Origin of the sequence: Paenibacillus sp. J14 (genome assembly GCF_000518465.1) — a bacterium.
Taxonomy (GTDB): domain Bacteria; phylum Bacillota; class Bacilli; order Paenibacillales; family Paenibacillaceae; genus Fontibacillus; species Fontibacillus barengoltzii.
Map to the genome: position 1 here is coordinate 1 of NZ_JADQ01000034.1, position 51,784 is coordinate 51,784.

The window sequence follows — 51,784 nt, forward strand, 5'->3', positions numbered from 1 at the left end:
ATTTCGCTGGTGTCAGCGCAGGAGGGTTCGTGAGAGCGCGGATAGCATGCTTCCGATGGCAACCCAGCACCTTCACGGCGTTGTCAAGGATTGCAGATTTCTCATTTCGCGATTTCGCTCTCATGTATTGATCAGCCAAGGTACGGATTACTTCACGTCGTGTTTTCATGCTCAGTTTCAAAACACATCCCTTCGGTAACATTTCGATGTGAGTGAACCGATGCCTCTTTAGTAACATTTTAACTGAGTGATCGCGGGCTCTTGTAAAAAGATGTATTGTTGTTTATAATATAATGGTTATTCTGATCGTGTTCATAGAGACAGCTATACTGGAACCCAAGAGCAAGACACCTTGAACATAGCTGCTTTAGTCGCGATTCGGTTTCAGTATTTAAAGTATATGTGAAATTTGGAGGGGAAGGCATAAAATGAAAGCAACTTGGGAAAAAATAGAGAAGAACCTCGGTGTCCTCGAGGTTGAGGTGGAGGCGGAACGCGTAGCCGCCGCACTGGATAAAGCTTTCCAAAAGGTTGTTAAGAAAGCAAGCGTACCTGGTTTCCGTAAAGGTAAAGTGCCTCGGCCGATCTTCGAAGCACGTTTTGGCGTGGAAAGCTTGTATCAAGATGCTATCGACATCTTGTTGCCTGAAGTGTACACGGAAGCGGTTGATCAAACGGACATTTTCCCGGTAGATCGTCCTGAAGTGGACATCGAGCAATTTGCAAAAGGACAACCTTTCAAGTTCAAAGCAAAAATCACGGTTAAACCTGAAGTGAAGCTTGGCGACTACAAAGGCGTAGAAGTTCCTGCTGTTAACGTTGAAGTCAGCGAAGAAGAGCTGAACAACGAGTTGGAGCGTCTGCAACAACGCCATGCTGAGCTCGTTGTCATCGACGAAGAGCCAGCGAAGAACGGCGACACCGTTGTGATCGACTTTGACGGTTCCGTAGATGGCGTGCCTTTCGAAGGCGGCAAAGCGGAACGCTATTCCCTGGAGCTTGGAAGCAACACCTTTATCCCAGGTTTCGAGGATCAAGTTGTAGGCATGGCTACCGGCGACTTCAAGGACGTTACGGTAACTTTCCCGGACACGTACCATGCAGAAGAGTTGGCTGGCAAAGAAGCCGTGTTCAAAGTCAAAGTTCACGAAATCAAACGCAAACAACTGCCTGAACTGGACGACGAGTTCGCGAAAGACGTTAGCGAATTTGATACGTTGGACGAGTTCAAAGAAGATCTGAAGAAACAGCTGGCAGCTCGCAAAGAGCAAGAAGCTAAAGCAGCCCGCGAAGGGGCTATCGTTGATAAAGTCGGCGAGAATGCGGAAGTTGAAATTCCGGAAGCGATGATCAAAGGCGAAGTTGAGAACATGGTTCGCGACTTCGACAACCGTCTGCGCGCACAAGGTATGAATTTGGATATGTTCCTGGGCTTCTCCGGTCAATCGGTGGACGACCTCAGAGCACAAATGCAAGGGGACGCTGAGAAACGCGTTCGCAACAACCTGGTGCTGGAAGCTATCGCAAAAGCCGAGAAGATCGAAGTTACTCAAGACGAAATCAACAAAGAGCTGAACGATATGGCGGAAGCTTACAAGCGTACGCCGGAAGAAATTCGCAACATCTTGGCAGCGAACGGTTCTTTGGGCAGCTTGAATGAGGAAATCCTGATCCGCAAGACAGTTCAGTTCTTGGTGGATAACAGCAAGGAAGTTCCGGCTGAACAAGCGGAAGCAAAAACCAAAGAAACGAAGCCAGCTGCAAAGAAATCGACGAAGAAGTCGACCAAAGCTGAAGCGAAAGCAGACGCTGACAAAACTGAAGCCGAAGAAGCCCAAGGCGAGGAATAATCTACTCCAGCCAGATCCCGCTTCTTTGTATACATCATGATAAAAGTTAGGGCACGTATGATAAAATGCGTGCCTTAATTTTTCATCTCCAGATGATACATTTATTTCCATCGCGCACGGGACAAGCCTAAGGTTATATAATGTGTAAAAACGAACATAAACTGTACTGGGCGAAAAATGACACGGGGCTTCGAACATGATAGAATGTTTTACGTAAGCGCAAGGGAAATTGAAAAGGAAAAGAGGTTGGTCGCATGAGTCTGGTACCTATGGTCGTAGAACAAACGAATCGAGGAGAACGGTCGTATGACATCTATTCGAGACTCCTTAAAGATCGCATTATTTTTCTCAGCAACGCAATTGATGATGAAGTTGCCAATCTCGTGATTGCCCAACTGTTGTTCTTGGCAGCTGAAGATCCTGAGAAAGATATTCACCTGTACATCAATTCTCCGGGGGGTTCTGTTACCGCGGGGATGGGTATATATGATACGATGCAATATATCAAGCCCGATGTGTCCACCATCTGTGTTGGGATGGCGGCCAGCATGGGATCATTGCTGCTAACAGCAGGGGCCCCTGGCAAACGTTATGCGCTTCCGAACAGCGAAGTGATGATTCACCAACCGCTTGGCGGCGTTCGCGGTCAGGCTACGGATATTAAAATTCATGCCGACTGGATCATCAAGACGAAGCAAAAGCTGAATCAGATTTATGTAGAGCGGACGGGTCAACCCCTTGAAAAAATCGAGCGCGATACAGACCGCGACTTCTTCATGAGCGCGGAAGAGGCTAAGGCCTATGGGATTATCGATCAGGTGATCTCCAAGCCCACTAATCTATAAAGGGGTGTTTACATGTTTAAGTTTAACGATGAAAAAGGCCAACTTAAATGCTCGTTCTGCGGCAAATCGCAAGAACAAGTACGCAAGCTGGTTGCCGGACCCGGCGTTTATATATGCGACGAATGCATTGAACTGTGCACGGAAATCGTGGAGGAGGAACTTGGCCATGAGGAAGAGCTGGATCTGAAGGAAATTCCGAAGCCAAAGGAAATCCGCGATATTTTGGACCAGTACGTCATCGGTCAGGAACAAGCGAAGAAATCGCTGTCCGTTGCAGTGTATAATCACTACAAGCGGATCAATACGCAGAACAAGATCGAGGATGTTGAACTGCAGAAGAGTAACATCCTGCTGTTAGGCCCTACCGGTTCGGGGAAAACACTCCTTGCCCAAACAATGGCCAAAATCTTGAACGTTCCATTTGCGATCGCCGATGCGACTTCCTTAACGGAAGCCGGCTATGTCGGTGAAGACGTAGAGAACATTCTGCTGAAACTGATTCAAGCTGCCGATTATGACGTGGAAAAAGCGGAACGCGGCATCATTTACATCGACGAGATCGATAAAGTGGCGCGTAAATCGGAGAATCCTTCGATTACCCGTGACGTCTCTGGCGAAGGCGTGCAGCAAGCGCTGTTGAAAATTTTGGAAGGTACGGTGGCTTCCGTTCCTCCGCAAGGCGGACGCAAACATCCGCATCAAGAATTTATCCAAATCGATACGACGAACATTTTGTTCATCTGCGGCGGGGCGTTTGACGGCCTGGAGCAAATGATCAAGCGTCGGATTGGTAAGAAGGTTATCGGGTTTAACGCGGCGAACGACGGGCAAAAAGAGCTCAAGCCGGGCGAATACCTGTCGATGGTATTGCCGGAGGACCTGCTGAAATTCGGATTGATTCCAGAATTCGTAGGCCGTCTGCCGGTCATCTCGACCCTCGAGCCGCTGGATGAGAAGACGCTGGTGCGCATTTTGTCCGAGCCGAAGAACGCTTTGGTGAAGCAATACCAGAAGCTGCTGGAGCTGGACAACGTGAACCTGCAGTTTGAACCGAAGGCGCTGGAAGCGATCGCTCGGGAAGCGATCAAGCGGAATACCGGAGCCCGCGGACTTCGCGCCATCATTGAAGGCATTATGCTTGACGTGATGTATGAAGTACCGTCCCGTGACGATATTACGGATTGCGTGATCACCGAGAAGGTCGTTTTGGAGAAGACGGTGCCGGAATTGGCGTCTAAGCCGAACAAGAAACAAGAAGAAAGCGCGTAAGCGGACAACCGCCGGGTGCGCTAAAATAAAGGTCAAGGTTCTCCACCTTTGCGGTTGTCATGCCCTCTATTTGGGACGCGCCCGCGGGGGTGGAGCTTTGATCGTTATGGGAGAGACCAGACATGACATTCTTGAGACAAGATACGCGGCCGGTTAAAGTCGGAAATCTGACGATCGGCGGCAGCAACGAAGTCATCATCCAAAGCATGTGTACGACAAAAACGGCAGATGTCGAGGCAACGGTGGCCGAGATCCTCCGGTTGGAGGAAGCGGGTTGCCAGCTGGTACGCGTGACGGTGAATAACGAGGAAGCGGCTGCGGCGATCAAGGAGATCAAGAAACGGATTCATATCCCGCTGGTCGCTGACATTCACTTTAACTACAAGCTGGCTTTGCTGGCGATCGAGAACGGCATCGATAAAGTCCGGATTAATCCGGGAAATATCGGTCGCCGGGAAAAGGTTGAAGCCGTAGTCAAAGCGTGCAAGGAACGCGGTATACCGATTCGGATTGGCGTGAACGCCGGTTCGCTGGAGAACCACCTATTGGAGAAATACGGCTACCCAACGCCTGAAGCAATGGTCGAAAGCGCCTTGTACCATATTGGAATCTTGGAAGATCTGGACTTCCATGACATTATCGTGTCGTTGAAGGCTTCAGACGTGCCAATGGCTATTGCAGCATACACCAAAGCGGCCGAGGTCATTCCTTACCCATTACATTTGGGCATTACGGAAGCCGGAACCTTGTTCTCCGGTACGGTCAAGAGCGCAGCCGGGATCGGCGCCCTCTTGTCGATGGGCATCGGTTCAACGGTACGGATTTCGCTGAGTGCGGATCCGGTCGAGGAAGTGAAGGTGGCGCGCGAACTGCTGAAGACGTTTGGATTGATCACGAATGCAGCGACGCTTGTCTCCTGTCCGACCTGCGGTCGGCTGGATATTGACCTGTTCTCCATCGCCAACGAGGTAGAGGCGTATATCGCCAACCTGAAGGTGCCGATTAAGGTATCCGTGCTTGGCTGTGCCGTCAACGGCCCGGGTGAAGCACGCGAAGCTGATATCGGGATCGCCGGGGCTCGCGGGGAAGGGTTACTGTTCCGTTATGGGGAAATGATCCGGAAAGTTCCAGAAGCCGAGCTGTTAAGCGAATTAAAGAAAGAAATTGACCATATCGTGGAGGTGTACGAAGCGACCGGAGAAATCCCGGGACGCAAGGAGCACCGGGCCCGTGTGAAGTCTTGATTGATAGATCCATACCGCAGTCTGCTTGGATGCAGGCTGCGGTTTTTTTGTTGACGAAGTAAGCGGCCCTAAGCCCCCTTTGCGCCTTTCACCCCCTGACCATATCCAATTGTAAAATCCTTGTTTTACCTTGGAGCGAAAAGGCTATACTACCAAGTATCAGTATAAGAGTGGGAGGCGTAACGCGTATGGATCTAAATGTTATCCTGATGGCGGTCCAAATGTTTTTTGCCGTCGTGATTGGGCTTTATTTCTGGAATCAACTGCGCAGTCAAAAAGGCAACCGGCTGGCGGTAGACCGGGAATCGCGCAAAGAAATGGAGAAATTGCGCAAGCTTAGGGCCGTCTCGCTCACCAAGCCGCTTGCGGAGCGTACCCGTCCGGCTTCGATGAACGACATCGTTGGGCAAAAGGACGGTTTGCGTGCGCTGAAAGCGGCGCTTTGCAGCGCCAACCCGCAGCATGTGATTATTTACGGTCCGCCGGGTGTAGGGAAGACGGCGGCAGCACGCGTTGTGATGGAGGAAGCGAAGAAAAATCCGGTATCTCCCTTTAAATCCGATGCCAAATTTGTTGAAATTGATGCAACGATCGCCCGCTTCGATGAGCGCGGCATCGCTGACCCGCTGATTGGTTCTGTGCATGATCCGATTTACCAAGGGGCGGGGGCGATGGGGGTTGCCGGCATTCCGCAGCCGAAGCCCGGTGCCGTAACGAAGGCGCATGGCGGGATCTTGTTTATTGATGAGATCGGTGAATTGCATTCGATCCAAATGAATAAACTGTTGAAGGTCTTAGAGGATCGCAAGGTGTTTTTGGAGAGCGCGTATTATAACTCTGAAGATTCCAACACACCGGCGTATATCCACGATATTTTCCAAAATGGCTTGCCGGCGGATTTCCGCTTGGTAGGTGCAACAACCCGCTCGCCGCAGGAGATCCCGGCAGCTTTACGCTCGCGGTGCATGGAGATTTATTTCCGGCCCCTGTTGCCGGAGGAAATTGCCCAGATCGCAGAGGATGCGGTGAAGCGGATTGGCTTCCAACCATGTCCTGAAGCCGTTGAAGTGATCAAGAAATATGCGACGAACGGCCGGGAAGCCGTCAATATGGTGCAACTAGCTGCCGGTCTGGCCCTCACCGAGAAGCGCGATCATCTGCTGGCCTCGGATTTGGAATGGGTGGCGACGAGCAGTCAGCTGGCGCCGCGTCCGGATCGCAAAGTACCGGATCACCCTGCAGTTGGCGTCGTCAACGGCCTGGCCGTATACGGGGCAAACATGGGCACGCTGCTGGAGATTGAAGCGACGGCGGTCCCAGCCGAGAAAGGCAAAGGCACCTACAACATCACCGGTGTCGTAGACGAAGAGGAAATTGGCGGAGGCAGCCGAACGCTGCGCCGCAAGAGCATGGCCAAAGGTTCGGTGGAAAACGTCCTGACCGTCCTGCAGCGGATCGGTCTGAATCCGTCGAACTATCACCTTCATATCAATTTCCCGGGAGGCACCCCCATCGATGGTCCTTCCGCCGGGTTAGCTATCGCGACGGCAATCGCCTCAGCAATTAAGCAGGTGCCGGTGAACAATCAGATCGCCATGACCGGCGAACTGGGGATTCACGGCAAGGTGAAGCCGGTTGGCGGCGTCGTGGCGAAGGTGGAGGCGGCATTCCAAGCCGGCGCGACGACGGTGCTGATTCCGAAGGACAACTGGCAATCGTTGTTTGAAGGCTTGGAAGGCTTGCGGGTGATCCCGGTCGAGACGTTAGGTGAAGTGTTCCGCCACGTCTTTGGACCCGAGGCCGAGAAGAATCTGGAGCTGCCGATCGGCGGCGACCTGTTTGCTCCGGCAACAGCTCCCGCGCCTTTTCTGCACGCAGAGTCACCTTCACAAGGCGGGGCGATGTAAGCCGGGCCGGCAGAGGTTACTAAGCGTCATGCTCGTACACATTCCGGGGAGCGGCTGCTTGAGGCGGTCGCTCCTCGTTGGTGTTTTTATGTAACATTTGCTAAAATATCAATGAAATCAACAGAGAACGTTTGGAGGTGCATACGCGATGGGACCCCATAAATCCAAAGGCCGGCGATTCCCGCTGCTGCCGCTGCGTGGTCTGCTCGTCTATCCAAGCATGGTGCTGCACTTGGACGTGGGACGAGAGAAGTCGGTGAAAGCGCTGGAAAAAGCTATGGTCGAAGATAATCTGATTCTCCTCTGTTCTCAATCGGAAGTGAACATAGAAGAACCAACCCAAGAAGATATCTTTCGCATCGGCACCGTCGCAAAGGTGCGCCAGATGTTGAAACTGCCTAACGGCACGATTCGCGTGCTGGTGGAAGGCATGGAACGCGCTGAAATTATCGAATATTTGGATAATGACGAATATTATGAGGTTATCGCCGAAGAGCGTCCAGAGGAAGAAACGGTGGATCCGGAAGTGGACGCACTAATGCGTACGGTACTAACCCAATTCGAACATTATATCAATTTATCTAAGAAGGTCACGCCGGAGACGCTGGCAGCTGTATCAGACATTGAAGAAGCCGGGCGTTTGGCGGACGTCATCACCAGCCATTTGTCCTTGAAGATCAAGGATAAACAAGAAATTTTGGAAACCATCGATGTCCGCAAACGATTGGAGAAGCTGCTCGACATCTTAAATAATGAGCGCGAAGTGCTGGAACTGGAGCGCAAAATCAACCAACGCGTCAAGAAGCAGATGGAGAAGACGCAGAAGGAATATTATTTGCGCGAGCAGATGAAGGCGATCCAGAAGGAACTTGGCGAGAAGGAAGGCCGGGCCGGTGAAGCGGAAGAGCTGCGGGCGCAGCTCGAAGAGAAAGGGTTGCCTGAGAACGTTCGGGAGAAGGTCGAGAAGGAAATCGATCGCCTGGAGAAAATGCCAGCCAGCTCGGCAGAAGGCGGCGTTATCCGCAACTATGTGGACTGGCTGCTTAGTCTGCCGTGGAACAACAAGACGGAAGACGACCTTGACCTAGCCAAAGCGGAGCAAGTGCTAAATGAGGACCATTACGGCCTCGATAAGCCAAAGGAACGGGTGCTGGAATACTTGGCTGTGCAGAAGCTGGTCAAGAAGCTGAAAGGCCCCATCCTGTGCCTGGTCGGACCGCCAGGGGTCGGGAAAACGTCGCTGGCTCGCTCCATCGCCCGTTCGTTGGGACGCCAATTCGTCCGTATTTCGCTGGGCGGCGTGCGGGATGAAGCAGAGATTCGGGGACACCGCCGCACCTATGTCGGCGCGATGCCAGGAAGAATTATTCAAGGCATGAAAACGGCAGGCACGCTGAACCCGGTGTTCTTGCTGGATGAGATCGACAAGATGGCTTCGGATTTCCGCGGCGATCCTTCTGCGGCGTTGCTTGAGGTGTTGGATCCGGAACAAAACAATACATTCTCCGATCATTTTATTGAAGTTCCGTTTGATCTGTCCAACGTGATGTTCATTACGACTGCGAATGCGGTACATAATATTCCGCGGCCGCTGCTTGACCGGATGGAGACATTGTTTATTCCTGGTTACACAGAGCTGGAGAAGCTGCAGATCGCCAACCGTTACTTGCTGCCTAAGCAAAAACGCGAGCACGGGCTCGAGCCGGAACAGCTAGAGGTCGGCGAAGACGTGCTGCTGCAAGTGGTCCGCGAATATACCCGCGAATCTGGCGTGCGGAATCTGGAACAGCAAGTGGCTGCATTATGCCGCAAAGCGGCGAAGCAGATCGTGTCCGAGAACAAGGAGAAAATTATCATTACAGCGGACAATCTCAAGGACTTCCTTGGTCCGGCGAAATTCCGATATGGGGTGGCCGAACTGGAAGATCAGATTGGTACCGTCACGGGACTTGCCTGGACCGAGGTCGGCGGGGAGACGCTCGTCATCGAGGTGACCGTCGTACCGGGATCTGGGAAGTTGACGCTGACCGGTAAGCTGGGCGACGTGATGAAGGAATCGGCGCAAGCTGCCTTCAGCTATACTCGCTCCAAGGCGGCGGAGCTGGGGATTCCGCTGGATTTTCACGAGAAGAACGATATTCATATCCATATTCCCGAAGGAGCGATTCCGAAGGACGGTCCGTCGGCGGGCATTACGATTGCAACCGCGCTGATCTCAGCGTTGACGAACACCCACGTCTCGAAGGACGTCGCTATGACTGGCGAAATTACGCTGCGAGGTCGTGTACTGCCAATCGGCGGCTTGAAGGAGAAGTCACTTGCCGCGCATCGGGCGGGCTACCGTAAAGTCCTCATGCCGAAGGACAATGAGCGCGATCTGCGCGATATTCCGGACAGCGTGAAGGAGGACCTGGAGTTCGTACCGGTGTCACATATGGACCAAGTGCTCGAGCATGCGCTCGTCGAGCGTCCAGGGATGCACTAGCATGTTAAAGCGTGGCGCAGAGGTGCGTCAACGCTCAAGAGAGGAATTGAACGATGAAGGTAACCAAGGCTGAATTTATTATCAGCGCCGTTGGCCCCAATCAATATCCTGAGGACGCCTTGCCAGAGATCGCTCTGGCAGGGCGTTCCAATGTGGGCAAATCGTCGCTGATCAATCGGATGATTAACCGCAAAAACTTAGCGCGCACCAGCTCAACCCCCGGAAAAACGCAACATCTGAATTATTACCGGGTGAATGATCAGCTCTATTTTGTTGACGTACCAGGCTATGGGTATGCCAAAGTATCCAAGTCGCAACGCGAGGTCTGGGGTAAAATGATTGAGAAATACCTGCAGGAGCGGGAGACGCTGAAGCTGGTGCTGCAGATCATCGATCTGCGCCATCCGCCGACCAAGGACGACGAGCTGATGTATGACTGGCTGAAGGCGTACGAGCTTCCGGTCTGCGTCGTGGCCACCAAAGCCGACAAGGTACCGAAATCGCGTTGGCAGAAACACCTGAAAATCATCAAGGAAGCGCTGGTGCTGCGGGCCGGGGATCCGTTGATCCTGTTCTCTTCGGAAGAGGGGATTGGCAAAGATGAGCTGTGGGCACAAATCGAGCGGTATGCGGGGCTGACGGAAGGAACCGAGGCTGCAAGCCTGGACACCTCCGATACAGAAAATGGGAAAAGCTAAGAATTCGGTGAATACGAAAGGGATTTGGAGCAGTTTCGGCAGGAAAGTGAGCATGCAGCGAAATTGTTCGGGTTAAAATCGGCTTAATGCCGTTTTTTCTGGAAAATGGCAAGAATTCACGTTTTGGCCGCTGAGCGTACGGTTGGAATCGTAGTGTATAATTATAATAAAGCGATGAAGAATTGAGGAGATTTGTATGGCTCAGCGGTTAGCCACAGAGTATGTCAATGCAAGTATGCGTTTAACGGAAGTCCAAATGTCGCAGTTTATTCACAAAGTCTACGATCCCCATGTGCGCCAGCGAGTCAAGGTGCTGGACAACGGCGGGCAAGAGGTCGTACTGGAGGATGATGGCGGCGAGGAAGTACATCTTCCATTTGAACGTGTTGACGGGTTCTATGTCTGTGAAATGTCTTTCCGCTTGGAAAAACCCCATTTAACCAACGTGATGAGACTGTTGTTCGCCGCCTTTAAAGGCTCCGGCATGGTCACCCGAATTTATAATGGATTCATGATGATGTATTATTATCAGGAAGGCCGGGTTCGCAAAATCGTCGAATATTCCCGGGATTCTTACAAGCTTGTGTTTGAATACAAGGATGCGGCGGCGGAGCTGCAGCAGATATATCGGAATAACGATATTGAGCTGGAGATCGCCCGGATCCGCAAGGACATCAATGCGCTGCTTGACCAGCGGTTTATCGCCGATGAGGCGGATGTGGAACGCATCGATAATGAGCTGCGTCAATGCTCGCGAAGACTGTTTGTGCTGGAGGCTTAAATCAAGATCATTAAGGCCCGACCACTGGTGTCACCAGAGTGAGGGCGACAACATAATGTACTAATGATAACTACCCTGTTACAGGGTAGTTTTTTTATGCCTGAACCGCGAACGGATGTAGGTTTTTGCTGAAAAAATAGGTTGCATTTGTCCGCAAGAGATGTTATTTTTAATCTCGTTGAAAAGAATATAGGAACCAGGATTCACTCAGGACATGGAGATGTTGCGAGAGATGTTTCCCTCGAGAAGTGAATGACGTAGGTCCTAGCGGATGAAATTTTTTCAAACATTTTATTCCTAGGAAGGGGGAGCCGAAAGATGGAATATTCAACTTTCGGAAGACACGTTGCGGTTGATGCTTGGGGAATCGACTATGAGGTGCTGAACAACGCCGGGTTGTTGGAAGCTCACTTGGTTGAAGCGGCGGAAGCTTGCGGAGCCACCATTTTGTCGATTCAGTCCAGACAGTTCGAACCGCAAGGAGCCACTGTGCTTGTGATGTTGTCGGAAAGCCACCTCTCGATTCACACGTATCCTGAGAGAGGGTTTGCTGCGATTGATTGTTACACCTGCGGGGAATTTGTAGATCCGCAGCTGGCAATTGATTACCTGGTGTCCGTCTTGAATCCGGAGAAAACGTACGCGAAGAAGCTGATTCGGGGCGTAGGCGAGCTGGAAGTAGCTGAAGCGGATTCGAATCGCGCTGAATTTGTTTAAGCTGGGTTAGAAATTCTAAAAAATTGGGAAAAATAACTTAACCATGGGTCATCCATGGTTATTTGTTTTGAATGAATGAAATTCATAAATAATTCATAAAAAACTCATAGAAATCCCAGGGGAGCCGAAGGCTACTGTGATATAATTAACATAGTTTGTTTGTGATACATGCTATAGATACTTCTTTCAAGGCAGGTGAACTTGCAATGCACATCGTCGTAGTTGGGTTAAACTATCGCACGGCGCCTGTGGAAGTCAGGGAACGCTTTTCTTTATCAGATACGGACATGCCGCAAGCGCTGCAGGAGCTCTTACGTACCAAGAGTGTATTGGAAGGCGTAATTATTGCCACCTGCAATCGTACGGAAATCTATGCCGTAGTTGATCAACTGCACATGTGCGGGTCCTTCGTTCGCAGTTTTATGGAACGCTGGTTTGGGGTTCCTCGCGAAGAATTTACCCGCCATTTATATATATATGAAGATGAACAAGCGATTCGCCATCTGTTCCGCGTTGCGTGTGGTCTGGATTCGATGGTGTTAGGGGAAACCCAAATTCTCGGCCAGGTCAAAAATGCGTTCTTGCTCTCGCAAAGGGAGAAATGCACCGGAACATGGTTTAATATGTTGTTTAAACAAGCGGTCACACTGGGCAAACGTGCCCATTCCGAAACCGCCATCGGGGAAAGTGCTGTTTCGATCAGCTATGCTGCCGTGGAGCTGGGCAAGCGGATATTTGGCAGCTTTGAAGGCAAACGCGTGCTGATCCTTGGCGCCGGCAAGATGAGTGAATTGACGGCCAAGCACTTGAGCGGTGCGGGTGCGGAAGAAGTGCTGGTGGCCAACCGGACCTTCGCCCGGGCTCAGGAGCTTGCTGCGAAGTTTCATGGCGTGCCGTGCACCATGCAGGAAGCGATGGAGCGGTTGGAAGAGGTGGACATTCTGATCAGCTCGACCGGTGCGGAAGGGTATGTGATCACTTCGGCACAGGTTGCCCGCAGTATGAAGCGGCGAATGGACCGCCCGTTGTTTATGATCGATATCGCTGTGCCGCGGGATATCGAACCGGCAATCGGTGAGTTGGATCAGGTATTCCTATATGACATCGACGATCTCGAAGGTATCGTAGAGAGCAACATGGAGATGCGCCGCGCAGAAGCGGTCAAGATTGAATCGATGATCGAGGACGAAATCGCCGCCTTCGGAACATGGCTGCAGACGCTGGGGGTGAAGCCGGTCATTCGCGCGCTGCAGGAGAAGGCTTCTGACATTCACCAGAATACGTTGGACAGTCTCTTTAACAAGCTGCCGGAACTGGATGAACGGCAACGTAAGGTGATTCGTCGTCTCACCAAGAGCATTTTGAACCAAATGCTGCATGATCCGATTAATCGGATCAAGGAGCTGGCTGGCGAAAGTCAAGGCACGAAAGCGCTGGAGCTGTTTACGCAGATTTTTGCGCTGGAGGATCGTTTGGAAGAACAAGGGAACGGTCCTTCCGGATCCGGCGAGGAGATCTCTGCCTCTCGGGAAGCCCAAGAACGATTAGGGTCCCGGGCGTCTGAAGGGTTGGCAGGACTTGAAGACGAGCCCCCAAAACAGGTCCCCTTTGAGCCGGAACCTTCATTGCCGCTAGCGAAGGTGTCTGTATAACTGGATAAGTGAAACCGCGAGAACGCCCTGAGCCCTCTGCCGGATGCACCCGAATCATGGCTGATTCGACGCTGAAGCGGAGGGGGAAGGGCTTTTTTTGAAGGGATGAACATGGAAAATTGCGGCAGGGTAAGGTATGCTAATAATCAGTTGAAGCAGGAGGGATGCGTCATACCTCATTATGTGCCTGTCCTATTAAATTTGGCCGGTCGTCGTTGTGTCGTGATTGGCGGCGGACCAGTTGCCGAACGGAAGGCGACGATGCTGGCAGAGGCCGGAGCGGTAACAGTGGTGATTAGTCCCACCGTAACGGAAGGCCTGCGGCGGCTCCATCAAGAGATGGCACAAGTAGAGTGGATCCAACGGGAGTATCGACAAGGGGATTTAGCCGGAGCGTTTCTTGCTTTTGCTGCGACCGATCGCCCGGAGGTAAACGCCGCTGTAGTCGCCGAAGCTGACGCAGAGGGCATCCCGATGAATGACGCGAGCGAAGGGTCGCGAGGCAGCATGATTACACCTGGCGTTTTGCGCCGCGGGAGTCTGGTTGTAGCCGTCTCCACCTCGGGGGCGGGACCTACGGCCGCACGGGAGCTGATCCGCGAGATTGATGAACAATTTGGCGAGGATTACGAGCGTTACATTGACTTTTTAAGCTCGGCACGGGCTTTTATTAAGGCGCGAATCGACGATCCCGTAAGACGGAAACGTCTGTTTCGGAAGTTGGCCGAGACCGATATATTGACCTTGATCCGGGAAGGAAGCTTTGAGCCGTGGAGCGAAGCAACGATGATCGCCTGGATTGAGGAACAGACGGAGGAATAAGCATGACGAAGCGAACGATAGTGGTGGGTACGAGACAAAGCCAGCTGGCGCTGACCCAGACGGGACAGGTTATCGACGATTTAAAAGCGATCTGCAAGGAGCACAACCTGCCTTTTGATTTTGAAATCCGCAAGATCGTAACCAAGGGTGACCGGATATTGGACGTGACGTTGTCCAAAGTAGGCGGCAAAGGACTGTTCGTGAAGGAAATCGAGCAGGCGATGCTGAATGGAGAGATCGATTTGGCGGTCCATAGTATGAAAGACATGCCTTCCGTGTTGCCGGACGGATTGATGAACGGTGCGGTGCCGCGTCGCGTTGATCCGAGAGATGCGTTGATATCAAGAGATGGACGGAGTCTTGACGAATTGCCGCAGGGGGCGAAGGTAGGGACGAGCAGCTTACGCCGTGCCAGTCAGCTGCGCGCTTATCGCCCGGATCTCGTGTTGGAGCCCATTCGCGGCAATATCGATTCCCGGTTGCGCAAGCTGGAGGAGGAAGGTTTTGACGCGATCATTTTGGCTGCGGCGGGATTATTTCGCATGGGCTGGGAACATCGGATTACGGCATTTCTTCCCGCAGAGGTCTGCCTGCCAGCTGTAGGTCAAGGCGCGCTTGGCATCGAATGCCGCGAGGATGATGAAGAGGTGCGCCGTCTCTTGTCCTTATACAATGATCCGGACACGGCGGTGACGGTGGCTGCAGAGCGCCGATTCCTTGGCGTGCTAAATGGCGGCTGTCAGGTTCCGATTGGAGCGTATGCGACGTTGTTGCCAGAGGAAGGGACAAGCGGGGAAACTGGTCGTCCGCGTTTGCGGTTGACGGGGATGGTTGGTTCGGCGGACGGAACGACGATTTTGAAGGAAAGTGCCGAGGGATCAGATCCGGTCGAGCTGGGAGAGCAGCTTGCCGGCCGCCTGATCTCGATGGGAGCGGCTGCATTATTACAAGAAACCGGGGAGTGAACGAATATGGCTGGTAAGGTGTATCTGGTTGGCGCAGGCCCTGGAGATGCGCGATTGATTACGCTGAAAGGGCTTGATTGTCTGGAGAAGGGCGACGTGATCGTCTACGATCGTCTGGCCAATCCCAGCCTGCTGCGAAGAACGAAGCCCGGAGCAGAGAAAATATATGTCGGGAAGCGAACCGACCGTCACACGATGAAGCAAGAGCATATCAACCAGCTGTTAGTTGATTTGGCGTTAGAGGGGAAGACCGTCGTTCGCTTAAAAGGCGGCGATCCGACAATCTTCGGCCGCGTTGGGGAGGAGGCGGAGCTGCTGCGGCAGCACGGGATTCCTTACGAAATTGTGCCGGGGATTACGGCGGCCATTTCGGTGCCGGCTTATGCCGGTATTCCTGTCACCCACCGGGATATGGCTTCCTCAGTGTCAATCATTACGGGGCGTGAAACCCCGGATAAGCTGGATCAGTCCATTGACTGGGAGAAGGTGACCAATGCGACTGGCACCCTGGTGTTTATGATGGGCGTAGCCAATATTGGTCATATCAGCAGACAGCTGATCCATTACGGACGCCCGCCCGAAACGCCAGTTGCGCTGATTCGCTGGGGAACGAGAGCCGAACAGGAGACGCTGGTCGGGACGTTGGCGGATATTGAGCAAAAGGTACGCGAAGCCGACTTCAAGCCGCCGGCCGTCACGGTCGTTGGCGAGGTCGTGGCTCAACGGGAGCAGCTGATGTGGGCGGAATCGTTGCCGTTGTTCGGCAAGCGAATTCTCGTCACTCGTTCGCGCTCGCAAGCCAGTGAATTGGTGCGCGGCATCGAGGAGCTTGGCGGCGAGCCTTACGAGTTCCCTGTCATCGACATCGTGATGCCGGAAGGCGAGGAGCTGGCTGGCACGGACGAAGCGCTCCATCAGCTTGAGCAGTACGATTGGGTGTTCTTCACGAGCGTGAATGGCGTGGAGTATTTCTTCTCGCATCTGGAGAGACTGGGGGAAGATGTCCGAGGGTTGCATAAAGCTAGAATTGCTGCCGTAGGGCCGGCAACGCAGGCGGCGCTGCGCCAACGCGGGATTGCGGCGGAGGGCTTGCCGGGCAAGTTTCAGGCCGAGGGCCTGATGGAAACGTACGGCAGCGAGTTGAAGCCCGGACAGCACGTGCTGTTGCCGCGCGGCGATCTGGCTCGCGCGTGGTTGCCTGCTGCCTTGCGCGAGAAAGGCTTGACCGTCACCGAGGCGGTGATGTACCGGACGGTGCCAGCCGGGGAGACGGATGACGAGTTGTTGAAGCTGCTCGAGAAAGGCCGGATCCACGCCGTCACCTTTACCAGCTCGTCCACGGTAACGAATCTGTTGGCTGCGCTGGGCGGCATGGGGGTGGCCGATCCGGTCGCTGCCCTGCAAGGCGTGGACATCGCCTGCATCGGGCCGGTTACGGCAAAGACGGCGGAGGATGCCGGCTTGCGGGTATCAATACTTGCGGAAGAAGCAACGATCGACAGCTTGATCCAAGCGCTCTGTGACTGGAAAACGCGGACGGCGTCGGCGAAGTGAGTTTTGTTGGTTAACACGGGGCTTCACCCTGTGCTGCATACTTAGGAGGGAATTAAATATGAATTTTCCAATCGTAAGACATCGCCGGCTGCGTCAGTCGGCTGCGATTCGCGGGATGGTACGTGAAACTGTCCTGACGGTGGACGACTTGATTCAACCGATCTTTGTCACTTATGGTAAAGGCGTCAAAAATGAGATTTCTTCGATGCCTGGCGTGTTTCATTTTTCGTTGGATACGCTGGAAGAGGAAGTTAAAGAAATCGTTGATTTAGGTATTCCGGCAGTTCTGCTGTTCGGCATTCCGGAAACGAAGGACAGCGTAGGCACCTCGGCTTATGCGGAGGACGGGATCGTACAAGAAGCGACGCGGATCATCAAATCGCGGTATCCGGATCTGCTGGTCGTAGCCGACACTTGCCTATGTGAATTCACAGATCATGGCCATTGCGGGATGGTACATACGTTTGAACGCGACGGGCATGTCTGCGGCGACGTCATGAACGACGAGTCGCTGGAGCTGCTGGTGAAAACCGCTGTCTCCCAAGCGCGAGCAGGCGCTGACATCATCGCGCCGTCCAACATGATGGACGGATTTGTGCAAGCGATCCGTGCGGGACTGGATGAAGCGGGCTTCAGCCATGTGCCGATTATGTCATATTCCGTCAAATACGCGTCTTCGTTTTATGGGCCGTTCCGTGAAGCGGCGGACTCGGCGCCGCAGTTCGGCGACCGGAAGACGTATCAGATGGACCCGGCCAACGCCCGCGAAGCGCTAAGGGAAGCGGAATCTGACGTGCTGGAAGGCGCGGATATGCTGATGGTGAAGCCGGCTTTGGCTTTTATGGATATTTTGCGGATGCTGCGGGATCAATTTGATCTTCCGCTGGTCGCATACAACGTAAGCGGAGAGTATTCGATGGTGAAGGCAGCGGCTCAGCAAGGCTGGATTAACGAGCGGGCCATCGTTACTGAGATGCTGCTAGGCATGAAACGGGCGGGTGCGGATATCATCATCACGTATTTCGCCAAGGATATGGCACGTTGGCTGCGCGAGAAGCAGTAAACCTAGAACCGAGAACGGGGTTTAAACAGTTAAGGAGGGGTATCGATGAGCAAGGACATGATTGGCCGGCGGGGTGAAGAACGATCGCGCCTGGCTTTCGAAGAAGCGAAGCAGGTCTTGCCCGGCGGCGTCAACAGCCCGGTGCGGGCGTTTAAATCCGTTGGGTTGACGCCGATGTATATCGAACGCGGGGAAGGATCCCGAATTTACGATATCGACGGCAACAGCTTTATCGATTATGTGGGCTCCTGGGGGCCGTTGATTATGGGCCACGCTCATCCAGAGGTGGTGCGTGCGTTGCAGGAGACGGCTGCGAAAGGGACGAGCTTTGGAGCGCCAACGCTGCTGGAGACGCAAATGGCCAAGCTGGTTGCGGAACGGGTACCGTCGATTGACGTGGTGCGAATGGTAAACTCGGGAACGGAAGCAACGATGAGTGCGATTCGTCTGGCACGGGGATATACAGGCCGCAGCAAAATCATGAAATTCGAAGGCTCCTATCACGGCCATGCCGACAGTTTGTTGATTAAAGCAGGCTCTGGCGTGGCGACGCTGGGATTGCCGGACAGTCCAGGCGTGCCTGAAGGCGTTGCCTCCAATACGATTGCGGTGCCTTATAACGACTTGGCTTCGGTGGAGCTTGCATTTGAACGCTTTGGCGAAGAGATTGCCGGCGTCATCGTCGAGCCGGTAGCCGGGAACATGGGCGTTGTGCCGCCGTTGCCGGGATTCCTGGAAGGTCTGCGCCGGATTACCGAGCAGTACGGCAGCTTGCTCATTTTTGACGAGGTCATGACGGGCTTCCGCGTAGGTCTCAATTGTGCACAGGGGCGCTTTGGCGTGACGCCGGACTTAACTTGCCTTGGCAAGGTCATCGGCGGCGGTCTGCCGGTGGGAGCGTACGGCGGAAAACGCGAGATCATGGAGCAAATCGCACCAAGCGGGCCGATTTATCAGGCCGGGACGCTGAGCGGCAACCCGCTGGCGATGGTAGCAGGTTACACGACGCTGTCGCTGCTTACTCCGGAGGTGTACGACCGTCTGGAACGGTTGTCGGCGAAGCTGGAGGAAGGCTTTACGCGCAATGCCAAGGAAAAAGGGATTCCGTGTACGATTAACCGCGTGGGTTCGATGATTTGTCCGTTTTTTACCGAAGAGAAGGTCATCAATTACGAAACGGCAAAAACAAGCGACCTCGACCTGTTCCGCCGTTACTTCGCGGCGTTGCTTGAGCAAGGCATCAACGTAGCGCCTTCGCAGTTCGAAGGGATGTTCGTTTCGGGCGTGCATACCGATGAGGACATTGAGCTGACGATCGAAGCGCATCGCTTGGCGCTGCAAAAGCTGTGAGCGGTAAGCTAACCTGGACGCGGCGCGGCGACTGGCTCGAGCTGATGCCAGGCAAGCTGCCTGTACGTGAGGGGCAAGACCGCCTGGATGCGGCGATGGTATGGCTGGAGGAGGGGCTGCAGGCTCCTCCCAAGCTGCTGCGCCGGCTGCGGACGGAAGGCGGCATCAAGCTTGCCGGGGATCGGTTAAGGCTGTTGGCTTTTCCGGCCAGGGCCTCCCAATATGCTCCGGTTGAGGCAGAGGTTTCGCTTATATATGAGGATGATTTTTGCCTTGTCGTGCACAAGCCGGCAGGGCTTAAAGTCCATCCCGATGGCCATGAGGGGGACGCTTCCCGCAGGAATTCTGCTCCGCCAGACACCCTTGCCAACCGCGTGGCGGGATGGTACGCGGGTCTCGGTCAGCCGATTGCTGCGGCGCATATTCACCGATTAGACGAGTATACGTCAGGACCGGTGTTGTTCGCCAAGAACGAATACGCCCATTTGAAGCTGGATGAAGCGATGAGCCGCAAGGAGATCGGACGAACGTACATCGCGTTTGTACAAGGCGTGGTCAGTCCTGCGCTTAAAGTGATCGATCAGCCGATCGGTCGGGATCGCCACCATAACCAGCGGCGCCGGGTGTCCCCAACGGGCAAACCGGCGATCACCCATGTGGAATTGCTGGAGGTATACCCCAAACACGAGGTGAGCCTTGTTCGGTTGACCCTGGAGACCGGTCGCACGCATCAAATTCGCGTTCACTTGAGCGCGGCGGGCCATCCGCTCGTAGGGGATGCGCTGTATGGCGGCAGCACGAAGTGGATGCCTTATCAAGCGCTACATGGGGAGCGACTGGTGTTCCCGCACCCGCTCACCGGAGAAACGGTGGAGCTGGACGATCCTTGGCCGTCGGCCATGATCCAGCTGAGAGATCGCTTTCGTTGACTAGCCGGGCTGTCTGATGGCAGCCTGGCTTATTTTTTTTACCTAATGTGAGAAGGTCTGTACCCTCCAATCGGCAAAAAGCTGGCATGCACTCTCTTTTGTAGCATATAGATTAAACGAGGATGATTTGGATCAAGATTCATCGATTTCTAAATCAGGTTTGGATATGCTGAAAGGAGGTAACGAGTTGGCTGATCAATCCTATGGTCTCAGGTTTGATATTTATGAGCGGATACATCTTTCTGAAGATGTGATCGGCATTGAAGAGCTGGAGGAGATCGAGCTCTATCCGAAAATCCAGGTGATTCCCGGGGAGGAGTATGCCGCGCTGCGCGGCCATTTGCTGTTGTCGGGGGTGTATCGGGGAGAAGGAGAAACGCAGAAGCTGGAACATTATATTCCAGTCGAAATTACGATACCGCTAAGCCGGGTGAACCGGTTGGAGGATATCACGGTTGAAATTGAAAACTTCGATGTTGACCTGCTTAGCTCGCGCAGCTTGAATATTACAGGGGTCTTGTCGCTTCAAGGGGTGGAGACTACTACCCTCGTGTCCGAGCAAGATGCATGGAAAGATCGCGAGTTTACGACTGCCCATGTCGTACCGGATCTGCGAGAGGATGAACCGGAAGCCGAATCGAATTTCAGCGCGGAGGAATCGGAGGATTACGCTTCGGCGGTGACCGAGCCTGAATCGATCCCGGCAGCGCCATTGCTGACGGAAGAAGTGCGCCAAGAGTCGGAGCCGACGTTCTCGTGGAATTCGTTAATCCGCGATACGACAGACGAAGAGTCTCAGCCGGAGCCGGAACTCGAGCTGCAGCAAGAGGAGCAGGATGAAGAGCCACAGCCCATTCCGCAATTTGCTTCATGGCAGGCGTTTCCGGATGAAGTCCTTACCGCGCAAAAACGAAGTGCGGACGAGCCGCAGGAATCCGCCGCCTGGAGAGAGGATGTCCCTGCATTCCAGGAAGCTGGTCCTTGGGCGGACAAGGAATCTGAATCGGATTTTGACGCTGCTGCAGAGGTTTTTGCTGACCAGACAGAGGAGTTGGATGCAGGCGCAACATTTGAGGAGGAGATTCGCCCATTCGCGGAATCCGCGCCAATTGAACGTGCGAGTGAAGCTGTAGAGGCGGAATATGCTGAACCGGAACGGGCTTCGGATGGGGTTGGCGAAGAAGTCGCTGCCGTGTCAAACGATACGGCGAACGAACCTGTTTTGGAGGCGAATGCGGAGGTTGAAGCGGACCAAGTTGTACCTGCCCAACCAGAAGAGAAGAAGGAAATGAAGATTGCGTTGGGGGCCAAAAAAGGGGATGACGAGGGAGATCGAGACAACTTTGGCTTAACGAAGTTGATTTCCTCTTCGGCCCGGCCTGCTCAGGAACCGCAGGAGGAAGCTTCGGATCAGGCGAGCCTGGACGACAGCAGAGACCAAGGTGAGGGTGAGGAGCTGCGGTGGAAGAACCTGTTCATCAGCAATGAGGATCAAAATCCCTTCCGCAAAGTGCGCCTCGTGATCGTGCAGCGTGAAGAGACGCTGGATGATATCGCCCAACGCTACCACCTGAGTACGCGGGAGTTGCAGCTGTACAACCGGCTGTCCGAGCATCAGGTGAATGAAGGGCAAGTTTTGTACATTCCGTGAGGACCATCCCGTGAAATCAGGCGGATTGTTGACTCCCGTTCCTTTCCAAGTTATGATAATATAGATTAAAGTAATAAGATCTATGGCAAAGACTTGGAACGGGAAGAGTAGGCAGCGTACCCTTCAGAGAGCGGAATCCACGGCTGAGAGATTCTGCAGGACATGTAGCTCGCCGAAGTCGCCCGGGAGTTGTCCGTTTGAGCAGCATCTGATATGGGGTTAGAACGGACCGGCCGCAGCCGTTATCTGCATGAGTGTCGCATTTCTTGCACCGGATGCTGAAGGAGCCGGATGCCATTGATGCGAAACAAAGGTGGTACCGCGAAAGTAAAGCCTTTCGTCCTTTGAGACGAAGGGCTTTTTGTTTTTTCTTAGGCATCATGAAGCAGGCGCGAAAACCCGTCCGAAGTCTTATGCACACGGGTGGAGCCGATAACGCCAGTCGACTATCTTAGGATTGCCAAGGCTATGCTTATTTGTAACGGAGGTTGAATAGGATGACAGAAAATCAAGGTCAACAAACTTCGTCGGTAGAAATGCCAACGACGTACGATCCGAAAGCAGCGGAGCAGAAATGGCACCGTTATTGGTTGGAGAACGGCTTCTTTAAAGCCGGACAACGGCCGGATGCCAAGCCCTACACGATTGTGATTCCGCCGCCTAACGTAACCGGGATGCTGCATATCGGGCATGCGCTCGATTTGACGCTGCAGGATATTTTGACCCGGACCAAGCGGATGCAAGGCTATGATGCGTTGTGGCTGCCTGGGATGGACCATGCGGGAATTGCAACTCAAACAAGAGTGGAGCAGCGGCTTAGAGAGCAAGGCGTATCCCGATACGACCTGGGCCGTGAGAAGTTCCTCGAACAAGTCTGGGCCTGGAAGGACCAATATGCGGAAACGATTCATGAACAGTGGGCCAAAATGGGCGCATCGCTCGACTATTCGCGCGAGCGGTTTACCTTGGACGAGGGCTTGTCCCAAGCGGTTCGCGAAGTGTTCGTGAAGCTCTATGAGAAAGGCTTGATTTATCGCGGCAAGTATATTATCAACTGGGATCCAGCGGCGCGCACGGCGCTTTCCGATATCGAGGTAGAATATAAAGAAGTGAACGGGCATCTGTACCATCTTCAGTATCCACTGAGCGATGGCAGCGGATATATTACCGTGGCGACAACTCGCCCAGAGACGATGCTTGGCGATACTGCGGTTGCCGTTCATCCTGAGGATGAACGTTATCGTCATTTGGTTGGCAAGACGCTTCGCCTGCCGATCGTTGACCGTGAAATCCCAATTATTGCCGATGAATACGTTGAGAAAGAGTTTGGCAGCGGCGCGGTAAAAATCACCCCGGCACATGACCCGAATGACTTCGAGGTTGGTTTGCGCCATAACCTGCCGCAAATTAACGTGATGGACGAGACCGGCAAGATGAACGCGGAAGCCGGCAAGTATCAAGGACTCGAACGCTTCGAATGCCGCAAGCAGATCGTGAAAGATTTGCAAGAGATGGGCGTGCTGATCAAAATTGAAGACCACGTGCATCAAGTTGGTCATAGTGAACGGACCGGCGTTGTGGTTGAGCCGTATTTGTCGACGCAATGGTTCGTGAAGATGAAGCCGCTCGCAGAAAAAGCAATTGAAGCGCAAAAATCGGGGAACGGCGTGAACTTCGTACCGGATCGGTTCGAGAAAATCTATTTGAACTGGATCGAGAACGTTCGCGATTGGTGTGTTTCCCGTCAGTTGTGGTGGGGTCATCGTATTCCGGCTTGGTATTGCGACGAGACCGGTGAAATGGTTGTTGCCCGCAGTGAGGAAGAAGCACGGGCCAAGCTGGGACGCGACGATATCCGACAAGACGAGGACGTGCTGGATACGTGGTTTAGCTCTGCACTTTGGCCATTCTCTACACTGGGCTGGCCGAATGAGGACAGCGCGGACCTCAAACGCTATTTCCCAACGTCTGTTCTTTCCACTGGTTACGATATCATTTACTTCTGGGTTGCCCGGATGATCTTCACTTCGTTGGAATTCACCGGTCAAGTTCCGTTCAAGGATGTCCTGATCCACGGCCTCGTCCGCGACAGTGAAGGGCGCAAAATGTCCAAATCGCTGGGCAACGGCGTCGATCCAATTGAAGTTATTGAGAAGTACGGCGCTGACGCCATGCGTTACATGCTGTCCACCAGCAACACGCCGGGTCAAGACCTGCGGTTCCGTTGGGAACGCGTTGAGCAAGCCCGCAACTTCGCCAACAAGATTTGGAATGCTTCGCGCTTTGCTTTGATGAACCTGGAGGGCGTGAAGTACGAGGATATCGATATCAGCGGTGAGCTGTCGACGGCGGATCGCTGGATTTTGCACCGGATGAACGAAACAGCCAAGGAAATTACACGCTTGATCGATTCTTACGAATTCGGGGAAACGGGTCGATTACTGTACAACTTTATCTGGGACGATCTATGCGACTGGTATATCGAGTTCGCCAAGCTGTCCCTTTACGGGGAAGATGCCGCGGCGAAGAAGAAAACCCAGTCTGTACTGGCCTATGTACTCGATCGCACGCTGCGCATGATTCATCCGTTTATGCCGTTTATTTCCGAGGAAATATGGCAGCATTTGCCGCATTCTGGCGAAACGATTATGCTGGCGGCATGGCCGGAATACGACCCAGCGCTGGAAGCGCCAGACGCCGTTCAGGAAATGAACCTTCTGATCGATGTCATTCGCGCTGTGCGGAATATCCGCGCCGAAGTGAATGTGCCGATGAGCAAAAAGATCGAGCTCGTCATCAAGCCGGGCAGCGCGGAAGTGCTGGAAGTGTTGTCCCGCAACGAGCATTACGTTCGCCGATTCTGCAACACTTCGGAGTACGAGGCTTCGCTGAACGCAAATGTGCCGGATAAAGCGATGACCGCCGTTGTAACGGGGGCCGAGCTGTTCCTGCCGCTATCGGGTCTCATTGATATCGCACAGGAAATCGAGCGGTTAACGAAGGAACTTGACCACTTGAACAAAGAAGTGGAACGTGTCGAGAAGAAGCTGGCTAACGAAGGCTTCGTGTCCAAAGCACCGGCTAAAGTGATCGAGGAAGAACGGGCGAAGATGGCCGATTATTCTGAGAAACGCGACAAGGTGCTGGCTCGAATTGCGGAACTGAAAGGTTAATTGAACTACTTCGTGATCCGAAGATGACTTTTTGAACTACAGTTCAATAAAGGTTGAAAAAGTTAGGTTTGGAGCACCGAGAAGGTTGGATGAAGCTAGGGACTGAGTAGCGGAGCGTAGACAGATCTACGTGAGCAACGGAAGTCCCGGCTGAATCCAAGATTCGACGCCGACTCTGCTTCATTGAACTACTTCGTGATCCGAAGATGACTTTTTGAACTACACTAATATTAAGTGAAGGTGACTGACATGGGGGATCGTACAGAGGAAGAAGCACGGCCGCTCAAGAGCTACGCTGAAGCGGTTGATTGGATCAACGGGCTGTTGCCGTTTGGCATCCGTCCCGGCTTGGAACGGATCGAGCTCATGATGGAAAAGTTAGGCCATCCCGAACGGAGGCTGAAATTTATCCATGTGGCGGGGACGAACGGTAAAGGCTCCTCCTGCGCTTTCCTGACCCGGACACTCCGGGAATGCGGTTATCAAGTGGGGACTTTTACGTCCCCTTATATCACTAAGTTCACAAATCGTTTCCAATATAATGAGGAAGATATCCCTGAGACGGTGCTGCTCGATCTGGCGAACCGGATTGCTCCATTGGTGGCTGAAATTTCCGAGACTGAACTCGGATCCCCAACCATGTTCGAGGTGAGCACAGCGATCGCGATTTTATATTTTGCGGAAGTGTGTTATCCCGATGTGGTAGTATGGGAGACCGGGCTTGGGGGAAGGATGGATGTGACCAATATTGTGACGCCGATCGTCTCTTTGATTACGAACATCGGCATGGATCACATGGACGTCCTTGGCGATACCATCGAGCAAATCGCCCGTGAGAAGGCTGGCATTATCAAGGCGGGAGTGCCCGTAGTCAGCTGTGCCGAACAACCGGAGGCCGTTGCCGTACTGAAGGAAACGGCGGCAGCCAAACATGCTACCCTGTATCTGATGGGGGAACAGTTCCGGTACGAGCGGGTGGCCGTGGATGCCAAGGAGCAGCAGTTGCATTTTCAAGGTCCATTCCGGGAGATGGATTTTACAATTCGCATGCTTGGGGAGCATCAATGCAAGAACGCCGCCGGCGTCATGATGGTGCTGGAAGTGTTGCGGCAGTATATGGCTTTTATCCTCGAGGATGAACAGGTGCAGGACGGTTTCCGTACCGCCTTCTGGGCTGGACGGCTGGAAGTGGTGCGGGAGGAACCTCGCCTTGTATTGGACGGAGCACATAATCCGGAGGGGGCTGCTTCGCTGGCGAAAAGCCTGCCTGAAGCGTTCCAATACCGTAAGCTGCATTTGATGATGGGGATGCTGGCCAACAAGCATCATCAGGGCTACTTGAAGCATATATTACCAATAGTGGATACGCTAATTCTGACCGAGCCCGATTTTCGCCGGAAAATGGACGCCGATGCGTTGTATGAACTCGTGGCCGAACTACAGGGGACAGAAGCGAAAGCGGATTTGGAAATCATCGTGGAACGTGACTGGAGAAAAGCCCTTTCGCTTTTGGAGTCACGGACGGAACGGGAGGATCTTGGGGTAGTCACCGGCACGTTGTATCTGATCTCGGACGTGCGGGCGGCCCTTTTGCATCAAACCGATTCTGAAAAAGGCTGGTGACCATTTTGTTAAATACGACCAAACAACACGTACATTTTATCGGTATCGGCGGATATGGCATGAGCGCCATTGCCCGCGTGATGCTGGAAATGGGGTATACCGTCACGGGATCGGACGTTGCCTCCCAAGAGTTGACGGAGAAGCTCGCCGCGAAGGGAGCAAAAATCTATATCGGCCATACCGCCGAACACGTGCATGGGGCGGATTTGGTCGTTTACTCTACCGCGCTGCCGCAGGATAATGTGGAGCGTTTGGAAGCGCAAGAGCAAGGCATACCGGTGCTGCATCGCTCTCAGATGCTGGCCCGCCTTTTGAATGAGCGTAACGGTGTTGCTGTTGCCGGAGCTCATGGCAAAACGACAACCTCGTCGATGATCGCGCTGGCGATGGAGCTTTGCGGTACCGATCCTACCTACATTATCGGCGGGGAAATTATGGACATGGGCACAAATGCCAAAGCCGGACAAGGAAAATGCGTGGTTGCGGAAGCTGACGAAAGCGACGGCTCCTTCCTGCAGTATTATCCATCACTTGGCGTCGTGACCAACATCGAGGCCGACCATTTGGAAAACTACGGCGGTGACTTCAATCGCTTGAAGGAAGCCTACGTGCAGTTTCTGAATCAGATCAAACCGGACGGCAAGGCGGTCGTATGCGGAGACGACCCAAACGTACGTGAATTGCTTCCTCGGGTACAAAGTCCGACGATTACGTACGGCATCGAAACCAACTGCGACTATACGGCCCGGGAGATCGAGCTTGGAGATCGCTGTGTTACCTTTAAAATGTATCAAGATGACCGGGAGCTCGGAACAGTGGAATTGTCTGTGCCTGGTCGGCATAATGTTTACAATGCGATGGCTACCGTGATCGTATGCATGGAGGCAGGCATTCCGTTTGATGAAGTTGTCAAAGCGTTGCGCCACTTCCATGGCGCGAAACGCCGTTTCCAGGTGCTTGGAGAGAAGAACGGAATTCTGATTATCGACGATTATGCACACCATCCAACGGAAATCCAAGCGACGATCGCAGCGGCCAAGGCAACCGGCAAGCGAATTATCGCCGTCTTCCAACCGCAGCGGTATACGCGGACCTTTTTCTTGTTGGATGCGTTTAGCCGGGCGTTTGGAGATGCGGATGAGGTGATCATCACCGACATTTATTCACCGGCCGGAGAGAAAGCGATCGAAGGTGTAAGCTCCTCCAAGCTGGTTGAATTGATTAAGCAGAACAGCAATGCCGGCGCCCGTTACTTGCCAACGAAGCAGGATGTGATTGCCGATTTACAGCACCGGCTGAAGCCTGGAGATCTCGTGCTGACGATGGGAGCAGGCGACATTTACAAAGTGGGTTACGAGCTGGCCAAAGGGTTGTCTAACTAAATCCCCAGCTTGACACTTAATATGAACGGTCTTTACCGGGATGAGGTTCCCGGTAAAGACCGTTTTTTCGTTCCTGACCAAATAGAAGCTTCACCCTTGTACAGGCTTGGCATAACCGTTGGATCGCTCTCATATGGATAGGGTAGAAGAATGGACAAGGAGCGTGCGGACCGTGAACAAAGCCAAAATGACATTCCGGTTTGACAGGGATGGCCGGGAAATCCGGCCAGAACGGGAGATTGCGGAGGAGCCAATGCGGAGGACGACACCCCAATATCGCGCGGTAGAAACGGTGGAGGAATGGGGAGATCCCTTCACAGACCATACCGGGATGGGGCTCACTGTTTTCCCGGGCGGTCAAGACCAGAGACGACGCCAAGATCCGACGGTAACCGATCGGGATGATTGGGCAATGGAGAAGGCGGATATGTCTGTTTACTCTACTGCATCTGCGGCTGATAAGGCGTGGGAAGAGATTTACGGCAATGATCCTTGGCAAACAGAGTGGCAGGAAGATGCCCCTCCTATCTATACCCGTCCACACCGAACCTCCTGGTGGAAGGTGGCCGGCTCTTTGACCGGAGCGATTGTTACGGGCGCACTGTTTGGGTATGTCGTGCTATCTTTATTTAATCAGGAGGTCGAGCTCCCTCTTCCGGGAATCAATACGAACACGACGCAGCAGGAGGAAAAGGGAGACACCGCAAGCCAGCCGGCCATGGGGGAGATTGAAGGAGAGGACCCCGCCAAAGAGGACAACGCTCCGCTCATTAGTGTCGCATTGCCGGAACAGACCTACTACTTTTTGCAATATGGCGTGTTTAGCACAGCCCAGGGTGTACAGCTGGCACAAGAAGAGCTGCAGGCGTCCGGCATTGCAGCGGCGCGGGATACGGTCGACGAGAAGCGGGTATATGCCGGGGTTTCCACGGATCGTGAGCAGTCGAAACTGCTGACCGGCCAACTCAAGGCGGCAGGCGTGGAGCTGATTTTGCACGAGATTTCGTTACCAGCAGTGGCCAATGTTCCTTTTGCCGGCGAACGTGAAGCTTTGGAAGGGTTTATGGCGCAAAGTGCAGAGCTGGTTGATCTGCTTAGCACTTCATCCGCTGCGCTATTAACCGAAGCGGACCCGCAACCGCAGCAGCATCCGGAATTGGAACAATTGGGTGCCAAGCACCAAGCTTGGACAGAAAGGGCTTCGGCGATCCGCGGCAAATGGTCCGCGGAGGGAGCCGCCCTAGCCGGGGAAATGGAGAAAGCGATCAACGGGGCGGTCGAGGCCATGAGCGAATATCAGAAAAACAGGGCGAAAACGCTGCTCTGGGAAGTGCAAAATGAGATGATGCGCTTCATTATGGCCGAGCAATCCCTCGTTCACGCCGGAGCATAAATATGCAGTAGAAAAATAGGACCAAGGACAGGGGCTGGAAATAGTTTCCCCTGTCCTTTTTGTGTTTGCGCCTGGGGCCATAATAATCTTATAATAGGTTAGTGTCAAAAAATGGCGGGGATGACAGCAAACCGCTGTCGATTCTTATCTATTTTTTACCAACTTATGCATGTAACCATTCAGGACATCAATTCGTTTTCTACAAAGGAGAGTTCCATAATGGATACCGCAAAATTGCGCCGGATTATTCTTGCTTCCACTTCACCTCGCAGGCGTGAATTGATCGCGTCTTTGGCGATTCCTTTCGAAGTAGTTCCGAGCCATGCCGAGGAATCCTTCGAAGCATCGTTATCGCCGGAGCAAATCGTGATGGAGCTTGCCGGGCGCAAAGCGGAAGCCGTTTACCGGGAGCTTGATTCTTCGGCAGACCGTAATGCAGTGATCGTTGGAAGCGATACGATCGTGGTCCGAGACCGCGAAGTATTGGGTAAACCGAAGGACACCCAAGAGGCAGCGGATATGCTGCGAAGCCTGCAGGGACGCGCGCATGTGGTGTATACCGGCGTAGCCTGCATAGACGCCTTAACGGGGCGACGCCACGTGGATTACCGAGCGACGACCGTAAGGATGAAGGCTTTAACCGAAGCGGAAATTCAAGCCTATGCTCGTAGCGGGGAAGGATTGGACAAGGCTGGAGCGTATGCGATTCAAGGCCTTGGCGCTACGATCGTTACTGGAATTGAAGGATGTTATTTTAATGTTGTGGGCTTGCCGGTATCGCTGCTTGTGGACATGTTGAAGGATTTCGACATTCAGGTACTGTAAGCAGGGGACTGAGCTTGCCGCGTTTGGCAGGTCATCGGGAAGTGATAAAGCATATCCTTCCGAAACCAAGGACGGGCGGACTCGGAATAACCGGGAGCGGCCTGATACTATTTCGGAAGCGAGGGATAGCGATGGAGCAAGCACAAACTCCCTATATGCTGCGTGATCTTCCTTCTGAGGAGCGGCCAAGGGAACGAATGATCAAATACGGGGCAGGAGCGCTCAGCCATGCGGAATTGCTGGCGATTCTGCTCCGCACGGGAACACATCAGGAATCGGCAGTTCATATGGCCCAGCGATTGCTCGCCGAATTAGGCGGGTTGCGTGGGCTGGTGGATGTCAGCCTGGAAGAGATGACCATGCTGAAAGGCATCGGACCCGCAAAAGCGATCCAACTGAAGGCGGGGATTGAGTTGGGGCAGCGACTGGCCAAATCGCGGCTGCCGGATCAAGCAGTCATCCGCAGTCCGCACGATGCGGCCGAGCTATTAATGGAGCAAATGCGCTATTTGCAGAAAGAGCATTTTGTATGTCTTTTTTTGAATACAAAAAATCATGTTATTGCTCAAGAGACGCTTTCGATCGGAAGCTTGAACGCATCGATTGTGCATCCGCGTGAGGTGTTTCGGGCTGCGATCAAATGCAGCAGCGCTTCTGTCGTTTGTGCCCACAATCATCCCAGCGGGGATCCTACTCCAAGCCCGGAGGATATCCGGATGACGCGGAGGCTTTGTGAGGCGGGGGAAATTATCGGCATCGATGTGCTCGATCACATCGTCATCGGGGACGGCAAGTTCGTCAGTTTGAAAGAGCGGGGCTTAATGTGATATCAGAAGGTTGGATGAAGCTAGGGACTGAGTAGCGGAGCGTACATAAAGGTACGTGAGCAACGGAAGTCCCGGCTGAATTCAAGATTCGCCGTCGAGCTTGCATCGAAGATGAAACACCGTGATCGGAAGATGACTTTTTGAACAACCGTTTTAATGAAGGTTCAAATAGTCAGGTTTCGAGCACCAAGAAGTTGGATGAAGCTAGGGACTGAGTAGCGGAGCGTACATAGAGGTACGTGAGCAACGGAAGTCCCGGCTGAATTCAAGATTCGCCGTCGAGCTTGCATCGAAGATGAAACACCGTGATCGGAAGATGACTTTTTGAACAACCTCTAATATAATAGGTTAGATACAGAAGGAAAGGAAGAAGCAGCATGTTGGGTGGCTTTACAAAAGACTTGGGTATTGATTTAGGGACGGCAAATACGTTGGTATATACGAGAGGCAAGGGCATTATCGTCCGCGAGCCTTCGGTGGTAGCGATCCATACCGACACGAAAAACATCGTGGCCGTCGGAGAATCGGCCAAGAAGATGATCGGCAGAACCCCCGGCAACATTCGGGCGATCCGTCCGATGAAGGATGGTGTGATCGCGGATTTCGATACAACGGCAACGATGATTAAATATTTTATTGGTCAAGCGCAGAAGAAGCGTTCGTTGTTCCAGCGCCACCCGAACGTCATGGTTTGCGTACCGTCGGGCATCACAGCCGTTGAGCAACGGGCAGTTGAGGACGCGACGAAGCAAGCCGGCGCACGCGAGGCTTATACGATTGAGGAGCCGTTCGCCGCGGCGATTGGTGCGGATTTGCCGGTTTGGGAACCAACCGGCAGCATGGTCGTGGACATCGGCGGCGGGACGACGGAAGTTGCGGTGATCTCGCTGGGCGGGATCGTCACGAGCAAATCCGTCCGTGTAGCAGGTGATGAGATGGATGAGGCTATCATTCAATACATCAAGCGCCAATATAATCTAATGATCGGGGAGCGAACGGCCGAGCAGCTGAAGATGGATATCGGCTCCGCACTTGCCTTGGAGAAGGTCGAAACGATGGAGATTCGCGGTCGCGATCTTGTGACAGGACTGCCGAAGACGATCACGATCACTTCCGATGAGATCTCCGAAGCGCTGAGCGATACAGTTGGTGCGATCGTAGACGCGGTGAAGGTCACCTTGGAGAAATGTCCGCCGGAACTCGCGGCAGACATTATGGACCGGGGGATCGTGCTGACTGGCGGCGGCGCATTGCTGCGTAATCTGGATAAACTGCTGGCCAGCGAAACCGGCATGCCGGTAATTGTGGCGGAGAATCCGCTCGACTGTGTAGCGATCGGTACGGGCCGGGCTTTGGATAATATCCATTTATTCAAATCAAAAAGTAGTTCAGCCCTTCGTTCCAAGCGATAATTCGCACGGAAGAAGGCACCCCTGATATCAAAGCGGCGCCGTCCTGAATTGGACGGCCAATGCCGTTTTTCCAAGAAATCATGTATGGTTGGAGGGTGCGAAAACTGTTTAAGCTGCTTGGCAACAAAAGATTATTTATTTTGTTGATGGGACTTATTTTGTTTATTGCGGTGATGGGGTTTACGCTGGGGCCAAGAACCAACTTGTCCTGGCCGGAGAAATTCGTCAAGGACACGGTTGGCTTCGTGCAATACGTGTTTTACAAGCCCGCTAGCTATGTAGCGGGCTTCTTTGAAGATATTTCGAACCTGCGTGCGCTGCAGGAGGAGAACGAGCAGCTCAAGATTGCTTTAGCTCACTATACACGTGACAAAGCGACGTATAACTGGATCGCTCAAGAAAACGAACGATTGCAGAATAAGCTCGATTTCACGGAAGCGCAAAAAAGGCTCTATGATTACACCTGGAAAATTGCCCAGGTCATCAGTGTGAATGACGATCCCGTCAATCGCACGATCGTGGTTAATTTAGGGGCTCGGGAAGGCGTGAAAGAGGGGATGGCCGTGACCTCCGAGAAAGGGTTGGTTGGCGTGATCAGTCATGTCAGCAACTTTACGTCCACGGTCCGACTTGCCACTTCAATGGATGCCAAGGACCCGAATTCCAACGGCATTGCCGTGACGGCGCAAGGGAAGGAGAACGACGTCTTTGGCATGATCGAAACGTTCGATCGCGAGCAGGGAATGTTCCTCATGACACGCATTGAAGATGCGACTCCGCTAAAGACAGGAGATACGATCGTCTCCTCCGGGATTGGCGGCGTATTTCCGCGCGGCATGGTGATTGGCACGGTGAAGGACATTCAGGTTGGCGAATATGGGCTGACGTATACGGCTACAGTGGAACCGGCTGCGAACTTTACTGACTGGAAGGAACTGTTTATCGTGTTCGAACCGGAAGGTGAAGGCGAGTGAACAAGCGCAAATTGATTTTGTTCCTGCTGCTGTTCCTCTTGTTTATTCTGGAGGGAACTTTAGTTCCTTGGCTAATCCCTGCGGCATGGCAGACGCGGATTGCCCCGCATCTGGTTTTCGTCGTTATTCTTTATTTCTCGGTTTATGAGAATCGGCATTCCGGGTTAATCCTTGGCCTGGTGTTTGGGATGTTGCACGATATCGTTTTTTACGGAGCATTGATCGGAGCCTACTCCTTCGCGATGGGGTTGTCCGGGTATCTGCTGGGGCTCTTGTCCCGCAACCAGCGGGCACCGTTGCCGCTGATGATGATCGTGGTGCTGCTGGGCGGCCTGTTGCTGGATTCGATTCTGTTCGGGACATACACGCTGTTTGAACTGATTCACCAGCCGTATACATGGGCGTTGAAAAATCACATTATCCCAAACGTACTCGTGCAGTTTGGATTTGCTTTGGCGATCTACGTACCGCTGCGACGGCAGCTCGAAATCATTACCCGCAGACGCTCTCCCGAGGAGAACGCTTGACTTCCCGCTTATTTTGCTTGCCGTAAGCAGGAACTTTTCTGCTTCGGCGCGAATTGATTAGGGGGGAGGGACAGGCTCATGACAGTAAAATCCAACCACGTGACGATTAAAGGCGTAAAAGATGGCCTGGTTTTCCTGCTGGACGACAAATGTGATTTTTCGAGTCTTCTAGAGGAATTAAAGTATAAATTGGAGTTTAGCCATCAACATATTTTAACCGGGCCGATCATCCATGTTGATGTGAAGCTGGGGATGAGACTCGTCACTGAGGATCAAAAGGAAATGATTCTTGATATATTGAAGCAAAAAGGCAATCTGCTTGTCCGCTCCTTTGAGATGCCGGAAGTTGTTCGGGCAGATGCGCCGGGAGCGCTGACGACGATTGCGGGGATTGTCCGCTCGGGTCAGGTGCTGCATCATGAGGGCAATCTGCTGTTTATTGGCGATGTGAATCCCGGGGGGACGATTCGCTGTACCGGCGACATTCTGATTCTCGGCGCTCTGCGCGGGATGGCTCATGCAGGCTTTGAGGGCAATGAGAACTCGATCATTGCAGCTTCGTACTTGTCTCCAACGCAGCTTCGAATCGCGGAAACGATCAGCCGCCCCCCGGATGAATGGGAGAACCGGGAGACAAGCATGGAGTTCGCTTTTCTACGGGAAGGGAAGATGCAGATCGACAAAATCATCAATATCACCCGGGTGAGACCGGACCTTAACGTGTTTAAAGGGGTGTGAATCATGGGACAAGCTATCGTAATTACGTCCGGTAAGGGCGGGGTAGGCAAAACGACAACCTCAGCCAATATCGGTACGGCGCTTGCGCTTCTGGGGAAAAAAGTATGTTTAGTGGATACGGACATCGGTTTGCGGAATTTGGACGTGGTCATGGGGCTCGAAAATCGGATCATCTATGATTTGATCGACGTGGCCGAAGGCCGCTGCCGACTGAATCAAGCGCTGGTGAAGGATAAGCGGTTCGATGAGCTGTATATGCTGCCGGCGGCGCAAACGAAGGATAAAAACGCGATTTCGCCAGACCAGGTGAAGGATATTATTCTGGAGCTGAAGAAAGAATTTGAGTTCGTGATTATCGACTGCCCGGCCGGGATCGAGCAAGGGTTCAAAAACGCGATTGCCGGGGCGGACCAGGCGATCGTGGTCACGACACCGGAGCATGCTGCTGTACGCGATGCGGATCGAATTATCGGGCTCTTGGAGAACTCGCATATTTCTTCACCGAAGCTGGTGGTGAACCGGATTAAGATCAATATGATGAAATCCGGGGATATGTTGGATATTGAAGGCATTTTACAGGTACTAAACATCGATCTGATCGGCATCGTGCCAGATGATGAGAAGGTCATCAAAGCGGCTAACAGCGGGGAGCCGACGGTGATGAATCCGGATTCTCCGGCGGCGATCGCCTATCGCAACATCGCGCGGCGGATCTTGGGAGACACGGTGCCGCTGATGCTGCTGGATCAGAAGAAGGGTGTATTTACGCGCTTTAAGAAGTTTTTTGGAATGGGTGGATAACCGTTGTTTTTTAAACTTAAACATGTGGACTGGCTGATGGTAGGGATACTCGCATTGTTTATGGTGTTTAGTACCCTCCTGGTGCGCAGTGCTATTGCTCCCTATGAGACGGAATTCCAGGGGAATGATCTGAAGACGATCATCTTTTACTTGCTAGGGTTCGTGGTCGTGTTCGGTATGGCTTTGGTGGATTACCGTACGTTGCTTCGGTACAGCTGGTATGTGTACGGGGCAGGCTGCGTGCTGCTGGTGCTCGTCTACCTGTTTGCGCCGGAAATCAACGGGGCGCGCAGCTGGTTCAAGATTGGCGGGTTACAATTTCAGCCGGCCGAATTGGTTAAAGTTATTCTCATTTTGACGACAGGCTATTTATTAGGCAAAAAAATGGGGCAACCGCTTCACTTCCGGCGCGATATTATTCCGATCACGCTGGTGACGCTGCTGCCGTTTTTTTTGGTGTTGATTCAACCGGACTTGGGAAATGCGATCATTTATCTCGTCGTGTTAGTAGGGATGCTGTGGATTGGCAATGCCAGATACAGCCATGTTTTGATCGGTTTAGCTGCGGCGGTCGCGGGATTGATATTGTTTGTCACATTGTTTAACGCCTATAATACGCAGATTCAAGACTATTTGGAGAAACATCGGAAGCTTCACTGGTACCAGCGGATCAACACGTTTATCAACCCGGATCAAGCGTCGAGCGACGATCGGCACCAATCCAACTACGCCAAGATCGCTATCGGCTCCGGGGGACTGCTCGGCGACGGTTACATGAAAGGCGACTTAAAGAACAAGAAATTCGTTCCGTATCCGTATTCGGACTCGATTTTTGTTGTCGTTGGCGAGGAGTTTGGGTTCATCGGGGCTTCCGTGCTGCTGCTGCTCTACTTCTTGTTCATTTACAGGATGATCTTAATCGCCCTGCATTGTATCGATAAACGAGGCGCGTACATGATTGTGGGGATCGTAGCGATGTTTCTGTTTCAAATTTTCGAGAACGTCGGGATGATGATCGGTCTGATGCCGATTACCGGGATTACACTGCCGTTCATCAGCTATGGAGGAACTTCGCTGCTGATCAATATGTTATGTATCGGACTGGTGTTCAGCATTAAGCTGCATCAGGAGAAATATAAGGTGGATTAGGATAAACCGGTGCCGGGAGCACCGGTTTTTTTGATGGGCTGGGCTACCGACTTCTGGGTGATTTCGCAGGTGCGATTCGATAACCCCAAGCTTGTTCATATTCCATTCCTGTGGCTCATAAGTATGAAGTACAGGCCCTGCCAGAGAGCAGGCAGCGGCAGAACGGATGACTTATGGGACAACCACGAAATTGTGGAGCGGAGTGGGGGGTTAAGAGCATGGACGTGAAATCAAATGTCAAAAAGCGGAGAGCGGAGCGGATCCGGCAACTGACGATGGAAGACGCCGTAGGGCCGTTGCCGACGGATCCGGGCTGGGGATCTGCTCCTGGACGAGCAGTTGCGCCTCCAAGAAGCAAGCCACGGCCTGCGAGTTCAGGTCAGGACGACAGCGATCCCGATCCTGAGTTGTTATGGAAGCGCGGGCAAGGCCGCTGGCAGGATCCTTATGCAGGCGCCTATGGGGGCGGAAAAGGTGACGACGAGCTCATGGGTCCTGGATCAGGAAGACGTCCGACGTTCTGGTCCGCGATGTTCGTTCGCCTAGTGATCAGTACGTTGCTGTTTGCGGCGATCTGGGGCATGAACCGCTATGAGCCAGCCTGGGCGACGCCCATCCGCGCATTTATTGCTAAGTCGCTGACCGTGGAGATGGATTTCCAAGCGGCCCAAGCCTGGTATGAACGTTATTTCGGCGGGGCGCCATCCTTTATTCCCATTTTTAAAACCAATGAAGATCATGGGCTGAGAGTAGGCGCGACAGCCGCTTTCTCCTTGCCGATTGAAGGAAGCCTTGCCAGTCCATTTGCCTTGAGCCTTAAAGGGGTTGAAATTATTCCTGACACCGGCAGCTTACAGGTCAAAGCCATCGATACCGGACGGGTGGTTCGCGTTGCCCGGGAAGCCGAGACCGGACAAACTGTGACGGTACAACATGCTGGGGGATACCTCTCGGTGTATGGACATTTGGATCAGATCTCCGTGGAAAAAGGGGACTGGCTGGAAGGGGGCGATGTTCTGGGCAGCCTTCCGCCGCGAACGCAGTCGCCTTTGCCGACGCTTTATTTTGCAATCAAAAAAGATGACCGGTATATCGACCCGGCGGATGTGATTCCGTTTGATTAAGTGGCGCGGCATCGCGATTTCGTTCCACCCTTTTTTCGTCATCATTATGCTGATGTCTGTACTGACCGGCCACTTTCTGGAGCTGCTTGCCTTGTTCACAATCGTGTTCGTGCATGAGATGGGCCATGTGTTTGCCGCTCGCATGTACGACATTAAAGTGCTGTCCGTTCAAATGCTTCCCTTTGGAGGCGTAGCGGTCATGGAGGATGCCGGGAATCTTACAGCGGGTCGCGAGATCGTCATCGCTTTGGCTGGCCCGCTGCAGAACCTGATGCTGATCAGTGCCTCCTTGCTTCTTCATGCTATCGGAATCTGGGACGGGCCATTTTTGAGCTATTTTATTCAAAGTAATTTGCTTATCGCTTTATTTAATCTGCTGCCCATCCTGCCGCTGGATGGCGGGAAAATCTCGCAGGCATTATGCAGCCTGGTGATGCCTTATTATGCCACGTTGCTCTGGTCTTATCGTATCAGTCTGTTGTTCAGCGTCTTGCTGGTCGCCTACTCATTCTTACCGCTATGGCTCGGATTAGGCGGGATGCAGCTGAATCTTCTGCTGATTGGCCTCTTCTTGCTATATTCCAATCTGATGGATTATCGGAACATTCCCTATCGTTTTATCCGTTTCCTGGTGAACCGGGATCGCAGCTTTTCCAGACATCTGCTGAACGGGACATTGGCCCAACCAATCGTCGCGGAGAAAACGAAACCTTTGGATCATATTTTGCGTCTATTTAAGAGAGAAAAATACCATTTCATCTATGTGATGAACCAACAGGGGAATATCGTGGCGGTCGTTCCGGAACAACGAGTGATTTCCTCTTTCTTACAGGGAGGGTCCGGGGCTTGAAGCGCGACAGACGTGATATAATGGAACGGGCATGTTACTTGATAATGAGCGAGTTCATGATCAATGGATGACGAAAGTATGAAGGGTGAGATCATGAAGAGGATGATTGTTCACTGCGGACCTGGCTCTACCGAAATTGCGCTTCTCGAAAACGGCAAACTGGTGGAATATGCGGCGGAGCGTTCTCAACATCGGGGATTGGTTGGCAGCTTTGTGAAAGGCAAAGTGGCGAATGTCATTTCGGGGATGCAGGCCGCTTTTGTGGATATCGGTCAAAAAAAGAATGCGTTTCTCTATATCGACGATGTGTTGCACCCTCATTTGGAGAAGCAGCCGAAGCAAAAACCGTCGATCTCAGAGCTCCTGAAGCCAGGGCAAGAGCTGGTTGTCCAGGTGGTGAAAGAAGCGATCGGCAACAAAGGTGCGCGGGTGACGACACATTATTCTTTGCCGGGGCGCTGGCTGGTCTACATGCCGACGGCAGGGTATGTGGCGGTCTCCAAGAAGATCGCACGTGAAGAGGAGAAGCAACGCCTCAAGCAACTTGGCGAGGAGTTGCGCAGTGAGGAAGAAGGATTGATTCTGCGCACGGTTGCCGAGGAAGAGGATGGCAAGGCGATCGCGGAAGATCTCGCACAGCTGCGTAAGCAATGGGCTGCTATCCAGGAGAAGGCGAAGCAGGCGTCAGCACCGGTTGTGCTGCACCAGGATTTGAGCATGATCCAACGTTTGATGCGCGACGTGTATAGCCCGGAGACGGACGAGCTAATCATGGATTGTCCGGAGCAGGCAGAGGAGGCGCTTGCTTTTCTGCAGGCGATGCTGCCGGGAGAGACGCCGCGCATCATTGTGCACGAAAGCGAAGTGCCGATCTTCGATTATTATGAAGTGAGACCGCAGTTGGAGAAGGATTTTCAGCGAAAAATTTGGCTGCCGGGTGGCGGCTACCTCGTGTGGGACACGACGGAGGCGTTGACCGTGATCGACGTGAATACCGGTAAGTTCACCGGAGGAGACAGCCTGGAGGATACGGTCTTCCGCACCAATCTGGAGGCGGCGCAGGAGATGGCTCGACTGATTCGGCTGCGGGATACCGGTGGCATTATCATCGTGGATTTTATCGACATGAGCAGCGACGAGCATCGATCGGCGGTTTGGGAGCGGCTGGAGCAGGCGATGGCCGGCGACCGTACGCAACACCATATTTTAGGATGGACCAAGCTTGGCTTGCTGGAAATGACACGCAAAAGAATGCGGGAAGAGATTACGGTAATCAGTTGATTTTTTGTAAGGTGCATGATAGTATATTAGGGTATGTGTCATGAGTTAGCTTGTGCACATGCTGCAACCGCTCCGATCGGGTTAACAAGTTCGCTGGACCAAAGCGTCTAACGGCACCTGAATCAGGCGAGTCTGAGACATGAGGAGGTGCAAGCAAATGTACGCAATTATCGAAACCGGCGGTAAACAATACCGTGTTCAAGAAGGCGATGTGCTTTACATCGAGAAATTGAACGCAGAAGACGGTGCAAGCGTAACGTTCGACCGTGTGTTGGCAGTATCGAAAGGTGAAGGTTTGGTAACGGGAACTCCATTGGTATCCGGCGCTAGCGTAACGGCGAAAGTCGAGAAGCATGGCAAAGGCCAAAAAGTGATCGTATACAAATACAAGCCGAAGAAGAACTACCACAAGAAACAAGGTCATCGTCAACCTTACACGAAAGTAACGATCGAGAAAATCCAAGCGTAAGAAGGTGCGATAACTTGATTATCGTCTCCATATTACGCCGGAAGAATAATGACATTGCAGGCTTCAAAGTGGAAGGCCATGCCGGCTATGCGAAAGCCGGTGAGGACATCGTCTGTGCGGGCGTGTCGGCTGTGACCGTGGGAACGGTCAACTCGATCGAGGCGTTGACGGGCATTGTGATGGACTCCAGGATGAAGAACGGCTTTCTTAGCGCGGATCTTCCTGATACGGTCGATACGGAAGAAGCTGGAGCGCAAGCGCAATTGTTACTTGCCTCGCTTGTCGTTATGCTGAAGAGTATCGAAGAATCATACGGGAAGTATATTCAGATACAGGACGTCATTATTTAAAGAAGGAGGTAGACTACAATGTTGAAATTGGATCTCCAGTTGTTCGCTTCCAAGAAGGGCGTAGGTTCCACAAAGAACGGACGCGACAGCATCGCGAAACGCCTCGGCGTGAAACGTGCTGATGGCCAAGTGGTAACGGGCGGAAGCATTCTCGTTCGCCAACGCGGTACGAAAATCCACCCAGGTACAAACGTAGGCATCGGTTCGGACGATACGCTGTTTGCGAAAATCGACGGCGTTGTGAAATTCGAACGTTGGGGTCGCGATCGCAAAAAAGTGAGCGTCTACCCTGTGGAAACCGCTCCTGTAGCGGCTACAGTCGAAACTTAAGAGCTATGAATCAAGAGCCCTGGCACGTTGGTGTCAGGGCTTTACTTTTTTACATACATAACGGAAGCCAACTTGGTTGAGGTATGTTATACTGGGTAGGGATGCCAGGGTGGGAAGTTCATTCCGCCCAATCTGTTAGAGGAACGGGGAAGATATGAAACATCGGTTCATGGTGAGGGCAATGATCGGATTGATCGCGGTCGTTAGCCTAACACTTGCTTATTTTCTGAAGTCGCCGATCGGACAGGTCCTCCTGTGCGGGGCTCTTTTCGTGTTGTTTGGGCTATATGTACGGCATCTTCGGAAAGGAGCCGAGATCGAGCGGAAGCATTTGCTGGAATCGGTCCAACGAACGGCCTCTGCGACGCTGGGTCATCATCGCCACGATTGGATGAACGATCTGCAGATTTTGTATGGGTATATCCAACTACGGAAAATTGATAAACTCGCGGATTGCGTGGAAAGAATAAAAGAACGAATGGCCGTAGAAAGTAAAATTTCCAGGTTAGGCATTCCGGCCTTAGTTTTCTATTTGCAATCGTTCCGCGAGGTCAATGGTTCAGTTCATCTGGACGTTGAGATTGAGGACGAACTGCAGTTGGATCAATTGCTTACTGCGGAGCAAGCGGAAGAACTGACGGAAGCCATCGTGGAAACGGTGCGGATCTTCCAGTATAAAGGGCGTTCCTCTTGGGGAGAGACGCTTCAATTAAAGATGTCGATGTACCGTGAGGACGGCGAAGTCATCGTTCGGTTTGAACAGGTCGGATCGAAGGGGAATCCGGAGGTGCTTGTTCGTCTTCTTGATGAAGGAATGGCAGGAATGCGGGTGAAAGCTGACCGTGGTGAGGAGGAAGACGGTTCCCTGCGGCTCCGGGTGGCTTGTGGAAAAATAAACGAGGTGAACGCATGTTTGTAGATAAAGCGAAAATTTATGTTAAGGGAGGCGACGGCGGCGACGGGCTGGTGGCTTTTCGCCGGGAGAAATATGTGCCCGAAGGCGGCCCGGCCGGCGGCGATGGCGGCAAAGGCGGCGACGTGATCTTCCGCGTGGACGAAGGCTTGAGAACGCTGATGGATTTCCGTTATCAACGGCACTTTAAGGCGCAGCGCGGAGAGAAGGGGCGGAATAAGAGCCAGCACGGTGCGAATGCGGAGAATATGATCGTCCGGGTTCCCCCGGGAACAGTTGTCATCGACGACGATACCCAAGAGATCATTGCCGATTTGACGCGCCATGGGCAGGAGGTTGTCGTTGCCCGCGGAGGTCGCGGAGGTCGCGGCAATATCCGGTTCGCGACACCAAACAACCCGGCGCCTGAACTGGCTGAGCATGGCGAAGAGGGCGAAGAGCGCTGGGTCGTGCTTGAGCTGAAGGTGATGGCCGATGTTGGCCTGGTCGGATTCCCAAGCGTCGGGAAGTCGACGTTGTTGTCCGTTGTATCGGCAGCTAAACCGAAAATCGGCGCCTACCATTTCACCACGATCACCCCGAATTTGGGGGTTGTCGATGTAGGTGACGGACGGAGCTTTGTGATGGCGGATTTGCCTGGCTTGATCGAAGGGGCCCATGAAGGGGTTGGTCTGGGTCATGAGTTTTTGCGGCACGTTGAGCGGACGCGATTGATCGTCCACGTCGTTGATATGGCGGGTTCGGAAGGACGGGATCCTTTTGACGATTGGCAGAAAATTAACGACGAGCTGCGGCTATACAATGCCGATTTGGAGAAGCGCCCGCAGATCGTAGCTGCGAATAAGATGGATATGCCTGAAGCTGAAGCGAACCTGGAGAAATTCCGAGCGGAAGTCGCCAAGGTGCGCGGGGATTTGGAGATTATGCCGATATCTTCCTTAACTCGTCAGGGGATCCAAGAGTTGCTCTACCGCGTGGCGGAGCTGCTGGAGCAAATTCCGGAGGCGCCTGCGATTGAAGAAGTTACCGAACTGGCGGAACGTAAAATCTACAAATTGGACAAGAAGGAAGACGAAGGCTTCACGATTCGCCGCGAGAACGAGACCTTCGTGGTGGAAAGTGCGAAGATCGAGCGGATGATGAAACGGATGCAGCTAAATTCGCATGACGCCATCCTGAAGCTGGCTCGCACGCTGCGGCATATGGGGGTCGACGATGAGCTTCGCAAGCGGGGGGCCAAGGATGGTACGTTGGTCCGCATCGGGGACTTCGAGTTTGAGTTCGTCGAAGGCAGCAGCTACTACTGAGGATGGAAAAGAGCACCTTTTAGGTGCTTTTTTTGCTATGGGTCAGGACAAAAAATCATTGCCACCCTGCGTCATATCCGTTATAATGTCCACTATATGAAAACAAAAGTCTCTAAGGAGAGGACGTTCGTGAAGGAGCACTACTATTTGGTTCGTGAGGATATTTTGCCAGAAGCGGTAGTTAAGACATTGCAGGTAAAGCAGCTCTTAGCCTCCGGCGACGCCAAAACAGTCCATGAGGCTGTTGCTCAAGTGGGGTTAAGTCGCAGCGCTTTTTATAAATATAAAGACGGCATTCATCAACTCAATCAATTCGAACGGGAAAGCATTGTGACCATCTCCTTTGATTTGGAGCACCGGTCCGGGATCTTATCGAAGGTGCTTGCGCTGATCGCCGGTTCTGGCGGCAACGTATTGACGATAAATCAGAGCATTCCGCTGCAAGGCAAAGCCAATGTCGTGATCTCCGTGGAAACCTCGCGCTTAACTGAGGAGCTGGATGAGATGCTGGATTCGTTACAAAGCATTCCGGGCGTAAGGAGAACACAGATCGTTGGTCAAGGTTAACAAGGTAAGAGGAGAAATGAGACGAAAAAAACCGTAATTGGATAACGGGAGGGGACGGCTGTGAAGCCTGTGAAAGTAGGACTGCTCGGACTTGGCACGGTAGGGACCGGCGTGGTCCGGATCTTGGAAGGACATCAGGAGGATCTCAGCAGTCAGGTGGGTTCGCCGATCGTCATTGAGAAAATTGCCGTTAAGACCTTAGACAAAGCGCGCAGCATCCATGTGGAGCCCCATAAGCTGACAGAGGACCCTTGGTCGGTCATCCGCGATCCGGAGATTGACGTAATTGTGGAAGTCATGGGCGGCGTGGATCAGACCAAGGCTTATATTTTGGAGGCGCTCGAGCGCGGCAAGCATATCGTGACCGCAAACAAGGATCTGATGGCGCTGTATGGTTCAGAGATTCTGGCCAAGGCGATGGAGCATCAATGCGACGTTTTTTATGAAGCCAGCGTGGCCGGCGGTATTCCGATCATCCGCACGTTGATTGAAGGCTTTTCCTCGGATCGCATTATGAAAATTATGGGGATCGTCAACGGAACAACCAATTATATTTTGAGCAAAATGAGTCAGGAAGGCGCTTCTTACGAAGATGTGCTGAAGGAAGCGCAGCAGCTCGGATACGCCGAGTCCGATCCGACCTCCGATGTGGAGGGATTGGATGCCGCTCGTAAAATGGCGATTCTCGCAACCCTCGGTTTCCGCACCAATGTGGAACTGAACGATGTCCATGTTCGAGGCATCACTTCGGTATCGAAGGAAGATATTTTGTATGCGAAGCGTCTGGGGTATGAAATGAAGCTGCTCGGCATCGCGGAACGGCAGGATGACGAATTCAGCATTACGGTGCAGCCGACGATGGTGAAGAAGACGCATCCGATCGCAGCTGTCAACGGCGTTTACAATGCGGTGTATGTGTATGGGGAAGCTGTAGGGGAAACGATGTTCTACGGTGCGGGAGCCGGCGAAATGCCGACAGCTACGTCCGTGGTTGCGGACCTGGTCGCTGTCGTCAAGAACCTGAAGCTTGGCGTGAACGGCTTGAAGGCCATCGTCCCGTATAAGCCCAAAAAGCTGAAAACAGACGATCAAATCGCCTATAAAAACTTTCTGTTGCTCCACGTTGACGATAAAGCCGGTGTTCTGGCGCAAATCACCCAAGTGTTCGCCGAATACGAGGTGAGCTTGGAGTCGGTCGTTCAGTCGCCGAATACGAACTTGGAAGGCGCTGAAATTATGATCGTGACGCACAATGCGAGCAAAGCAAGCATGGATAAGGTGCTGGCCCATTTCGAATCGCTGGACGTCATTCATCGGATCAAAAGTGTGTATCGCGTAGAGGGATAATAACATTAATTCAGAATAAAGGAGTTCTTTTTGCATGAGATATCTCGGATTGCTGGAAACGTACAAGGAATATTTGCCGGTGAGCGACAAGACGCCGAAGCTGACGCTGCAGGAAGGCAATACCCCGCTGGTTCGCGCGGAGAACCTGTCCAAGGAGCTTGGCCTGGATCTGTATTTCAAATATGAAGGACTGAATCCAACGGGTTCCTTTAAGGACCGCGGCATGGTAATGGCCGTTGCTAAAGCAGTGGAGGAAGGCAGCACGACGATCATGTGCGCATCCACGGGAAATACTTCGGCAGCGGCAGCGGCTTATGCGGCTCGGGCGGGCATCGACTGCATCGTGCTGATCCCGAACAACAATATTGCCCTCGGGAAGCTGGCGCAGGCGATGATTTACGGAGCGAAAGTGATCGCCATCGAAGGGAACTTCGACCGGGCGCTCGAAATCGTACGCGACATCACCGCCAAGCATCCGATCACGTTGGTCAATTCGGTGAACCCGTACCGTATCGAAGGACAGAAGACCGCGGCATTCGAAGTGTGCGACCAACTCGGGAAAGCACCGGATGTCCTTGCGATTCCCGTCGGCAACGCGGGTAATATCTCGGCCTATTGGAAAGGCTTCAAAGAATATTATGAGCGTGGTAAATCAACTTCTCTACCGCGAATGGTTGGATTCGAGGCCGAAGGCGCGATGGCGATCGTGAAGGGTGAGCCTATCCGCGAGCCGGAGACCATTGCAACCGCTATTCGGATCGGCAATCCGGCCAGCTGGAAGACAGCGGTATCCGCTGCGGAGGAATCCGGCGGGCAGATCAACTACGTTACGGACGACGAAATCCTTGATGCATATCGCACCATCGCAGCCAAGGAAGGTATCTTTGCTGAGCCAGCATCCGCTGCTTCAATCGCCGGCGTATATAAACTGCATCGGGAAGGATATTTCAGAGGCGGCGAGACTGTCGTGTGCGTACTGACCGGGCATGGTTTGAAAGATCCAAACATCGCGATTAAGAGCATTGGCGGCGAACCGCTTGTCGTACAGGATACGGAGGAAGCGGTACTGGATGCGATTGCCAAGCTGCAAGGAGCACGGGCATGATTCGCCGGGAAGGCGTCCGGGTCAAGGTGCCGGCGAGCACAGCGAATTTGGGGCCCGGCTTTGATACGCTTGGTATGGCACTTAACCTCTATGCTTGGATTGAAATGAAACCGGCCCCCTCCACGGTGATCACCCTGCATGGGGGGAACCTGGAGGGACTGCCAACCGATAAAAGCAATCTGGTGTATCAAGTCGCGCAATCGGTGTTTGCTGAAGCCGGCGTGGCTTTACCGGAACTGGAAATCTCGATGAAATCGGATATTCCGTTAACCCGCGGGCTTGGCAGCAGCGCTTCGGCGATCGTCGGGGCGCTGTTTGCAGCCAACCTGCTGATTGGCGAGCCTTTGAGCAAGGCTAAGCTGTTCGATATGGCTACAGCCTTGGAGAAGCATCCCGATAACGTGGGTGCCTCCCTGTACGGCGGGATTATTACCGCGGTCTGGGACGGGGCGCACGCGGATGTGCTGCGTATTGAGCCGCCGGCCGATCTGGAGGTGCTCGTAGCCATTCCTGATTTCCAGCTGTCCACCTCCAAGGCGCGTGAGGCGCTGCCGAAGCAGATCAGCCTGCAGGATGCGGTGTACAATGTCAGCCGCACGTCCCTGCTGACTGCGGCGTTAGCCGCTGGCCGGCTGGATTTGATCCCGGCTGCCATGCGCGATCGCCTGCATCAGCCGTACCGGGCTGCGCTCGTACCTGGAATGGCCCGGATTCTGGAGGAAGCGACAACCCATGGAGCTTTGGGGGCTGCCTTAAGTGGAGCTGGCCCGACGCTGCTCTGTCTGACGGATCGCCGTCAGGGAGCGGACGAACAGCTGGAGTCGTTTTTATTGGAAGTGCTGAACGGGGAAGGCATCTCTGCGCAGACCATGAGGCTGAAACCTTGCACATCGGGGGCTGTGGGGCTTACTATGGAGAGTGAAGGTTCTTTTCTGGATCACATTCAAGCCTACGGTTTGTGAGAGCTTCGTGATCGATTAAGATTAATGGTTGAAGCACCTTATGAGGGGAAGTCAGGAGATGAAACGAATAGCATTGCTGCCGGAAGGCTCGGTATCTCATGAAGCGGCGCTGCATCTATTTGGCGATGAGCCTGTGGAACTGCTGCATTTCAAGCAGATATCCGACGTCTTCTTAGCCACGGCCAGCGGACACAGTGATTACAGCGTCATCCCGATGGAGAATACAATTGAAGGCTCCGTCAGCCTTCATATGGATTGGCTGATTCACGAAGTGGATATTCCGATGCAGATTGAATGGATATACCCTTCCGTGCAGAATTTGATTGGCAAGAAGGAAGAGTTCCAAGCGGCCGATCCATCGGACGAGATCGATTACAGCAAAGTGACGAAGGTGCTGTCTCATCCGGTTGCGATGGCGCAGTGCTTGCAATTTATTCGTTCGCAGATGCCTAAGGCGGAGCTGGAGCATACCGGCAGCACTTCAGAAGCGGTAGAGCTGGTGAAGAAAAATCCGGGACAAGGCTGGACGGCAATCGGCACGGCACTAGGAGCTAAGCGCCATGGACTGGATGTCCTGGCTCGCCATGTGACGGATCACGATAATAACTATACCCGGTTTGTTCTGATCGGCCCGCGGCCGCTTGAACTGAATCACCCGGCAGCCCAAAGCAAAACAAGTCTGCTGGTAACGTTGCCTGAGGATTTTCCGGGCGCCTTGCATCAGGTATTGTCTGCATTTGCATGGCGTAAACTGAATTTGTCGCGCATCGAGTCACGCCCTACGAAGAAGAGGCTGGGCAGTTACTATTTTATTATGGATGTGCTCGAAGCGGTTGATTCCGTGCTGCTGAGTTCAGCGATTGGTGAAATCGAAGCGCTCAACTGTCAAGTACGTGTGCTGGGGAGTTATCCCAGCTTGTCATTTGGAGAACAAAAAGCGGAGGTGCCAAAATAATGGCAGAACAATGGATTTATTTAGATGGACAATTCGTAACAAAAGATCAAGCAAAGGTTTCCGTATATGACCACGGCTTTTTGTATGGGGACGGGATTTTTGAAGGCATCCGCATTTATAACGGGAACATCTTTAAATGCAAGGAGCATTTGGACCGCTTATACGATTCGGCTAAATCCATTATGTTGGACATTCCGCTGACGTATCAGGAAATGGAAGATGCGCTGGTCGAGACGCTTCGCCGCAACGATCTGCGTAATGGCTATATCCGTCTGGTTGTCTCCCGCGGTCCCGGCAACCTCGGACTTGATCCAAACCGTTGCCCGAAAGCCTCGGTGATCATTATTGTAGAGCAGCTGGCGATCTATTCGGAAGAAGCCTACAAAACGGGGTTGAAGACCGTATCTGTGTCGACGCGCCGCAATATCCCAGACGCTTTGAATCCGAAGATCAAATCGCTGAACTATTTGAACAACATCTTGGTGAAAATTCAGTCGAACCTGTCCGGTGCGGGCGAAGCAATCATGCTGAACGCGCAAGGGTACGTTACGGAAGGGTCGGGCGATAATATTTTTATCGTGAAGAACGGGGTTATTACGACTCCTCCATGCTACTTAGGCGCTTTGGACGGCATTACCCGCCAAGCAATCATCGAAATTTGCCGCAAAAAAGGCTACAACATCCAAGAGCAGCCATTTACGCTGCATGATGTCTATGTCGCCGACGAAGTGTTCCTGACGGGGACAGCTGCCGAAGTTATCGCAGTACGCGAAGTTGACGGCCGCATCATCGGTGAAGGGCATGCGGGCCCAATTACGCTGAAGCTGCTGGAAGAATTCCGCGCGATTGTTGATAAGGACGGATTGAAGGTTTGGTAATAATCTGACAAGGCCGACAAGAATCCTATTTTCCTTGGTCTAAGAGGAAGATAGGATTTTTTCTTTTCTAGGATGTCAAAAACCGGGCTCCTGCATAGGATGTAATAAATGGGCCCCGGGCGATCATCACGTACCGGAGAAGAAACCTAGGAGGTCTTTATCGCGTGAAAATCCATATTGTGAAAAAAGGCGATACTTTGTTTGAGCTCTCAAAAAAGTATAACGTGCCTCTGGAAAAACTGATCGAAGCTAACCCGCAGATCGCCAATCCAAATCAGTTGAACATCGGTGACAAAGTAAAGATTCCAGCTGTGGCCGTACCGATTGGCGGTGAAACGGGCAATGTTTACAAGCACGTCGTCAAGCAGGGGGACACGTTATGGAAGCTGTCCAAAGCTTGGGGATTACCTTTGCAAAGTCTGATTGATGCAAACCCACAGCTTAGCGACCCGAATCAATTGAAGGTTGGGGACATCGTCAACATACCTACGGGCATGGGAAATCCGTCAGGTGGTGCCGACAACCCTTCTGCGCCGAACGTAGGGATGTCTCCTGTGCAAACTGGTAAGAAGAACACGGCTCCCATCGCCGGTTCTGGAAAGAAAGCTCCAACCGGCGTCAAGCCAGAAATGACAGCACCAAAGCCGGAGAAGGTGGAGCCGGTGAAAACCGAGAAGCCGAAGGAAGCCCCGGCGAAAACAGAGCCACCGAAACAACAGCCAATCAACGTAGAACCGCCGAAGCAGCAGCCGATCAACGTGGCACCACCGAAACAACAACCGATCAATGTGGAACCGCCAAAGCAACAACCGGTGCAAGTTCAACCGCCTAAAGTCGTACCGATGGAGATCAAAGTGGAAGTAGAGCAAATCCAATATGAATCCACGAAACTCCAACCGATTCATCACGAGCCGAAAAAGCATGAACCTGTTCAGATTCAGCCCTATCCTTACCAACCGAATATTTCTCCTGCAAATTATGGGCCGCAGAACGTCAGCCCTTATAGCCATGTGCCCATGAAGGGAGAACCCACAGGGGTTAGTCCTTATGGCTATGAGCCGATGAAAGGCGAGCCAATGGGAATTAGCCCTTATGGGCATGAACCGATGAAGGGTGAACCGACAGGAGTCAGCCCTTATGGCTATCAGCCGATGAAGGGTGAACCGACAGGAGTCAATCCTTATGGCTATGAGCCGATGAAGGGTGAGTCGAAAGGAGTTAGTCCTTATGGCTATGAGCCGATGAAGGGTGAGTCGACAGGAGTTAGTCCTTATGGCTATGAGCCGATGAAGGGCGAGCCGGCAGGGGTCAGCCCATATGGTTATGAACCGATGAAGGGCGAACCGACAGGAGTCAGTCCTTACACCTATGGCCCGAACCCATCCCCGAACTTATCCTATCCAGGTCATGTTATGCCACAGTATACACTTCCGGCCATGGGTTACGCTCCATCCCCTTGTGGCTGCTCGGGAACAATGTCTCCTTACCCGTATACGACCCAGGAAGCCTATCCGCCTTTTTATCAGTATCCCATTGCCGCTGAACCCGTATCTGGGTATTATGGCAATCCGGCACCAACAGCATTGTCACCAGCGGAAGGGGAGTATCCGGGGATATCTAATGCTAATGCGCCAGTCTCACAAATGCCGAACATGGGAGCGGTAAGCCCGTACGCAAATCCGAATCCGAATATGCAGCCTCAGGCAGTATCACCGCAATCCGTATCTCCTGAAGCAAATAACAATCCATTCTATCCACAAACGATGGATTGGGGACATCATCCCGGAATGATGCCTTGTTATGGTCCACCTGTGCCAGGCTATCCAACATCGGTTATGCCGTCATCCTATTATCCGATGGCCTATCCAGGAGCGAATAACATGGCTCCGCTAGCTAACGAACCTTTGAAGGGTGAAGTAGGCGGGATCGAAAACATGAAGGGGCACTTTAATCGGGAGGTGGAGTCTTCTACTTCCGGCGACGAGACGGAGGAGAGAGAGTCCCAGAAAACAGAGGCAAAATCAAAAACGCCTAACTCATCTAAAAAAAACGTGAAAATTTCGGGCAACCCTGACGCGCAGCCAAGTCCGAAGAAACAAAGTAAATCGAGTAACGGAGCGGCAGGCAAAAAAAATCGTCAACGTACCGACAGCTCGAATGGACGCCGGAATCCGTGGATTAACGCCTAACAAGTAAACAAAGCAGGGGAGGTAACTCTCCTGCTTTGTTTTTTCTCGTGTAATGACTTGAGCATGAATGCGGAATATGATATATTAAATATCCCATGAAAACTACGAAATAAATCGAGTTGAGAGTGGGATGTTGAGAGAAAACGAGTTGCTTAATCCCTTAAATAAAAAAAGTTCAAAAAAAGGCTTGCACTTCTAATCTCAATATGTTATATTATTTAAGTCGCCGCTGAAACACGGCGATAACGAAAAACGAAGTTGATCTTTGAAAACTGAACAACGAGTGAGTAATTAAACTGAGATTTTTAATCTCGTCAGTTTATCTAAATGAGCAAGTCAAACACTACTTTATTGGAGAGTTTGATCCTGGCTCAGGACGAACGCTGGCGGCGTGCCTAATACATGCAAGTCGAGCGGAGTTTATCGGGAGCTTGCTCCTGATNAACTTAGCGGCGGACGGGTGAGTAACACGTAGGCAACCTGCCCGTAAGACTGGGATAACTACCGGAAACGGTAGCTAATACCGGATACGCAAGTCTCTCGCATGAGGG

At 52.8% G+C, this 51,784-nt stretch carries 44 protein-coding genes, 1 rRNA gene and 2 other annotated features; all 45 genes read left to right on the top strand.

Features of this window, described 5'->3' with window-relative positions; genetic code table 11:
- Positions 1-428: 428 nt before the first annotated feature.
- Complete coding sequence (gene tig, locus M891_RS0113700) at positions 429-1,850, top strand: trigger factor (RefSeq protein WP_028539251.1); 1,422 nt, start codon at positions 429-431, stop codon at positions 1,848-1,850.
- Between the two features lie 254 nt (positions 1,851-2,104).
- On the top strand, positions 2,105-2,695 hold the full coding sequence (gene clpP / locus M891_RS0113705) for an ATP-dependent Clp endopeptidase proteolytic subunit ClpP (RefSeq protein WP_016311099.1): 591 nt from the start codon (positions 2,105-2,107) through the stop codon (positions 2,693-2,695).
- Positions 2,696-2,707: 12 nt separating this feature from the next.
- Entirely contained in the window at positions 2,708-3,964 is a 1,257-nt protein-coding gene (gene clpX, locus M891_RS0113710; RefSeq protein WP_009225148.1) for an ATP-dependent protease ATP-binding subunit ClpX, read from the top strand.
- Between the two features lie 122 nt (positions 3,965-4,086).
- The gene (ispG, locus tag M891_RS0113715) at positions 4,087-5,208 is read left to right on the top strand and encodes a flavodoxin-dependent (E)-4-hydroxy-3-methylbut-2-enyl-diphosphate synthase (protein ID WP_009225149.1); all 1,122 of its coding nucleotides are present in this window, start codon (positions 4,087-4,089) and stop codon (positions 5,206-5,208) included.
- Positions 5,209-5,396: 188 nt separating this feature from the next.
- Complete coding sequence (gene lonB / locus M891_RS0113720) at positions 5,397-7,115, top strand: ATP-dependent protease LonB (RefSeq protein WP_028539252.1); 1,719 nt, start codon at positions 5,397-5,399, stop codon at positions 7,113-7,115.
- Positions 7,116-7,263: 148 nt separating this feature from the next.
- The gene (gene lon, locus M891_RS0113725) at positions 7,264-9,600 is read left to right on the top strand and encodes an endopeptidase La (RefSeq protein ID WP_028539253.1); all 2,337 of its coding nucleotides are present in this window, start codon (positions 7,264-7,266) and stop codon (positions 9,598-9,600) included.
- A gap of 53 nt (positions 9,601-9,653) precedes the next feature.
- Positions 9,654-10,298: a ribosome biogenesis GTP-binding protein YihA/YsxC gene (gene yihA / locus M891_RS0113730; protein WP_028539254.1), complete on the top strand. Its 645-nt coding sequence runs from the start codon at positions 9,654-9,656 to the stop codon at positions 10,296-10,298.
- 196 nt (positions 10,299-10,494) lie between these two features.
- Positions 10,495-11,079: a hypothetical protein gene (locus tag M891_RS0113735; RefSeq protein ID WP_016311103.1), complete on the top strand. Its 585-nt coding sequence runs from the start codon at positions 10,495-10,497 to the stop codon at positions 11,077-11,079.
- 318 nt (positions 11,080-11,397) lie between these two features.
- Positions 11,398-11,796 (top strand): adenosylmethionine decarboxylase, encoded by a 399-nt coding sequence (gene speD / locus M891_RS0113740; protein WP_016311104.1) that lies wholly within the window; start codon positions 11,398-11,400, stop codon positions 11,794-11,796.
- A 206-nt stretch (positions 11,797-12,002) separates the two neighbouring features.
- Positions 12,003-13,448: a glutamyl-tRNA reductase gene (gene hemA / locus M891_RS0113745; RefSeq protein ID WP_028539255.1), complete on the top strand. Its 1,446-nt coding sequence runs from the start codon at positions 12,003-12,005 to the stop codon at positions 13,446-13,448.
- A 111-nt stretch (positions 13,449-13,559) separates the two neighbouring features.
- Positions 13,560-14,270, top strand: a complete 711-nt coding sequence (locus tag M891_RS0113750) for a precorrin-2 dehydrogenase/sirohydrochlorin ferrochelatase family protein (protein ID WP_232228345.1) — start codon at positions 13,560-13,562, stop codon at positions 14,268-14,270.
- A gap of 2 nt (positions 14,271-14,272) precedes the next feature.
- A complete protein-coding gene (gene hemC / locus M891_RS0113755) occupies positions 14,273-15,235 on the top strand; it encodes a hydroxymethylbilane synthase (RefSeq protein ID WP_028539257.1) in 963 nt (320 codons plus the stop codon).
- Positions 15,236-15,241: 6 nt separating this feature from the next.
- Positions 15,242-16,789, top strand: a complete 1,548-nt coding sequence (gene cobA / locus M891_RS0113760; RefSeq protein WP_028539258.1) for a uroporphyrinogen-III C-methyltransferase — start codon at positions 15,242-15,244, stop codon at positions 16,787-16,789.
- Positions 16,790-16,847: 58 nt separating this feature from the next.
- The gene (hemB, locus tag M891_RS0113765) at positions 16,848-17,852 is read left to right on the top strand and encodes a porphobilinogen synthase (RefSeq protein WP_028539259.1); all 1,005 of its coding nucleotides are present in this window, start codon (positions 16,848-16,850) and stop codon (positions 17,850-17,852) included.
- 45 nt (positions 17,853-17,897) lie between these two features.
- Positions 17,898-19,202 carry a glutamate-1-semialdehyde 2,1-aminomutase gene (gene hemL, locus M891_RS0113770; protein ID WP_016311110.1) on the top strand — a complete coding sequence of 435 codons (1,305 nt, stop codon included), beginning with the start codon at positions 17,898-17,900 and terminating at the stop codon, positions 19,200-19,202.
- The gene (locus tag M891_RS0113775) at positions 19,199-20,131 is read left to right on the top strand and encodes an RluA family pseudouridine synthase (protein ID WP_028539260.1); all 933 of its coding nucleotides are present in this window, start codon (positions 19,199-19,201) and stop codon (positions 20,129-20,131) included. The genes hemL and M891_RS0113775 overlap by 4 nt, the downstream gene beginning before the upstream one ends.
- Positions 20,132-20,297: 166 nt before the next feature.
- Positions 20,298-21,782 (top strand): LysM peptidoglycan-binding domain-containing protein, encoded by a 1,485-nt coding sequence (locus tag M891_RS0113780; protein WP_028539261.1) that lies wholly within the window; start codon positions 20,298-20,300, stop codon positions 21,780-21,782.
- Positions 21,783-21,867: 85 nt separating this feature from the next.
- Positions 21,868-22,130: a binding site (T-box leader), on the top strand.
- Between the two features lie 149 nt (positions 22,131-22,279).
- Positions 22,280-24,955 carry a valine--tRNA ligase gene (locus M891_RS0113785; protein ID WP_028539262.1) on the top strand — a complete coding sequence of 892 codons (2,676 nt, stop codon included), beginning with the start codon at positions 22,280-22,282 and terminating at the stop codon, positions 24,953-24,955.
- Between the two features lie 249 nt (positions 24,956-25,204).
- Positions 25,205-26,578 (top strand): bifunctional folylpolyglutamate synthase/dihydrofolate synthase, encoded by a 1,374-nt coding sequence (locus M891_RS0113790; RefSeq protein WP_028539263.1) that lies wholly within the window; start codon positions 25,205-25,207, stop codon positions 26,576-26,578.
- 59 nt (positions 26,579-26,637) lie between these two features.
- Positions 26,638-27,960 carry a UDP-N-acetylmuramate--L-alanine ligase gene (gene murC / locus M891_RS0113795; RefSeq protein ID WP_051417005.1) on the top strand — a complete coding sequence of 441 codons (1,323 nt, stop codon included), beginning with the start codon at positions 26,638-26,640 and terminating at the stop codon, positions 27,958-27,960.
- Positions 27,961-28,132: 172 nt separating this feature from the next.
- Positions 28,133-29,353 (top strand): SPOR domain-containing protein, encoded by a 1,221-nt coding sequence (locus M891_RS0113800; protein ID WP_232228346.1) that lies wholly within the window; start codon positions 28,133-28,135, stop codon positions 29,351-29,353.
- Between the two features lie 219 nt (positions 29,354-29,572).
- Complete coding sequence (locus tag M891_RS0113805) at positions 29,573-30,178, top strand: Maf family protein (RefSeq protein WP_028539266.1); 606 nt, start codon at positions 29,573-29,575, stop codon at positions 30,176-30,178.
- Between the two features lie 131 nt (positions 30,179-30,309).
- Positions 30,310-31,005, top strand: a complete 696-nt coding sequence (gene radC / locus M891_RS0113810) for a RadC family protein (protein ID WP_016311118.1) — start codon at positions 30,310-30,312, stop codon at positions 31,003-31,005.
- Between the two features lie 377 nt (positions 31,006-31,382).
- Positions 31,383-32,417 carry a rod shape-determining protein gene (locus M891_RS0113815; protein ID WP_016311119.1) on the top strand — a complete coding sequence of 345 codons (1,035 nt, stop codon included), beginning with the start codon at positions 31,383-31,385 and terminating at the stop codon, positions 32,415-32,417.
- A 95-nt stretch (positions 32,418-32,512) separates the two neighbouring features.
- Entirely contained in the window at positions 32,513-33,391 is an 879-nt protein-coding gene (gene mreC, locus M891_RS0113820; RefSeq protein WP_028539267.1) for a rod shape-determining protein MreC, read from the top strand.
- Complete coding sequence (gene mreD / locus M891_RS0113825; protein ID WP_016311121.1) at positions 33,388-33,918, top strand: rod shape-determining protein MreD; 531 nt, start codon at positions 33,388-33,390, stop codon at positions 33,916-33,918. The genes mreC and mreD overlap by 4 nt, the downstream gene beginning before the upstream one ends.
- A 78-nt stretch (positions 33,919-33,996) precedes the next feature.
- Positions 33,997-34,656, top strand: a complete 660-nt coding sequence (minC, locus tag M891_RS0113830; RefSeq protein ID WP_016311122.1) for a septum site-determining protein MinC — start codon at positions 33,997-33,999, stop codon at positions 34,654-34,656.
- Positions 34,657-34,659: 3 nt separating this feature from the next.
- Positions 34,660-35,457, top strand: coding sequence for a septum site-determining protein MinD (gene minD, locus M891_RS0113835; RefSeq protein ID WP_016311123.1), 798 nt, complete (start codon positions 34,660-34,662; stop codon positions 35,455-35,457).
- Positions 35,458-35,460: 3 nt separating this feature from the next.
- On the top strand, positions 35,461-36,606 hold the full coding sequence (locus M891_RS0113840; protein ID WP_016311124.1) for an FtsW/RodA/SpoVE family cell cycle protein: 1,146 nt from the start codon (positions 35,461-35,463) through the stop codon (positions 36,604-36,606).
- A 218-nt stretch (positions 36,607-36,824) separates the two neighbouring features.
- Positions 36,825-37,730, top strand: a complete 906-nt coding sequence (locus M891_RS0113850) for a M23 family metallopeptidase (protein ID WP_028539269.1) — start codon at positions 36,825-36,827, stop codon at positions 37,728-37,730.
- Positions 37,723-38,580, top strand: a complete 858-nt coding sequence (locus M891_RS0113855) for a M50 family metallopeptidase (protein WP_028539270.1) — start codon at positions 37,723-37,725, stop codon at positions 38,578-38,580. The genes M891_RS0113850 and M891_RS0113855 overlap by 8 nt, the downstream gene beginning before the upstream one ends.
- 93 nt (positions 38,581-38,673) lie before the next feature.
- Complete coding sequence (locus M891_RS0113860) at positions 38,674-39,861, top strand: Rne/Rng family ribonuclease (RefSeq protein ID WP_028539271.1); 1,188 nt, start codon at positions 38,674-38,676, stop codon at positions 39,859-39,861.
- Between the two features lie 55 nt (positions 39,862-39,916).
- Positions 39,917-40,005 (top strand) — a sequence feature (ribosomal protein L21 leader region).
- A 13-nt stretch (positions 40,006-40,018) separates the two neighbouring features.
- Entirely contained in the window at positions 40,019-40,330 is a 312-nt protein-coding gene (gene rplU / locus M891_RS0113865) for a 50S ribosomal protein L21 (RefSeq protein WP_009225178.1), read from the top strand.
- 14 nt (positions 40,331-40,344) lie between these two features.
- Positions 40,345-40,680 (top strand): ribosomal-processing cysteine protease Prp, encoded by a 336-nt coding sequence (locus M891_RS0113870; RefSeq protein ID WP_016311129.1) that lies wholly within the window; start codon positions 40,345-40,347, stop codon positions 40,678-40,680.
- Between the two features lie 18 nt (positions 40,681-40,698).
- Positions 40,699-41,010 (top strand): 50S ribosomal protein L27, encoded by a 312-nt coding sequence (gene rpmA, locus M891_RS0113875; protein ID WP_028539272.1) that lies wholly within the window; start codon positions 40,699-40,701, stop codon positions 41,008-41,010.
- Positions 41,011-41,164: 154 nt separating this feature from the next.
- Positions 41,165-41,929, top strand: a complete 765-nt coding sequence (locus M891_RS0113880; RefSeq protein WP_016311131.1) for a Spo0B domain-containing protein — start codon at positions 41,165-41,167, stop codon at positions 41,927-41,929.
- Positions 41,920-43,230, top strand: coding sequence for a GTPase ObgE (gene obgE / locus M891_RS0113885; protein WP_016311132.1), 1,311 nt, complete (start codon positions 41,920-41,922; stop codon positions 43,228-43,230). Before M891_RS0113880 ends, obgE begins: the two co-directional genes overlap by 10 nt.
- 129 nt (positions 43,231-43,359) lie before the next feature.
- The gene (locus M891_RS0113890) at positions 43,360-43,797 is read left to right on the top strand and encodes an ACT domain-containing protein (RefSeq protein WP_016311133.1); all 438 of its coding nucleotides are present in this window, start codon (positions 43,360-43,362) and stop codon (positions 43,795-43,797) included.
- A 60-nt stretch (positions 43,798-43,857) separates the two neighbouring features.
- Positions 43,858-45,144, top strand: a complete 1,287-nt coding sequence (locus M891_RS0113895) for a homoserine dehydrogenase (protein ID WP_016311134.1) — start codon at positions 43,858-43,860, stop codon at positions 45,142-45,144.
- 34 nt (positions 45,145-45,178) lie between these two features.
- On the top strand, positions 45,179-46,249 hold the full coding sequence (thrC, locus tag M891_RS0113900; RefSeq protein WP_028539273.1) for a threonine synthase: 1,071 nt from the start codon (positions 45,179-45,181) through the stop codon (positions 46,247-46,249).
- Positions 46,246-47,211: a homoserine kinase gene (thrB, locus tag M891_RS0113905; protein WP_028539274.1), complete on the top strand. Its 966-nt coding sequence runs from the start codon at positions 46,246-46,248 to the stop codon at positions 47,209-47,211. The genes thrC and thrB overlap by 4 nt, the downstream gene beginning before the upstream one ends.
- Before the next feature lie 58 nt (positions 47,212-47,269).
- Positions 47,270-48,166, top strand: coding sequence for a prephenate dehydratase (gene pheA, locus M891_RS0113910; RefSeq protein ID WP_028539275.1), 897 nt, complete (start codon positions 47,270-47,272; stop codon positions 48,164-48,166).
- Positions 48,166-49,044, top strand: a complete 879-nt coding sequence (gene ilvE / locus M891_RS0113915; RefSeq protein ID WP_009225188.1) for a branched-chain-amino-acid transaminase — start codon at positions 48,166-48,168, stop codon at positions 49,042-49,044. Before pheA ends, ilvE begins: the two co-directional genes overlap by 1 nt.
- Positions 49,045-49,208: 164 nt before the next feature.
- Positions 49,209-51,233 carry a LysM peptidoglycan-binding domain-containing protein gene (locus M891_RS25825; RefSeq protein WP_051417003.1) on the top strand — a complete coding sequence of 675 codons (2,025 nt, stop codon included), beginning with the start codon at positions 49,209-49,211 and terminating at the stop codon, positions 51,231-51,233.
- Positions 51,234-51,581: 348 nt separating this feature from the next.
- Positions 51,582-51,784: ribosomal RNA gene (locus M891_RS0113925) — 16S ribosomal RNA — on the top strand; the annotation flags it as partial.

Bases quoted from the DNA above. Each gene is read 5' to 3' on its own strand.
- clpX (WP_009225148.1), top strand. From the start codon at position 2,708: ATGTTTAAGTTTAACGATGAAAAAGGCCAACTTAAATGCTCGTTCTGC.
- M891_RS0113815 (WP_016311119.1), top strand. From the start codon at position 31,383: ATGTTGGGTGGCTTTACAAAAGACTTGGGTATTGATTTAGGGACGGCA.
- hemB (WP_028539259.1), top strand. From the start codon at position 16,848: ATGAATTTTCCAATCGTAAGACATCGCCGGCTGCGTCAGTCGGCTGCG.
- minD (WP_016311123.1), top strand. From the start codon at position 34,660: ATGGGACAAGCTATCGTAATTACGTCCGGTAAGGGCGGGGTAGGCAAA.
- rpmA (WP_028539272.1), top strand. From the start codon at position 40,699: ATGTTGAAATTGGATCTCCAGTTGTTCGCTTCCAAGAAGGGCGTAGGT.
- radC (WP_016311118.1), top strand. From the start codon at position 30,310: ATGGAGCAAGCACAAACTCCCTATATGCTGCGTGATCTTCCTTCTGAG.
- M891_RS0113880 (WP_016311131.1), top strand. From the start codon at position 41,165: ATGAAACATCGGTTCATGGTGAGGGCAATGATCGGATTGATCGCGGTC.
- M891_RS0113805 (WP_028539266.1), top strand. From the start codon at position 29,573: ATGGATACCGCAAAATTGCGCCGGATTATTCTTGCTTCCACTTCACCT.
- thrB (WP_028539274.1), top strand. From the start codon at position 46,246: ATGATTCGCCGGGAAGGCGTCCGGGTCAAGGTGCCGGCGAGCACAGCG.
- tig (WP_028539251.1), top strand. From the start codon at position 429: ATGAAAGCAACTTGGGAAAAAATAGAGAAGAACCTCGGTGTCCTCGAG.
- yihA (WP_028539254.1), top strand. From the start codon at position 9,654: ATGAAGGTAACCAAGGCTGAATTTATTATCAGCGCCGTTGGCCCCAAT.
- lon (WP_028539253.1), top strand. From the start codon at position 7,264: ATGGGACCCCATAAATCCAAAGGCCGGCGATTCCCGCTGCTGCCGCTG.
- rplU (WP_009225178.1), top strand. From the start codon at position 40,019: ATGTACGCAATTATCGAAACCGGCGGTAAACAATACCGTGTTCAAGAA.
- murC (WP_051417005.1), top strand. From the start codon at position 26,638: ATGAGCGCCATTGCCCGCGTGATGCTGGAAATGGGGTATACCGTCACG.
- lonB (WP_028539252.1), top strand. From the start codon at position 5,397: ATGGATCTAAATGTTATCCTGATGGCGGTCCAAATGTTTTTTGCCGTC.
- cobA (WP_028539258.1), top strand. From the start codon at position 15,242: ATGGCTGGTAAGGTGTATCTGGTTGGCGCAGGCCCTGGAGATGCGCGA.
- M891_RS0113850 (WP_028539269.1), top strand. From the start codon at position 36,825: ATGGACGTGAAATCAAATGTCAAAAAGCGGAGAGCGGAGCGGATCCGG.
- minC (WP_016311122.1), top strand. From the start codon at position 33,997: ATGACAGTAAAATCCAACCACGTGACGATTAAAGGCGTAAAAGATGGC.
- hemC (WP_028539257.1), top strand. From the start codon at position 14,273: ATGACGAAGCGAACGATAGTGGTGGGTACGAGACAAAGCCAGCTGGCG.
- speD (WP_016311104.1), top strand. From the start codon at position 11,398: ATGGAATATTCAACTTTCGGAAGACACGTTGCGGTTGATGCTTGGGGA.
- M891_RS0113735 (WP_016311103.1), top strand. From the start codon at position 10,495: ATGGCTCAGCGGTTAGCCACAGAGTATGTCAATGCAAGTATGCGTTTA.
- hemA (WP_028539255.1), top strand. From the start codon at position 12,003: ATGCACATCGTCGTAGTTGGGTTAAACTATCGCACGGCGCCTGTGGAA.
- ispG (WP_009225149.1), top strand. From the start codon at position 4,087: ATGACATTCTTGAGACAAGATACGCGGCCGGTTAAAGTCGGAAATCTG.
- M891_RS0113780 (WP_028539261.1), top strand. From the start codon at position 20,298: ATGCTGAAAGGAGGTAACGAGTTGGCTGATCAATCCTATGGTCTCAGG.
- M891_RS0113860 (WP_028539271.1), top strand. From the start codon at position 38,674: ATGAAGAGGATGATTGTTCACTGCGGACCTGGCTCTACCGAAATTGCG.
- M891_RS0113785 (WP_028539262.1), top strand. From the start codon at position 22,280: ATGACAGAAAATCAAGGTCAACAAACTTCGTCGGTAGAAATGCCAACG.
- hemL (WP_016311110.1), top strand. From the start codon at position 17,898: ATGAGCAAGGACATGATTGGCCGGCGGGGTGAAGAACGATCGCGCCTG.
- pheA (WP_028539275.1), top strand. From the start codon at position 47,270: ATGAAACGAATAGCATTGCTGCCGGAAGGCTCGGTATCTCATGAAGCG.
- obgE (WP_016311132.1), top strand. From the start codon at position 41,920: ATGTTTGTAGATAAAGCGAAAATTTATGTTAAGGGAGGCGACGGCGGC.
- thrC (WP_028539273.1), top strand. From the start codon at position 45,179: ATGAGATATCTCGGATTGCTGGAAACGTACAAGGAATATTTGCCGGTG.
- ilvE (WP_009225188.1), top strand. From the start codon at position 48,166: ATGGCAGAACAATGGATTTATTTAGATGGACAATTCGTAACAAAAGAT.
- M891_RS0113750 (WP_232228345.1), top strand. From the start codon at position 13,560: ATGGAAAATTGCGGCAGGGTAAGGTATGCTAATAATCAGTTGAAGCAG.
- M891_RS0113790 (WP_028539263.1), top strand. From the start codon at position 25,205: ATGGGGGATCGTACAGAGGAAGAAGCACGGCCGCTCAAGAGCTACGCT.
- clpP (WP_016311099.1), top strand. From the start codon at position 2,105: ATGAGTCTGGTACCTATGGTCGTAGAACAAACGAATCGAGGAGAACGG.